Origin of the sequence: Curtobacterium sp. P97, assembly GCF_023712445.1 — a bacterium.
Lineage (GTDB): Bacteria > Actinomycetota > Actinomycetes > Actinomycetales > Microbacteriaceae > Curtobacterium.
Genome location: NZ_JAMAYF010000016.1, coordinates 1 through 57,381 on the forward strand (window position 1 = coordinate 1; position 57,381 = coordinate 57,381).

Annotated in this window: 51 protein-coding genes, 1 tRNA gene and 1 riboswitch (1 of these 53 only partly in view); of the genes, 23 read left to right on the plus strand and 29 right to left on the minus strand. The window is 71.5% G+C overall.

The window, feature by feature from the left end:
* Positions 1-73: 73 nt before the first annotated feature.
* Genes rlmB through M3677_RS15105 form a run of 4 tightly spaced genes read right to left on the minus strand, consistent with a single transcriptional unit; the run spans position 74 to position 4,279 of the window.
* On the minus strand, positions 74-1,084 hold the full coding sequence (gene rlmB, locus M3677_RS15090; protein ID WP_066656632.1) for a 23S rRNA (guanosine(2251)-2'-O)-methyltransferase RlmB: 1,011 nt from the start codon (positions 1,082-1,084) through the stop codon (positions 74-76).
* 28 nt (positions 1,085-1,112) lie between these two features.
* Complete coding sequence (gene cysS, locus M3677_RS15095) at positions 1,113-2,522, minus strand: cysteine--tRNA ligase (RefSeq protein WP_251160946.1); 1,410 nt, start codon at positions 2,520-2,522, stop codon at positions 1,113-1,115.
* A 53-nt stretch (positions 2,523-2,575) separates the two neighbouring features.
* Positions 2,576-3,745, minus strand: a complete 1,170-nt coding sequence (gene ispD / locus M3677_RS15100) for a 2-C-methyl-D-erythritol 4-phosphate cytidylyltransferase (RefSeq protein WP_251160947.1) — start codon at positions 3,743-3,745, stop codon at positions 2,576-2,578.
* A 51-nt stretch (positions 3,746-3,796) separates the two neighbouring features.
* Positions 3,797-4,279: a CarD family transcriptional regulator gene (locus M3677_RS15105; protein WP_017888066.1), complete on the minus strand. Its 483-nt coding sequence runs from the start codon at positions 4,277-4,279 to the stop codon at positions 3,797-3,799.
* Positions 4,280-4,370: 91 nt separating this feature from the next.
* Here M3677_RS15105 and M3677_RS15110 point away from each other — a divergent pair, with 91 nt between their 5' ends.
* On the plus strand, positions 4,371-5,087 hold the full coding sequence (locus tag M3677_RS15110) for a hypothetical protein (RefSeq protein ID WP_209685419.1): 717 nt from the start codon (positions 4,371-4,373) through the stop codon (positions 5,085-5,087).
* Positions 5,088-5,184: 97 nt separating this feature from the next.
* On the opposite strand, the gene M3677_RS15115 is transcribed toward M3677_RS15110, so the two are convergent.
* Together M3677_RS15115 and M3677_RS15120 are read right to left on the minus strand one after the other, a co-directional pair.
* Positions 5,185-5,865, minus strand: coding sequence for a response regulator transcription factor (locus M3677_RS15115; protein ID WP_066656662.1), 681 nt, complete (start codon positions 5,863-5,865; stop codon positions 5,185-5,187).
* Complete coding sequence (locus tag M3677_RS15120) at positions 5,862-7,028, minus strand: cell wall metabolism sensor histidine kinase WalK (RefSeq protein ID WP_066656668.1); 1,167 nt, start codon at positions 7,026-7,028, stop codon at positions 5,862-5,864. Before M3677_RS15120 ends, M3677_RS15115 begins: the two co-directional genes overlap by 4 nt.
* A gap of 158 nt (positions 7,029-7,186) precedes the next feature.
* Here M3677_RS15120 and phoU point away from each other — a divergent pair, with 158 nt between their 5' ends.
* Together phoU and M3677_RS15130 are read left to right on the plus strand one after the other, a co-directional pair.
* Positions 7,187-7,858, plus strand: coding sequence for a phosphate signaling complex protein PhoU (gene phoU, locus M3677_RS15125; RefSeq protein WP_066656682.1), 672 nt, complete (start codon positions 7,187-7,189; stop codon positions 7,856-7,858).
* A gap of 22 nt (positions 7,859-7,880) precedes the next feature.
* A complete protein-coding gene (locus M3677_RS15130) occupies positions 7,881-8,429 on the plus strand; it encodes an AAA family ATPase (RefSeq protein ID WP_251160948.1) in 549 nt (182 codons plus the stop codon).
* Positions 8,430-8,490: 61 nt separating this feature from the next.
* Here the strand turns inward: M3677_RS15130 and M3677_RS15135 are convergent, their stop codons facing one another.
* A complete protein-coding gene (locus M3677_RS15135; RefSeq protein ID WP_066656688.1) occupies positions 8,491-9,237 on the minus strand; it encodes a phosphoglyceromutase in 747 nt (248 codons plus the stop codon).
* 45 nt (positions 9,238-9,282) lie between these two features.
* Here M3677_RS15135 and M3677_RS15140 point away from each other — a divergent pair, with 45 nt between their 5' ends.
* Positions 9,283-10,056 carry a class I SAM-dependent methyltransferase gene (locus tag M3677_RS15140; protein ID WP_209685415.1) on the plus strand — a complete coding sequence of 258 codons (774 nt, stop codon included), beginning with the start codon at positions 9,283-9,285 and terminating at the stop codon, positions 10,054-10,056.
* A 104-nt stretch (positions 10,057-10,160) separates the two neighbouring features.
* Here M3677_RS15140 and M3677_RS15145 read toward each other — a convergent pair whose 3' ends face one another.
* From M3677_RS15145 to M3677_RS15155, 3 genes are all read right to left on the minus strand, one after another.
* A complete protein-coding gene (locus tag M3677_RS15145) occupies positions 10,161-11,228 on the minus strand; it encodes a folate-binding protein YgfZ (protein ID WP_251160949.1) in 1,068 nt (355 codons plus the stop codon).
* Positions 11,228-11,830, minus strand: coding sequence for an FABP family protein (locus M3677_RS15150; RefSeq protein WP_066656691.1), 603 nt, complete (start codon positions 11,828-11,830; stop codon positions 11,228-11,230). Before M3677_RS15150 ends, M3677_RS15145 begins: the two co-directional genes overlap by 1 nt.
* 202 nt (positions 11,831-12,032) lie before the next feature.
* Positions 12,033-12,314, minus strand: a complete 282-nt coding sequence (locus tag M3677_RS15155; protein ID WP_126891649.1) for a hypothetical protein — start codon at positions 12,312-12,314, stop codon at positions 12,033-12,035.
* Between the two features lie 118 nt (positions 12,315-12,432).
* Between M3677_RS15155 and M3677_RS15160 the strand changes: the two genes are divergently transcribed.
* The 3 genes from M3677_RS15160 to M3677_RS15170 are packed head-to-tail and all read left to right on the plus strand — an operon-like array spanning position 12,433 to position 16,043.
* Positions 12,433-13,116, plus strand: a complete 684-nt coding sequence (locus M3677_RS15160) for a response regulator transcription factor (protein ID WP_066656694.1) — start codon at positions 12,433-12,435, stop codon at positions 13,114-13,116.
* Positions 13,116-13,958 carry a mycothiol synthase gene (mshD, locus tag M3677_RS15165; protein WP_251160950.1) on the plus strand — a complete coding sequence of 281 codons (843 nt, stop codon included), beginning with the start codon at positions 13,116-13,118 and terminating at the stop codon, positions 13,956-13,958. Before M3677_RS15160 ends, mshD begins: the two co-directional genes overlap by 1 nt.
* 48 nt (positions 13,959-14,006) lie before the next feature.
* Positions 14,007-16,043, plus strand: a complete 2,037-nt coding sequence (locus M3677_RS15170) for a serine/threonine-protein kinase (protein ID WP_251160951.1) — start codon at positions 14,007-14,009, stop codon at positions 16,041-16,043.
* A gap of 200 nt (positions 16,044-16,243) precedes the next feature.
* Here the strand turns inward: M3677_RS15170 and M3677_RS15175 are convergent, their stop codons facing one another.
* From M3677_RS15175 to M3677_RS15185, 3 genes are read right to left on the minus strand one after another with little or no spacing between them, the layout of a single operon-like run.
* Positions 16,244-20,554: an FtsK/SpoIIIE domain-containing protein gene (locus M3677_RS15175; protein WP_251160952.1), complete on the minus strand. Its 4,311-nt coding sequence runs from the start codon at positions 20,552-20,554 to the stop codon at positions 16,244-16,246.
* 55 nt (positions 20,555-20,609) lie between these two features.
* The gene (locus M3677_RS15180; protein WP_251160953.1) at positions 20,610-22,052 is read right to left on the minus strand and encodes a hypothetical protein; all 1,443 of its coding nucleotides are present in this window, start codon (positions 22,050-22,052) and stop codon (positions 20,610-20,612) included.
* Positions 22,049-24,856 carry a hypothetical protein gene (locus M3677_RS15185; RefSeq protein WP_251160954.1) on the minus strand — a complete coding sequence of 936 codons (2,808 nt, stop codon included), beginning with the start codon at positions 24,854-24,856 and terminating at the stop codon, positions 22,049-22,051. Before M3677_RS15185 ends, M3677_RS15180 begins: the two co-directional genes overlap by 4 nt.
* Positions 24,857-25,132: 276 nt before the next feature.
* Between M3677_RS15185 and M3677_RS15190 the strand changes: the two genes are divergently transcribed.
* On the plus strand, positions 25,133-26,098 hold the full coding sequence (locus tag M3677_RS15190) for a hypothetical protein (protein WP_251160955.1): 966 nt from the start codon (positions 25,133-25,135) through the stop codon (positions 26,096-26,098).
* Positions 26,099-26,218: 120 nt separating this feature from the next.
* Here the strand turns inward: M3677_RS15190 and M3677_RS18505 are convergent, their stop codons facing one another.
* The 8 genes from M3677_RS18505 to M3677_RS15225 all read right to left on the minus strand — a co-directional run bounded on the left by M3677_RS18505 (position 26,219) and on the right by M3677_RS15225 (position 36,408).
* The gene (locus M3677_RS18505; RefSeq protein ID WP_251160956.1) at positions 26,219-27,247 is read right to left on the minus strand and encodes a DUF3592 domain-containing protein; all 1,029 of its coding nucleotides are present in this window, start codon (positions 27,245-27,247) and stop codon (positions 26,219-26,221) included.
* A 26-nt stretch (positions 27,248-27,273) separates the two neighbouring features.
* Complete coding sequence (locus tag M3677_RS15200) at positions 27,274-27,948, minus strand: hypothetical protein (protein ID WP_066656727.1); 675 nt, start codon at positions 27,946-27,948, stop codon at positions 27,274-27,276.
* A gap of 160 nt (positions 27,949-28,108) precedes the next feature.
* Complete coding sequence (locus tag M3677_RS15205) at positions 28,109-28,579, minus strand: hypothetical protein (protein ID WP_251160957.1); 471 nt, start codon at positions 28,577-28,579, stop codon at positions 28,109-28,111.
* A 64-nt stretch (positions 28,580-28,643) separates the two neighbouring features.
* Positions 28,644-29,012 carry a hypothetical protein gene (locus tag M3677_RS15210; protein WP_251160958.1) on the minus strand — a complete coding sequence of 123 codons (369 nt, stop codon included), beginning with the start codon at positions 29,010-29,012 and terminating at the stop codon, positions 28,644-28,646.
* A 520-nt stretch (positions 29,013-29,532) separates the two neighbouring features.
* Entirely contained in the window at positions 29,533-29,763 is a 231-nt protein-coding gene (locus tag M3677_RS15215; protein ID WP_251160959.1) for a hypothetical protein, read from the minus strand.
* Positions 29,764-29,819: 56 nt separating this feature from the next.
* Positions 29,820-30,224 carry a hypothetical protein gene (locus M3677_RS18585; RefSeq protein WP_368859915.1) on the minus strand — a complete coding sequence of 135 codons (405 nt, stop codon included), beginning with the start codon at positions 30,222-30,224 and terminating at the stop codon, positions 29,820-29,822.
* A gap of 459 nt (positions 30,225-30,683) precedes the next feature.
* Positions 30,684-36,011, minus strand: coding sequence for a DUF6531 domain-containing protein (locus M3677_RS15220; RefSeq protein ID WP_251160960.1), 5,328 nt, complete (start codon positions 36,009-36,011; stop codon positions 30,684-30,686).
* Positions 36,012-36,126: 115 nt separating this feature from the next.
* Positions 36,127-36,408, minus strand: coding sequence for a hypothetical protein (locus M3677_RS15225; protein WP_058740961.1), 282 nt, complete (start codon positions 36,406-36,408; stop codon positions 36,127-36,129).
* A gap of 252 nt (positions 36,409-36,660) precedes the next feature.
* Between M3677_RS15225 and M3677_RS15230 the strand changes: the two genes are divergently transcribed.
* From M3677_RS15230 to pstB, 6 genes are all read left to right on the plus strand, one after another.
* A complete protein-coding gene (locus M3677_RS15230) occupies positions 36,661-38,826 on the plus strand; it encodes an RNA degradosome polyphosphate kinase (protein ID WP_066656733.1) in 2,166 nt (721 codons plus the stop codon).
* A complete protein-coding gene (locus M3677_RS15235; RefSeq protein ID WP_066656734.1) occupies positions 38,823-39,770 on the plus strand; it encodes an NUDIX domain-containing protein in 948 nt (315 codons plus the stop codon). Before M3677_RS15230 ends, M3677_RS15235 begins: the two co-directional genes overlap by 4 nt.
* A 409-nt stretch (positions 39,771-40,179) precedes the next feature.
* Entirely contained in the window at positions 40,180-41,286 is a 1,107-nt protein-coding gene (locus M3677_RS15240) for a phosphate ABC transporter substrate-binding protein PstS (RefSeq protein ID WP_251155256.1), read from the plus strand.
* 177 nt (positions 41,287-41,463) lie between these two features.
* On the plus strand, positions 41,464-42,414 hold the full coding sequence (gene pstC / locus M3677_RS15245) for a phosphate ABC transporter permease subunit PstC (protein ID WP_066656736.1): 951 nt from the start codon (positions 41,464-41,466) through the stop codon (positions 42,412-42,414).
* 13 nt (positions 42,415-42,427) lie between these two features.
* Complete coding sequence (gene pstA, locus M3677_RS15250; protein WP_066656738.1) at positions 42,428-43,513, plus strand: phosphate ABC transporter permease PstA; 1,086 nt, start codon at positions 42,428-42,430, stop codon at positions 43,511-43,513.
* 101 nt (positions 43,514-43,614) lie between these two features.
* The gene (gene pstB, locus M3677_RS15255) at positions 43,615-44,394 is read left to right on the plus strand and encodes a phosphate ABC transporter ATP-binding protein PstB (RefSeq protein ID WP_066656740.1); all 780 of its coding nucleotides are present in this window, start codon (positions 43,615-43,617) and stop codon (positions 44,392-44,394) included.
* Positions 44,395-44,529: 135 nt separating this feature from the next.
* Here pstB and M3677_RS15260 read toward each other — a convergent pair whose 3' ends face one another.
* The 3 genes from M3677_RS15260 to M3677_RS15270 all read right to left on the minus strand — a co-directional run bounded on the left by M3677_RS15260 (position 44,530) and on the right by M3677_RS15270 (position 47,436).
* Positions 44,530-45,444: an anti-sigma factor gene (locus tag M3677_RS15260; RefSeq protein WP_251160961.1), complete on the minus strand. Its 915-nt coding sequence runs from the start codon at positions 45,442-45,444 to the stop codon at positions 44,530-44,532.
* On the minus strand, positions 45,441-46,040 hold the full coding sequence (locus tag M3677_RS15265) for a sigma-70 family RNA polymerase sigma factor (RefSeq protein ID WP_066656745.1): 600 nt from the start codon (positions 46,038-46,040) through the stop codon (positions 45,441-45,443). The genes M3677_RS15260 and M3677_RS15265 overlap by 4 nt, the downstream gene beginning before the upstream one ends.
* A 766-nt stretch (positions 46,041-46,806) precedes the next feature.
* Positions 46,807-47,436, minus strand: a complete 630-nt coding sequence (locus tag M3677_RS15270) for a DNA-directed RNA polymerase subunit beta (protein ID WP_066658739.1) — start codon at positions 47,434-47,436, stop codon at positions 46,807-46,809.
* A gap of 126 nt (positions 47,437-47,562) precedes the next feature.
* Here M3677_RS15270 and M3677_RS15275 point away from each other — a divergent pair, with 126 nt between their 5' ends.
* The 3 genes from M3677_RS15275 (at position 47,563) to M3677_RS15285 (ending at position 48,351) form a co-directional block, all read left to right on the plus strand.
* Entirely contained in the window at positions 47,563-47,724 is a 162-nt protein-coding gene (locus M3677_RS15275; RefSeq protein WP_139197360.1) for a DUF2207 domain-containing protein, read from the plus strand.
* 53 nt (positions 47,725-47,777) lie between these two features.
* Positions 47,778-47,850, plus strand: a tRNA-Lys gene (locus M3677_RS15280).
* A gap of 180 nt (positions 47,851-48,030) precedes the next feature.
* Positions 48,031-48,351 carry a hypothetical protein gene (locus M3677_RS15285; protein ID WP_066656746.1) on the plus strand — a complete coding sequence of 107 codons (321 nt, stop codon included), beginning with the start codon at positions 48,031-48,033 and terminating at the stop codon, positions 48,349-48,351.
* A 300-nt stretch (positions 48,352-48,651) separates the two neighbouring features.
* Here M3677_RS15285 and M3677_RS15290 read toward each other — a convergent pair whose 3' ends face one another.
* Complete coding sequence (locus M3677_RS15290; RefSeq protein WP_209685388.1) at positions 48,652-49,587, minus strand: aldose 1-epimerase family protein; 936 nt, start codon at positions 49,585-49,587, stop codon at positions 48,652-48,654.
* Positions 49,584-50,435, minus strand: coding sequence for a DeoR/GlpR family DNA-binding transcription regulator (locus tag M3677_RS15295; protein ID WP_066656748.1), 852 nt, complete (start codon positions 50,433-50,435; stop codon positions 49,584-49,586). Before M3677_RS15295 ends, M3677_RS15290 begins: the two co-directional genes overlap by 4 nt.
* A gap of 64 nt (positions 50,436-50,499) precedes the next feature.
* Here M3677_RS15295 and galT point away from each other — a divergent pair, with 64 nt between their 5' ends.
* A complete protein-coding gene (gene galT / locus M3677_RS15300; RefSeq protein WP_251155251.1) occupies positions 50,500-51,597 on the plus strand; it encodes a galactose-1-phosphate uridylyltransferase in 1,098 nt (365 codons plus the stop codon).
* Complete coding sequence (galK, locus tag M3677_RS15305; RefSeq protein ID WP_251160962.1) at positions 51,594-52,730, plus strand: galactokinase; 1,137 nt, start codon at positions 51,594-51,596, stop codon at positions 52,728-52,730. Before galT ends, galK begins: the two co-directional genes overlap by 4 nt.
* 181 nt (positions 52,731-52,911) lie before the next feature.
* Here the strand turns inward: galK and M3677_RS15310 are convergent, their stop codons facing one another.
* From M3677_RS15310 to glyA, 3 genes are all read right to left on the minus strand, one after another.
* On the minus strand, positions 52,912-53,361 hold the full coding sequence (locus tag M3677_RS15310) for a hypothetical protein (RefSeq protein ID WP_251160963.1): 450 nt from the start codon (positions 53,359-53,361) through the stop codon (positions 52,912-52,914).
* Between the two features lie 153 nt (positions 53,362-53,514).
* Positions 53,515-54,438: a tetrahydrofolate dehydrogenase/cyclohydrolase catalytic domain-containing protein gene (locus M3677_RS15315; RefSeq protein WP_251155248.1), complete on the minus strand. Its 924-nt coding sequence runs from the start codon at positions 54,436-54,438 to the stop codon at positions 53,515-53,517.
* The gene (gene glyA, locus M3677_RS15320; RefSeq protein ID WP_307810454.1) at positions 54,435-55,718 is read right to left on the minus strand and encodes a serine hydroxymethyltransferase; all 1,284 of its coding nucleotides are present in this window, start codon (positions 55,716-55,718) and stop codon (positions 54,435-54,437) included. The genes M3677_RS15315 and glyA overlap by 4 nt, the downstream gene beginning before the upstream one ends.
* 57 nt (positions 55,719-55,775) lie before the next feature.
* A riboswitch (ZMP/ZTP riboswitch) is annotated at positions 55,776-55,861 on the minus strand.
* Between the two features lie 64 nt (positions 55,862-55,925).
* Here glyA and clpS point away from each other — a divergent pair.
* The 4 genes from clpS to M3677_RS15340 form a co-directional block, all read left to right on the plus strand.
* Positions 55,926-56,225 (plus strand): ATP-dependent Clp protease adapter ClpS, encoded by a 300-nt coding sequence (gene clpS / locus M3677_RS15325; RefSeq protein WP_251160964.1) that lies wholly within the window; start codon positions 55,926-55,928, stop codon positions 56,223-56,225.
* Positions 56,222-56,695 carry a DUF2017 family protein gene (locus M3677_RS15330; protein ID WP_251160965.1) on the plus strand — a complete coding sequence of 158 codons (474 nt, stop codon included), beginning with the start codon at positions 56,222-56,224 and terminating at the stop codon, positions 56,693-56,695. Before clpS ends, M3677_RS15330 begins: the two co-directional genes overlap by 4 nt.
* Before the next feature lie 192 nt (positions 56,696-56,887).
* Complete coding sequence (locus tag M3677_RS15335; protein ID WP_251160966.1) at positions 56,888-57,307, plus strand: MarR family winged helix-turn-helix transcriptional regulator; 420 nt, start codon at positions 56,888-56,890, stop codon at positions 57,305-57,307.
* Positions 57,270-57,381 carry the 5' portion of an MFS transporter gene (locus tag M3677_RS15340; protein ID WP_251160967.1) on the plus strand. 1,352 nt of this gene lie beyond the right edge of the window, so 112 of the gene's 1,464 nt are visible here — the first part of the coding sequence; its start codon is at positions 57,270-57,272; the stop codon falls past the right edge of the window. Before M3677_RS15335 ends, M3677_RS15340 begins: the two co-directional genes overlap by 38 nt.

Below are 57,381 nucleotides of genomic sequence, written 5' to 3' on the forward strand. Positions count from 1 at the left end.
CGGTTCGGTGGCCCCGCCCCGGGGCCTCCAGGTGGTCGGGTGGCTGCGTGCTGCGCCACCGCGCAGCGCGCGCCTACTCGGCGCGACGGCGCCGAGCGACCTCCCACAGGGTGACGCTCGCGGCGATGCCCGCGTTGAGCGACTCGGTGGCGCTGGAGATCGGGATCGAGACGATCGCGTCGCAGGTCTCGGTGACCAGGCGGGACAGACCCTTGCCCTCGGACCCGACGACGATCACGATCGGCCGGTCGGCGAGCTCGAGAGCGTCGAGCTCGACGTCCCCGTCGCCGTCGAGACCGAGCACGAAGAGCCCCATCGACTTCAGCGACTTGAGCGTCTGCGTCAGGTTCGGTGCCATCGCGACGGGCGTGCGCGCAGCGGCACCGGCACTCGTCTTCCACGCCGACGCCGTGACGCCGACCGAGCGGCGCTGCGGCACGATGACGCCGTGGCCACCGAAGGCCGCGGTCGAGCGGATGATCGCGCCGAGGTTCCGCGGGTCGGTGATGCCGTCGAGGGCGACCATGAGCGGGACCTGGTCGCGGGAGAACGCGCGCTCGGCGAGGTCCTCGGCGACGGCGTACTCGTAGGCCGGGACCTTCAGCGCGACACCCTGGTGCACGCTGTCGTGGCCCGTGATGCGGTCGAGCTCCGGCCGCATGATCTCCATGATCGGGACGCCGCGGTGGTTGGCGAGCGCCAGGATCTCCTTGACGCGGTCGTCGACCTCGATGCGGGCGGCGATGTACAGCGTCGTCGACGGGGTCTTCGTGCGCAGGGCCTCGAGCACGGAGTTGCGCCCGGTCACGAGCTCGGAGTCGTCGCTCTTGCGCTGCGGCGGCCGACCGGTGCGCTGCTGCGGCGAGCTCGACGCACCGTGACGGCCGCGGGCAGCGTCGAGCCGGTCCTTCGCCGCCTTGCGCTTGCCGGCGGGGTGGTACGGCCGGTCCTCGGCCTTCGGCGTGGGCTTGCGCCCCTCGAGCGCCTGCGCGCCCTGGCCGCCGGAGCCGACCTGCTTGTTGCCCTTGCGGCCGGAGCGGACGGCGCCGGGCCGACCCTTCTTGCTCCCCGAGACGTTCTTCATTGCTCTCTCCTGTCCGGCACGGCCGTTGTCAGGCGATGCTCCAGCGTGTTCCTGCTGCGGTGTCCTCGATGGTGATCCCCGCGGCTGCGAGGTCGTCCCGCACCCGGTCCGCCGTGGCGAAGTCGCGTGCCGCACGGGCCTCGGCGCGCTCCTGCACGAGGCGGTCGACGAGCGCGGCGAGCGGTGCGGCCGAGACGTCCTGCGCACCACCGGACCAGTGGGCCGCTCGCGGGTCGATGCCGAGGACCTCGACCATGGCGGCCACCTGATGGTACGCGACCCCGAGCGCTTCCGCATCGTCGGCGTCGAGCGCGGCGTTCCCGGCACGGACCGTCTCGTGCAGCACGGCCAGCGCCTGCGGCACCGCGAGGTCGTCGTCCATCGCGGCCGCGAACGCGTCGGGCACGGCCGGGGCGTCGCGGAGCGGGACCCCCTCGAGCCGGGGTTCCGCGCGGGCCAGGAACCCCTCGATCCGGTCGTAGGCGGCCTCGGCCTCGGCCAGCGAGCCGTCGTGGTGGTCGATCGAGGACCGGTAGTGCGCCGCGCCGAGGAAGTACCGGACCACGACCGGACGGGCGGACGCGAGGAAGGCGGCGGCGAAGATCGAGTTCCCGAGGGACTTCGACATCTTCTGCCCCTCGACCGTCACCAGGCCGTTGTGCAGCCAGTACGACGCGAACGGGTCGCCGGCCGCGGTCGACTGCGCGAGCTCGTTCTCGTGGTGCGGGAAGCGCAGGTCGAGGCCGCCGCCGTGGATGTCGAACGCCGGGCCGAGGTAGCGCCGCGACATCGCCGAGCACTCGATGTGCCAGCCCGGGCGGCCCGGCCCCCACGGGGAGTCCCAGGTCGCCGTCGTCGGCTCACCCGGCTTGGCGCCCTTCCACAGCGCGAAGTCCCGCGGGTCGCGCTTGCCGCGGGGGTCGGCGTCGGTGGCCTCGACCATGTCCTCGCGTCGCTGGCGTGTCAGGGCGCCGTAGGACTCCCAGCTGCCGGTGTCGAAGTACACGTCGCCCGTGCCGTCGGCGGCGGCGTACGCGTGCCCGCGCTCGATCAGCCGCTCGATGATCTCGTGCATCTGCGGCACGCTCGCGGTCGCCCGCGGCTCGTAGGTCGGGGCGAGGATCCCGAGGGCGTCGTACGCGGCGGTGAACTCCCGCTCGACGCGGTACGCCCGGGCGAACCACTGCTCGTCGGTGCCCGCGGCCAGGTCGAGCACCTTGTCGTCGATGTCGGTGACGTTCCGCACGAGGGTCACCCGGTACCCGCGGTACGTCAGCCACCGGCGCCACACGTCGTAGACCAGTGCCGAGCGCAGGTGCCCGATGTGCGGCGACGACTGCACCGTCGGCCCGCACACGTACATGCTCACCTGTCCGTCGACCAGCGGGACGAGGTCGACGACGGCTGCGGCGCGGGAGTCGTACAGGCGAACGGTCACGCCCCAAGCCTAGGACGTCGGACGCGCCGGGTGACGGAGGGGGTCAGCAGCGGTCAGCGCGGCCGGACGACGGCGGTCGCGATCGCCGCGAGCCCCTCACCGCGCCCGGTCAGGCCGAGGCCGTCCGTCGTCGTGCCGGAGACCGCGACGGGAGCACCGACGACCGCGGCCAGGGCGGCCTGCATCTCGTCGCGTCGGACACCGATGCGGGGACGGTTCCCGATCACCTGGACCGTGACCGAGGTCGGCGCGAGACCGGCCGAGCGCAGGAGCTCGACGGCCCCGCGGACGAAGACGTCACCGGTGGCCCCGGCGTAGCGCGGGTCGGAGGTGCCGAAGCGCCCGCCGATGTCACCGAGGCCGCCCGCCGACAGCAGTGCGTCGCAGACCGCGTGGGCGACCGCGTCGCCGTCGCTGTGCCCGGAGAGCCCCGGTTCGCCGGGGAAGTCGAGCAGCCCGACCCGGCACGGCGACGCGGCGTCGAAGGCGTGCACGTCGACCCCGAGGCCCACGCGGACGTCGGGCGCCGCGGCTGCCGCACCGGTGCGGGAGGCCACGAGCGCCTCGGCCCGTGCGAGGTCCCACCGCGTGGTGATCTTGAACGCGTCGGCGTCACCCGGCACCGTGCGGACCGTTCCCCCGGCTGCCCGGAACACACCCGCGTCGTCGGTCTCGGAGCGCTCGGCGCCCGCGTAGGCGGCCCGGAGTGCGGCGAGCGGGAAGACCTGGGGCGTCTGCACCCCGACGAGCGCCGACCGGTCGACGGTCTCGACCACGACGTCCGCGTCGACACGCTTGACGGTGTCCGTGACGGGCAGGGCCGGGACGACGCCGTCACCGGTCGCGCGTGCACGGTCGAACACGGCGTCGAACTGCGCCGCCGGCGTCAGGCAGCGGGCGGCGTCGTGGACACCGACCCACTCGATGCCGTGCGGCAGGGCGTCGAGGCCCGCCTGGACCGAGGCGTGGCGGTCAGCACCGCCTGCGACGACCACGGTGAGGTCGACCGCGTGTCCGGCGGTCGCCGCGACCAGGGCGCGGCACTCGTCGAGGCGGGCTGCGGGTGCCACGACCACGAGGACGGTCGGCTCGGCCAGGGTGAGCACGGTGCGCAGGGCGCGGGTGAGCATCGGCTCGCCCGCGACCGGGACGAACGCCTTCGCGTCCCCGATGCCCAACCGCGTGCCGGACCCGGCCGCGACGACGACGACCGCCCTGCTCACCCGATCGGGGAGCAGGGCGGTCGTCGTCGTGTCGTCCAGCGGCGGTCCGCGCTACGAGGCGAGGACCTCGTCGAGGACGGTCGATGCCTTGTCCTCGTCGGTCTTCTCGGCCAGGGCGAGCTCGGAGATCAGGATCTGCCGGGCCTTGGCCAGCATCCGCTTCTCACCCGCGGAGAGTCCGCGGTCCTGGTCGCGGCGCCAGAGGTCGCGCACGACCTCGGAGACCTTGATGACGTCACCGGACGCCAGCTTCTCCAGGTTCGCCTTGTACCGGCGCGACCAGTTCGTGGGCTCTTCCGTGAAGGGCGCCCGCAGGACCTCGAAGACCTTGTCGAGGCCTTCCTTGCCGATGACGTCACGGACGCCGACCAGGTCGACGTTGTCCGCCGGCACCTCGATCGTCAGGTCACCCTGCGTGACACGCAGCTTCAGGTAGACCTTTTCCTCGCCCTTGATGACGCGCGTCTTGACTTCAGAGATGGTTGCCGCCCCGTGGTGGGGGTAGACGACGGTCTCGCCGACCTCGAATTGCATGTATCAGGCTCCGTTCCCAGGACCCCCAGTTTACCACAAGGACCTTTCGGGTAAGGGGCCTGGGCGGCCCGCACCCCCGACGATCGGTAGGATGGACGCGGACCGCCTGGTCCACATCGTGATCTTCCGGAGGAATCTCTTGCGAGCTCGGGTACTCGTGTCCGTCGCCGTTGCGGCATCCATCGCGCTCGGCGCCACCGGCTGCGAGTTCATGTCGCCCGCGCACACCAAGGAGATCAAGCAGATCACCGACGGCGTGAACGTCAGCACCGGCTCGATCGACATCCGGAACGCGCTGCTCATCTCCGACGGCGGCGAGGACGCGCGCTTCGTCGGGAGCTTCATCAACACGGGGTCGAAGGACGTCACCATGAGCGTCGAGGTCGGCGGCGTGACCCAGACGGTCGAGATCCCGGCGAACTCGCACGTCGATCCCGCCGTCCCGGCCGGCCCCTCGAGCGAGGCCGAGTCCAGCGTCCAGTCCGGCGCCGAGACGCAGGGCACGCGCTCCGCCGGCCAGCCGGAGCTCGTCTTCTCGGGTGCCGACGCCGTCCCCGGCTCGCTCGTCAAGACGTACTTCTCGTACTCGGGCGCCGAGGGTGTCTCGGCCAACGTCCCGGTGCTCACCAGCGCCCTCGAGGAGTACCAGACCCTCGCCCCGACGACGTCCCCGTCGGCCACCCCGTCGAGCACGGAGACCTCGCCGTCGGAGAGCGGCTCCGAGCCCACCGGCGACGCCACGGCTCCGGGCACCCAGTCGGGCGACTCGCAGACCGACTCGTCCGAGGGCGACAGCGGCACGAACTGACCGCCGCGCGCCGGACGGGCGCGACGACCTGACGCAACGCACCGGAGGCCCGGTGCCGGTTCCGAGAACCGGCACCGGGCCTCCCGTGCGTCGCCGGTCAGCCCTCGATCCGGTACCCCAGACCGCGCACCGTCACCAGGACCTCCGGGGCGCTCGGCACGCGCTCGATCTTCGACCGGATGCGCTTGATGTGCACGTCGAGCGTCTTCGTGTCCCCGAAGTAGTCCGACCCCCACACGCGGTCGATGAGCTGCCCGCGGGTGAGCACGCGTCCGGCGTTCCGGAGCAGGAGTTCGAGCAGCTCGAACTCCTTGAGGGGCATCGGCGTCTCCGCCCCGTCGACCGTCACGGTGTGCCGCTCGACGTCCATCCGGATCCCGCCGACCTGCAGGATGCCGCTGTCGCCCGGGTCGTCCTCGGTGCGCCGACGCAGCACCGCCCGGAGCCGGGCCAGGAGCTCCCGGGTCGAGTAGGGCTTCGTCACGTAGTCGTCGGCGCCGAGCTCGAGCCCGACGACGATGTCCACCTCGGAGTCCTTCGCGGTGAGCATGATGATCGGCACGTTCGAGCGAGTCCGGACCTGCCGGCAGACCTCGGTGCCGCTCAGTCCGGGCAGCATGAGGTCGAGCAGGATCAGGTCGGGGTTCTCGGTGTCGAACTTCGACAGCGCGGTCACGCCGTCCGCGGCGACGGCGGTCTCGTACCCCTCGCGCTGCAGGAGGAACTCCAGGGGCTCGCTCAGGGCCGGCTCGTCGTCGACGATGAGGATCTTGGTCACGATGACTGCTCTTCCAGTTGCTCTTCGAGTGCGGTGGTGAGTTCGGGATCCGCCTCGGGCAGGCGGATCGTGAAGGTCGAGCCCTTGCCGGGCTGCGACCAGACGCGGACGTCGCCGCCGTGGTTGCCGACGACGTGCTTGACGATGGCGAGCCCGAGACCGGTGCCGCCGGTCGCCCGCGACCGTGCGGGGTCGACGCGGTAGAAGCGCTCGAACACGCGGTCGAGGTCGGCCTCCGGGATGCCGACGCCCTGGTCGGTCACCGCGATCTCGACGAACCCCTTGGTGGACCGGACGCCGACGCCCACACGGGTGTGGTCCGGGGAGTACTTGACCGCGTTGGCGATGAGGTTCGACACCGCGACCTGCAGCAGCCCCGGGTCGCCCATGACCCGCAGCTTCGAACGCTTGGCCCGCACGATCTCGATCTCCCGGGCGCGGGCGACGACCTCGTTCGCGTCGACCGCCGCCTGCACGATCTTGTCGACCGACGTCTCCTCGCTGTTCTCGAGGGTGTCGACCGACTGCAGCCGCGACAGCTCGATGATGTCCTTCGTCAGGGCCCCGAGCCGCTCGGACTCGGTGATGAGCTGCCCGGCGAACCGCTTCACGTGGTCCGGGTCGTCGGCGGCGACGACGAGGGTCTCGGCGAGCAGGCCGATCGCCCCGATGGGGGTCTTCAGCTCGTGCGAGATGTTCGCCACGAAGTCGCGTCGGACCTCGTCGATGCGGCGGCTCTCGGTCAGGTCGTCGGCCGTGACGAGCACGTAGCGGTTGCCGAGCTGCGCCGCCCGGAAGCTCAGGTAGCCGACCAGTTCCCCGCTGCGCCCGCGGGGCAGCTCGAGGTCCTCCGACCCCATCTCCCCGCTCCTGCGCACCTGGTCCACCAGGGCGACGAGCTCGGCGTGCACGAGCTTCCGCCGCACGACGAGCCCGACGGTCAGTGCCTGCGGCGACGCGGCGACGACCGTGTTCGAGGGGTCGACGACCACGGCCGGGTTGTGCATCGTGGCGATGACCGCGGCGACGCCGTCGGGCAGCGTCCGTTCCGCGACGTCGGCTGCCCGGGCCGTGCGCTCCGCCGTGATGACCAGCACCACGACCCCTGCGCCGAAGACCCCGCCGAGGAGCATCGACAGTGGCACGAGCCACGCGTTGTCCATGCCGCCAGTGTAGGGATCGTCACGCGGGGTTCCGACGCCGTTCACCCCGCTTCCGCTCAGTCGAGGCCCCGGATCGTGAGGTGTTCAGCCGCAGGTCACCGTTCGTTCACCTGGGCTGACGACACTCGTCCGGTACGCATCAGAGAGGCACATCCCCCATGCGCGAAGTCTTCCAGCAGGAGCTCCAGGACGTCCAGGAGCGTCTGACCGAGATCGCCGGACTCGTCGAGTCCGCCATCACCCGTGCGACGCAGGCGTTCAGCGAGTCCGACGTCGCCCTCGCCGAGGAGGTGATCGCCGACGACGCCATGATCGACCACGCGGCGAACAGCCTCGACGAGATCGCGATCGACATCCTCGCGCGGCAGGCGCCGGTCGCCCGTGACCTCCGCGTCGTCGTGACCGCGCTGCGCGTCAGCTCGTCGCTCGAGCGCATGGGCGACATGGCCGAGCACATCGCGCAGCTCGCCCGCCAGCGCTTCCCCGAGAAGGTCGTGCCGAAGGGCCTGCGCGGCACCTTCAAGCAGATGGGCGCGCACGACGTGCAGATGGCCCAGAAGCTCACGCGCCTGCTCGCGACCGAGGACATCGCCCTGGCCGCGGAGATCCGCGACGAGGACGACGCCGTCGACGAGCTGCACGCGAGCGTGTTCGACTTCGTGCTCGGCGAGACCTGGAAGGGGAACCCGATCGACACGGTCGACGCGACCCTGGCCTCGCGCTACCACGAGCGCTTCGCGGACCACGCGGTGTCGATCGCCAAGAAGGTCGAGTACCTGGCGACCGGCGACTGGACCGGCGCCGCGTCGGTGACGGCCTCCCCCGCCTGACGGGTTCTGCCAGGATCGTGGCATGGCTCAGGTCGCGATCGTCGTCAACGGGATGCCCGGTTCGGGCAAGAGCACGGTGGGCGCCGCCCTGGCCGAGGTGCTCGGCTGTCCCTTCCTGTCGAAGGACCGCATCAAGGAACCGCTGGCCGACGTGGTCGGCCCGATGATCGGCTCGCGCGAGCTCGGCGGCATCGCGATGGACACGATGTGGTCGATGGCGCGGGCCGTCGAGAACGGGGTCGTCCTCGACGCCGTCTGGCTGCCGTCCCGTGACCGCGACCGTCTGGAGGCCGGACTCGCCTCCGCCGGCTCACCGCGCGCCGTCGAGGTGTTCTGCCAGGTCGACCGGGTCACCGCCGCGGACCGGCTGCGCGACCGGTACGAGCCCGGCACACTGCCCGTCCGGCACGAGGTGCACGGGGACCTGGCGGAGATCCTGGCCTTCTGGGACGAGCACGGCGACGCGGCCGCACCGATCGGGCTGCCGGGCGTCCCCGTCGTGCGGGTCGACACCGGTCGCCCCTACGACGTCGGGGCGCTCGTGCAGGAGATCGCCGACCACTTCGTCTGAGGCCCGCCCGAGGTGCACGAACGCCCCGCCGGTGTCCGGCGGGGCGTTCGTCGTGCTGGTGCTACTTCTTGGCGCCCTGCGCGGCGACCGCGGCTGCACCGGCAGCGGCGGCCTCCGGGTCGAGGTAGTACGAGGGCTTCGTCGGACGGAAGTCGTCGTCGAGCTCGTACACGAGGGGGATGCCCGTCGGGATGTTGAGGCCCGCGATGTCGTCGTCGGAGATGCCGTCGAGGTGCTTCACGAGGGCGCGGAGCGAGTTGCCGTGCGCGGTGACCAGGACGGTCTTCCCCTCGCCCAGGTCCTTCGTGATGTCGGACTCCCAGTACGGCAGCAGCCGGTCGATGACGAGCTTCAGCGACTCGGTGCGGGGCAGCTGGTCGCCGAGGTCGGCGTAGCGGCGGTCCCCGGCCTGCGACCACTCGGCGTCGTCCGCGATGGGGGGCGGCGGCACGTCGAACGAGCGACGCCACTCCATGAACTGCTGCTCGCCGTACTGCTCGAGCGTCTGGGCCTTGTCCTTGCCCTGCAGGTCTCCGTAGTGGCGCTCGTTGAGGCGCCAGTCGCGCTTCACCGGCAGCCAGGCCAGGTCGGCCTCGAGCAGGGCGATGTCGGCGGTCTGGATCGCGCGGGTCAGCAGCGACGTGTAGAGGACGTCGGGGACGATGCCCGACTCGGCGATGAGGGTGCCGGCACGCTTCGCCTCCTTCTCGCCGAGCTCGGAGAGCCGGACGTCGACCCAACCGGTGAACAGGTTCTTCTGGTTCCAGTCACTGTTGCCGTGACGCAGCAGGACGAGCGTGGAGGTCATGCGTCCGAGTCTACCGAGCGGGTGCGCCTCGGTACCCTGGGGTCCATGCCCATCGGGAACGTCACGCGCGGGACCACCGGGTACAACCGGCTCCGTCGTGTCGACCGCTGGATCGCCGCGCTCCCCGTCCTGCGCCGGACGGACGACCCGCTCGTGGCCGACGTCGGGTACGGCGCTCGACCGACGACGACCCTGGAGCTCCGCGACCGGCTGGCCCGGGTCCGACCCGACGTCGAGGTCACCGGCATCGAGATCGAGCCGTCACGCGTGGCGCTGGCGAACGCGGGCACCCGTGACGGGGTGACGTTCCGGCTCGGCGGCTTCGAGACGCCGACGCCCGGTGGCCGCCGTCCCGCCGTGATCCGGGCGTTCAACGTCCTGCGGCAGTACGACGAATCCGCCGTCGTCGACTCGTGGCGGATCATGCAGGACCGCCTGCAGCCCGGCGGGACACTCGTCGAGGGCACCTGCAACGAGGTCGGCCGCGTGGCGTCCTGGGTCACGCTCGACGAGCACGAGCCGCACACGTTCACGGTGTCCCTGCGCGTCGCCGACCTCGAGCTGCCGAGCATCGTGGCGGAGCGACTGCCGAAGGCCCTGATCCACCGCAACGTCCCCGGGGAGCGGGTGCACGCGTTCCTGCTCGACCTCGACCGTGCGTGGGCGGTCGCCGCTCCGCTCGGCACGTACGGCCCCCGCCAGCGGTGGATCGCGACGGTGCACGGCATGCGCGACCGGGGCTGGCCGGTACTGCACGGGGTGACGCGCTGGCGTCTCGGCGAGCTCAGCGTCCCGTGGTCGGCCGTCGCTCCCGCCTGAGCGGCCGCCGCGCCACGAGACTCGCCCAAGCGGACACGTCCACGGTCGTGCGGGCGCGAACACGTCCGCGGGGCCGAGTCTCGCCGGACCGCGTCCGACGACGACTACGAGCGGCGCACGGCTCCGAGCCGGGGCAGGCGCGGGACGTTCGCCGTCGCGCCGGCCTCCGGCGGGACGATCGTCTCCTGCGCGGCCGTGACCACGACGTCGTCGACGGTCAGGGTCAGCGTCACGGCGGGGTCGAGCGAGCGCTTCACGACCGCGAGCCCGACCGGCCCGAGCTCGTGGTGGAGCGCCGACGCGGTGAGCCGCCCGACGTCCTTGCCGTCGAGCTCGACCGCGGTGCCCGGCGCGGGCAGCACGCCGTCCGAGCCGTCCAGGTGCAGCATCACCACGCGGCGCGGCGGGTGCCCGAGGTTGTGCACCTTGGCGACGGTCTCCTGCCCGCGGTAGCAGCCCTTCGACAGGTGCACGGCGGAGCGGAGCCAGTCGAGCTCGTGCGGGATCGTCCGCTCGTCGACGTCCGCGAGCGAGGGCCGCCACGCGGCGATGCGCAGGGCCTCGAACGCGAGCAGCCCCGCGACCGGCGTGTCCGACGCTGCCAGCGCAGCCACGGCGTCCGGGGTGACCACGTCGATGCGGAGGGTCCAGTCGGAGGCGGGATGGGCCTCCGGGGCGGCGTAGCCCCATCCGCCGGGCGTGACCGACGACCACGGGTCGACCCACTCGACGACCACGCCGTCGGGCGCTGCCGAACCCGCGAAGCGGCCGAGCGTGACGAGGTCGGCCGACCGGTCGGTGACCTCGACGCGGAGCATGAAGCGCATCGAGTCGAGCCAGGCCGCGAGCGGTGCGGCGTCCGCGGGCTCGGTGAGGAGCCAGGTGATCTCGCCGTCGTCGACCACCCGTGCGGCGTGCTCGACGCGGCCGGACTGGTCGAGGACGAGCGTCTCGGTGCTGACGCCGGGCTCGAGCCCGGTGAGCAGCTGCGAGGTGATCGAGTTGAGCCAGGACAGGCGGTCCGGACCACTGACCGTGACGACCCCGAGGCCGAGCTCGACGACCGCGCGACCGGAGGCGAGCGCCCGCTGCTCACCGACGGGGTTGCCGAAGTGGGCGGCGGGACCGGCCTCGGTCGCGACGAAACCGTCGCGCCCGCTGAAGGCGGACATCAGTCGACCTTCGCGAGCTGACCCGAGGCGTGCGAGGTGAGCTGCTGCCCGAGCGCGGCGATGTCCCACGCCCAGAAGAGCTTGCCCTCGACCAGGCCGTACAGGCGGGTCGCGGCCGAGTAGTCCTTCGCGTTCGGCGAGCGCATCACGGCGTCGGTGGCCAGGTCGATCCGGCCCTTCCTGACGCGGCCGACGTAGAGCTCGTTGACCCCGGTCGGGTGGATGATCGCGGCCTCGACGTCGAAGCCGTCGGTCGTGTTCCGGAGCGCCTCGACGCTCTCCACCGTGCTGAACGGCGCGGGGCCGTCGCCCATGAGCATCGCGGGACCGCGGTCACCGGGCTCGTTCGGCCGGTCGATGCGCCAGTAACCCATCTCGGCGGCGAGCGGCGTGTGGTCGTCGTCGAGCAGCCACGTCGTCGAGGAGTAGTTGAGGTACGGCAGGCCGTCGTGGCTGAAGCTCACGCGCTGGCCGAACTCGTACTTGCGGGGCTCGTCCTCGTCGCCCACGGGGTACTCGACGACGCCCGTGCCCTCCCAGACACCGACGAGCCAGGACAGCGGGACGAGTTCGGGCGCCAGACCCTCGGGCAGTTCGATCAACGCTGACCCTTGAACAGCTTCACGACGACGACGACCGAGATGAACGCGATCGCGAGCGACGCCAGGCCGAGGAGGCCCACGTAGAACAGCTCGAGCGCAAGCAGCGAATCCATGCCGCGAGTCTACGCGGGACGCCTGACGGCGCCAGGGGGCGTGCCGCGCGGTCGCAGGTCGCGCGGTCGCGGGTCTCGGGTCGCGCGGCTCAGCGCGCCAGCAGCACCACGGCCGTGACGAGCACGACGACGAAGGCGCCGGAGGACGCGATGCTGATCCGCTCGACCAGCCCGTCCTTGGTCGCGGTGATGAGCTGCAGCACGAAGCTCACGAGCACGCAGAGCACGAAGACGAGCAGGAGCCAGGCGAACGAGTCCTTCTGCGTCAGGGCCAGCACGAGCACCGCACCGACCACGGCGAGGACCCAGACCGGCAGCACGGAGGTGAGCCGCAGGCGGCGCTGGTCGAGGGGCGGGACGGGCTCGGTCACGCGTTCCATCATGACAGGGCCTCGCCGACCGGGACGCCCGACCGACCGGCCGGTCGGCGGGCCTCTTCCGACACATCACTAGGATGGCTCCACGACGTCCCCTCGTTCTGGAGGTCCTGTGGCCCAGCTCCTGGTACTCACCTCAGCCGCGCCCGGCGACGTCCTGCCGAGTCTCGGTCTGCTGAGCCACCGGATCCGTCACGTCCCGGCCGAGGCCGCCCAGCTGGTCAACGCCCCGCAGAGCGACCTGATGTTCGTGGACGCCCGCCTCGACCTCGTGAGCGCCAAGGCGCTGTGCAAGATCCTCGCGACGAGCGGCTCGACGACGCCGGTCATCCTCGTCGTGACCGAGGGCGGGCTCACCGCGGTGAACAGCGAGTGGAACGTCGACGACGTCGTGCTCGAGAGCGCCGGGCCCGCCGAGGTCGACGCGCGCATCCGCCTCACCACGGGACGCGCCGCCAAGAACCCGTCGGGCTCGAAGATCCAGGCCTCCGGGGTCGTCATCGACGAGGCGAGCTACTCGGCGAAGGTGCGGGGCCGGCCGCTCGACCTCACCTTCAAGGAGTTCGAGCTCCTGCGCTTCTTCGCCTCCCACCCCTCGCGCGTCTTCACCCGCGAGCAGCTCCTGAGCGAGGTCTGGGGCTACGACTACTTCGGCGGCACCCGCACGGTCGACGTGCACGTGCGACGGCTCCGCGCCAAGCTCGGCGACCTCGAATCGCTCATCGGCACGGTCCGCAACGTCGGCTACCGCTTCAACGTGCACGACGACGAGGCCGACCGGCTGGCGGCCCAGTAGTGCTCGCCGTCGTCGAGATGCTCGCCGCCGCCGCGACCGCCGCGGGCGAGGCCCCGCCGTTCTCCGACCAGACCCTGGTCGACGTGCGCGCCGGCCGTGCCGCGGTGGTCGGGGACGAACGCGGGGTCGCCGTGGTCCGGGACGGCGAGCTGGAACTCGTCGTCGCCCCGGAGGCCCGTGGCCAGGGCGTCGGGTCGGCACTCGTCGCGCAGGTGCTCACCCCGGGCGCCGGGGGCGCGACGGCGGCCTCGGGCGTTCCGCGCCTCGCGTGGGCGCACGGGGACCACCCGGCCGCCCGCGCCCTCGCCGACCGGTACGGCTGGACTCCGGTACGGACCCTGCTGCAGCTCCGGGCGACGGTTTCGGACGAACCCACCGGGGCCGATGTCCCCGACGGGTACCGCATCGACGCCTTCCGCCCGGGCGACCCCGAGGACGAGGACGCCTGGCTGACCCTCAACGCCGCGGCCTTCGCGCACCACCCCGAGCAGGGCCGGATGACGCTCGAGGACCTACGCGCCCGCGAGGCCGAGCCGTGGTTCTCCGGCGACGACCTGCTGCTCCTGCGCGACGACTCCGGCGCGCTCGCGGGATCGTGCTGGCTCAAGGTCGAGGTCGGCGTCGGCGAGTTCTACGCGGTCGCGGTCCGGCCGGACCTGCAGGGGCGTCGGCTCGGCGGGGTCCTGATGCGCGCGGGCTCGGCCCGGCTGGCCAGTCGTGGACTGACCGCGTCTGCGCTCTACGTCGAGGGCGACAACGAGCCCGCGCTGGCGCTCTACCGCCGGTCCGGCTTCACGCAGCACGCGATCGACGTGCAGTACGCCGCAGGGTCCGGCCGGTAACATGACGCGAGGTCGACGAGGGGTCGACCGGGGGCAGTCGGGGGCAACGTGACGGAGCAGGGTCGGGCGCAGTACGGCCGCGGCGAACCGCTCGGTGCGTCGTACCGGCTGGTCGACCTGCTCGGCACCGGCGCGACCGGCGAGGTCTGGCGCGCCGAGCACACCGCGACCGGGGAGCACGTCGCCGCCAAGCTGCTGCGCGCCGAGCTCGCCGCCGACCCGACCGTCGTCGAGCGGTTCGTCCGCGAACGCACCGTGCTGCTCGGCCTGCAGCACCCGTCGATCGTCCGGGTGCGCGACCTCGTCGTCGAGGGCGACCGACTCGCGATCGTCATGGACCTGGTCGGCGGGGGCTCCGCCCGCGACCTGCTCGCCGACGCCGGGACGCTGCCGCCCCGGGACGCCCTGACGATCACCGCCGAGACGCTCGACGCCCTCGCCGCCGCGCACGGGCAGGACGTCACCCACCGCGACGTCAAGCCCGACAACGTGCTGCTCGCGTCCCCGTGGGCACCCGGCGCCACGGGCGACGTCCGGGTGTCGGACTTCGGGATCGCGTCCGTCATGGCCGACCGGCAGCGCACCACGACCGGGCTGCTCGGCACGCCGCAGTACATGGCCCCCGAGTCGATCAGCCAGGGGCGCTCGGGCCCCGCGGCCGACGTGTACGGCACCGGGGTGATGCTCTACGAGCTGCTCGCCGGACGCACCCCCTTCGCTGGACCGGGCACCGACTTCGCCGTCGCCTACCGCCACGTCACCTCGGACCCGCCGCAGCTCGACGTCCCCGCGTCGCTGTGGTCGGCGATGTCGACGATGCTCGCGAAGGACCCGGCCGCACGACCCGCGGCGGCCGACGCCGCGGCCACCCTGCGCCGCCTCTCCCGGCAGCTGGCCGACGCCCCGGCGCTGGCCCCGACTGCCGATCCGGAGTCCTTCGCCGAGGTCGAGCGGCCCGCCACCGTGGTGCGCGGACTCCGTCCAGGCGGCGGTACCGCGTCCGACGGTCCCCCGGCGGACGGCTCCGGCCCGTCACCCGCTGCGGAGGACGCCGGACCGGTGCCCGAACTCGGGCAGGCGGGCTCGCAGACGGTCTTCCGGCCGCTCGCACGCCCTCCGGTCGCCGCCGCTCGCGAACCCGAGGCCCCGGCGCGCGGCCGGTGGCAGCGCCCGGACTGGCTCACGAACCGCATGCTCGGGCTCGGTGCCCTCGGCGTGGTGCTCGTCGCCGCACTCGTCGTCGGCGGGGTCGTCTGGCTCCCCGGCGCCCTGGGCGGCAAGGACACCCCGAGTGCGGCCCGCACGGCGCAGGCCGCGAGCGCCTACCAGCAGGACCGTCCGCTGCCGACCGGACTCTCGACGACCCGCAAGGCGACCGTCGACCCGCAGGCCGGCACGGTGGACCTGTCGATCACGTACGCCGCCCAGTCCGCGACGCTCCGCGGCCCGCTGCTCGAGGTGGTGCCCGGGGTCGGAGCGCGGTCCGAGTGTCCCGCGGTGACGTGGACCGGCGACGAGGTGAGCGGTGCCCGGAACCAACCGTCGCTGACCGGCGTCGACGTCCGCTGCGGCTGGACGCTCTCCGACGTGGTGGTCCCGGCGGGCGAGGACCTGACCGTGCAGGCGACCGTGCGGCTGTCCGACGTGCCCGACCAGGCCGGGCTCCAGGAGTGGCTCGACGCGGCGGGCAGCGCGACCACGACGGCCGTCACCGACCAGGCCGTCACCGGGACCTCGTACCCCGTGCAGCGACTGCAGGGCGTCGAGGTCCGCACGCCCGACCGCACGGTCAGCCAGACCACGCTGCCCGTGACGCTCGTACCGGTGTGGCCGAGCGGTGCCGACGAACTGAACCCCCTCTACCGCAGCCCCTCGACCGGGAAGCCGTCGGAGATGCTCACCGACGTCGCCGGCGGGGAGGCCGGGGTGCGCTTCGCCGACGGGTGCTCGGGTGCGCTGGCCGTGTCCTCGGACGGCCTCGTCGTGACCGCACTGTCCGTCGCGCCGTCCTGCACCGTCCGCGCGACGGTGGGCAACTTCACGGACCTCGAGAGCTCGCCCTTCGGCATCACCACCCGCGACTGACCGGCGTCCGCCCTCGCGGGACGTGACGTGGGTCACGCCGGGAGGCGCGCGGCGGGCGTGCACCGCGACTCCCGGTCGCGGATCCGCCGGACGGGAGGTGTGTGGCGGCGGTGTGCCGTGCCTCCCGGTCGCGGACCCGCCGGACGGGAGGCACGTGGCGGCGGTGCGATGCGCCTCCCGTCCGGTGGTGGTCGCGCCGGTCAGGCGCCGGCAGCGGCCGTCTGGACGAGCCGGACCGCACCGCCCGATGCGGCGTAGCCGCGGCCGACGGTCAGCGCGACGGGGGCCCGTCTCGGCAGCGTGACACCGAGCAGTTCGCCGTCGTAGTCGACGTCGGGCTGCAGCAGCACGCCGCAGCGGGACTTCCGGACCGATCGCGTCCAGTGGCTGTAGAGCGATCGGAGGTCGGCGGACCGGCCGGCCGCGACCACGCACAGGCCCGGCCGCTCGGAGGACAGCAGCGAGGCGATCGACTGGTCGGCGTCGTCGAAGCGTTCGGCGTCGTCGACGAGCAGCAGGACCGGGCCCCGCTCCAGGCGGAGGCCGGCCAGCAGGGCGGGGACCTCGTCCGCACCGACCGCGAGGCGGTCGAACACGCCGTCGGCGAGCGGAGACCGGCGGTCGCAGACCGCCCACACGGCGGGGCGGACGCCCTCGGCGGACCGTGCCAGGTCGGCGAGGGCGAGGAGCACCGTCGACTTGCCGGAGCGCGCCGGGCCGGCGACGAGCACGTGCTCGCCGTCGTAGACCTCGAGCGCCGCGGTGCCGAGGTCGTCCTCCGCGATGCCGACCGGCAGGCGCCACGGCTCGGTGTCGAAACGGGCCGGGGTCCGGAGGTCCTGCACCCGGACCGCATCGGGCAGACGTCCGACGGCGCTCGTCTTCGCCGCGGCGTCCGGCCACGCCGCGGCGACCTCGGCGACGGCTCCGGCGAGGGGCACCGACGGCGTCGCGACGTGGCTCTGCAGCTTCGTCGTCGAGTCGATGTACCGACCCGGCACGGGCGGTGGGACGTCCTTCGGACGGACCCCGATGGACGCGTAGTCGTACGGGTCGGCCAGGCGGAACATCCACTTCTGGGTCGTGACCTCATCCATGGCGGACGGGACGGCCTTCGCCCGCGTCGTGGAGACGGCGAAGGAGATCCCCAGCGCCGGCCCCTCGGCGTAGACGCGGTACAGGGCGTCGAGGAGCTGCTGGCCCTCGAAGTCCTGGTACTCGTCGCGGAGTGCGGCGAGGCCATCGATGAGGACGACGGCTCGACGTCCGCCGGGGCTCGCACGACGGCGTTCGAGGTCGGCGCGCAGGTGTCGGAGGAAGCGGGCCTGCAGCTCGCCCGCCCCGGCGCCGGACCCGACGTAGGCCGTCGTGTGCGGCAGCTGCGCGAGCGGTGCCAGGTCCCCCGGTCCCATGTCCAGGACCAGGAGGTCGAGGTCGTCGGGGCTCGTCGTCCGCGCGAGACGCAGGGCCAGGGCGGACAGGGCGGTGCTCGTGCCGCTGCCCGGGATGCCCATCAGGACGAGGTTGCCCTCGTCGAGGTCCCAGCCGCCGGCGACCTGGCGCTGGTGGTCGGGGTCGTCGGCGAGCGCGACGGGCACGAAGCGGCGGGCACCGTCGGACGGTTCCGGGACGTCTGCCAGGTCGACCCGGGCTCCCAGCGCCTCGGGCCAGATGGGGCGGGGTGCCGCGTACCCGGCGGCGTCGTTCGCGGCGCGGATCGCCTCGATGAGGACGTCGAGGTCGGTGTCGTCCGACGCACTCGGCCCGGGTGCGGGCGCCGGTGCCGGGACGCCGAACACGTCGGTCGGGCGGACGGAGACCGGCTGCTCGACCCGTTCGTCGCGCGCGCGGCCGGTGACCAGGGCGGTCTGCACCGGGGTGATGTCGTCCTGCCCGAGCTTCACGTAGGCGCGGCCGGTCTGCTGGCGGCCGATGCCCGCCGCGGCGGGCACGCCGATGACGTTCGTCGAGTCCTCGCGGCTCTGCACGCGGAGCGCCACCCGGAGGTTCGTGTTCGCGAGGATGTCCTCGCTCACGACGCCGGCCGGCCGCTGGGTGGCCAGCACCATGTGCACGCCGAGCGTCCGGCCGACCGCAGCGATCGCGACGAGCGAGGTCAGGACGTCCGGGAACTCCTTCGCGAGCATGGCGAATTCGTCGACGACGAAGAGCAGGCGCGGCATCGGCTCGGTCGGCCGTGTCGCCAGGTAGGCGTCGAGGTTGTCGATGTCGGCGCCGGCCGTCGCGAAGACCCGCTGACGACGCTCGAGCTCGGCCTCGAGCGCGCGGATGGCTCGGTCTGCCAGCTGCTCGTCGAGGTTGCTGATCGTGCCGATGGTGTGCGGCAGCCGCTCGCAGGCGGCGAAGGCGGCGCCGCCCTTGAAGTCGACGAGGAGGAAGTTGAGCCGGGTGGGGTCGTTCCGGGCCGCGAGGCCGGCGACGAACGAGCGGAGGAACTCGCTCTTGCCGGAACCCGTGGTCCCACCGACCAGGCCGTGGGGGCCGTCGCGCACCAGGTCGATCTCGAGGACGCCGGACTCCGAGGAACCGACCGGGGTCGAGGTACCGGTGCTGGTCTGCCAGAGGGTCCGGATGCCCTCGGCGGTGGTCGTGTCGACGGCGGCGGTCCCGTGGCCCGCGCCAGGGGCCGCGGCGCGAGCGGTGCCGCCAGGGGCCGCGGCACTCCGCGCGAGGAGTTCGGGCAGGCGGACGAGCGACGGCAGCGATGCACCGGGCACCGTGAGTTCGGGGTCGTCGAAGTGGGCGACGGCGCGGGCGGCGCGCTCCGCCGTGTCCGGGGTGAGGCCGGCGAGCACGACGTCCTCGACCCGCGTGCGGTCCTCGGGGCGGTAGACCGTCGCGGCCGCGTCCGCACCGACCGTGACGATGGACGTGCAGGCGGCGGGCAGCTGCTGCTCGTTCGTCGCGATGACGATGCCGCTCACCCGCTGGCGCCGCTCCCCCGGGCGCAGCGACACACCGGGGACCGCGCGGCCCTGGCCGAGCAGGCTGCGTGCCGGGGCGTCGCGGCCCTCGGTGAGGACGTCGGAGTCCACGACGACGAGCAGGTTCGGCGTGGGCAGCTCGTCGAGCGACTCCTGCAGCCCACGCAGGACGGCGGCGCTCTGGTCGCGCTGCGCCGACATCCACCGGGCGCCGGTGCTGCTGCCCGCGACGCGCGTGTGCGGCAGCCAGGAGGCCCAGGACCAGTCGTCCTCGCGGCCCGCGTCGCAGAACACCCCGACCGTCAGGTCCGCGGGTCCGCAGTGCACGGTCGCCTGCGCCAGCAGGCTGCGGGCCAGGGCGAGCGCACCGTCGCGGTCACCGACGATGCCGACGACGCCGGCGTCCGACAGGTCGGCGACGACCGGCGCCGCCGTGAGCCGGCTGTCCGCGATCGCGGCCTTCGCCTCGTCCTCGAGCTTCGACGACGCCGCCCGCTGGTCGACCTCGGGACGCCACGGCGCGTCACCGGTGCCGGCGTGCAGGCTGAGGAAGTCGTCGTCGTCCGACCGACGCTGCCACAGGTCGGTGGTGGGGACGAGCGCTCGACGCACGACGGTCGCCGGGTCGGGCACGAGGTCCTGCCGGCGGGCCGCCTCGACGGCCGCGGCCGCGGCGATCTCGCCGCGGAAGGTCTCGACCGCCTCGGTGAAGCGCGTCTCCTCCTCCTTCAGGTTCTTCGCCCGGCGGTGCTTCTGCTCGAACCACATGCCGATCGCGGTCACGGGGCTGAGCAGCGCGAACAGTGCGAAGCGGGCGTCCCCGAGCAGGAGCACCATCGCCCCGGCGAGCACGAGCGGAGCCGCCACCGTGATCCAGCTGAACTTCGACGCCGGGGCGACGTCCCTGCGCGTCGGCGGGGACACCGGCTCGGAGTCGGTGAGCCGTCCCGGCCGGGGCGGTCGGTTGAACGGCGCCGTGGCGGCCGGCGTGAGGTTGGGCAACGTGCCCGCTGCCGGCACGGTCGTCTCCGGCAGCTCCGGACGGAGCAGCAGGACCGCGCCGCCCACGATGACGCTCGTGGTCCCGGTCAGCAGGACGCCCTCGTCGTCGATGCGCTCCCCCGCGATGACCGTGCCGTTCGTCGACCCGGAGTCGCGCACCCGGACACCGTCGTCCTCGCGCTCCACGGTGCAGTGCTCCCAGGACGCGCTCTCGGTGGGGAGCACGACGTCCGCCTGCGGAGCGCGTCCGACGACGAGCCGACGGCTGCGCGGCACCGGGACGACGACGCCCGCCCCGAGGCCGCCCGCCAGGGTCACGCTCCACCCGTCGACGGCGCGCGGTGGCTCCTCGGTGGTGCGGGCGACCCGGGACCCTTCGAGGAGCACCAGGTCGCGCAACGGGGTGTCGGAGCTCGTCCGGTGACCGTCGACCGCCAGGGGTGTGCCGGGGTCGAGCGGGGTGCCGAGCGACGCCGCGACGAGGTCTCCCAGCGTGGAGGACTCCGCCCACCCGTCGGCCTCGATCGTCTCGCGGCGGTCGTCGAGCTCGATCAGCAGGCGCATGGGCGGTCCTCCCTGGGCGTGGTGCGGCGGTGCGGGTGGTGCAGGTGGGACGGGGTCAGTCGGTCGAGTCGGAGAACCAGACGAGCGCGGGCGTGGCCCCGTCGTCCTCGGTCGCAGCGGCGGGGCGGAGCCCGAGGTCCTGCGCGGAGGCGGCGAGCACGCCGGCGGGATCGCCGAGGGCCTGTCGCGAGCCGAAGTCGAGTGCCGGGCCTGCGAGGCCGTCTCCGGCCCCGAGGTCGAGCCGGGCCAACGCGTCCGACACCGCGGCGGCGTCCGTGCTCCGGGCCGTCCCGACGGCCGTCACGAGCGCCACGACGGCGTCGTGGCTGCGGGCGTCGGCCACGGTCGCCACCGAGGCGAACGACCGGTCGCCCGTGAGGTTCTTCGCGTCCGCGTCGTCGGCGAGGACCCGCACGCCGCCGAGGAACGCCGACATGGCGCGGCCCTCGGCGTCCGAGGACAGGGCACGGGCGTCGTCGGTCTCGACCCCGACGGTGCGGAAGGCGCCGCTGAGGCTGCCGCCCGCCTGGGCGAGCGCAGCCGCGAAGGCGGGGCTGGTGGCCTCGGGGGTCAGGACGACCGGAGCGGTGACGTTGGCCTCCTGGAGTGCGGCGACGAGCGCTCCCTGTCGTCCGGCCGGACCGCTGACGACCACGGCGTCGGAGTCGGGTGCCGCCTGCTCGTCCCCGTCCTGCTCGGCTCCGGCCTGCTCGGCTGCAGCCTGGTCGTCGGCCGTCGTGGCGTCGGTGGAGCCCGCCGCCGCGCCGGTGCGCTGCGCGACGGTGGTGGCGAGAGCGCCGAGGTCGGGTGCGCTCGTCGCGTCGACGACGTGGGCGAACCGCACTCCGGACGGCGCTCCGCCGCCCAGGTCGACGAGCAGCGGCGACGCGGCGTCGCCGAGCGCGTCCTGCAGCGCCGTCGCGACGGACTCCGTCGACGGCGCGGTCGACCAGGCGTCGTCCGCGCCGGCCGCGTACGGTGCGACGACCGGGATGCCGGCGTCGGCCGCTGCAGCGAAGGCACCACGGACGTGGTCGCCGGACGTCGCCACCACGATGCCCGAGACACCGTCGGCAGCGAGCGCTTCGACGGCCTTCCGGGCACCGTCGATCGACCCGCCGTCGTTCTTCGTCACGAGTTGCACGTCCGTGCCGCCGAGCTCCAGGCGGCGCTGCGCCACGAGGGCCCCCTGGGCGGCGTCGTCCCACTGCGCACCCTCGCCGTCACCGAGCGTGACCACGACGCCGATCTTCGTGCCGTCGGGGACGTGGGCGACGCTGATCGGCACCGGGGCCGTCGCGGAGACCGCCTCGGCCGTGGTCGATGCCGAGACACGTACCGCGAGCAGCGCGGTGACGACGGCGGCGACGACGAGGACGGCCACCGCGACGATGATCGCGGTGCGGCGGCGTTTCCGGGTCCGGGCGGCGTCGGGCGCTGCGGTCTCCGCGGGCTCCGCTGCGGCCGCCTCGGTCGAGTGGTCCTGCACGTGGCTCATCGCTCGGCTCCGATCCGGAAGGCGTAGAGCGTCGTCGACGTCGCGCTGGACGGAACGTCGAGACGGAAGGCGGGGAGCTTCGCCGCCCGGTCGAGCGAGGCGCGGAACTGCTGCTGCTGCAGGAGGATGCCCGCGACGTCCTCGGCACGGACGTTGGCGTAGCCGGAGGCGTTCTGCGACGCGAGGGCGAGCTGGTAGTCGGCGGAGTCGGACTTCGCCGCGCTCGTGGCCATCGCGCCGAGGATGCCGGAGCCGTTGACCTCGCGGTCGCCGAGGTCGAGCATCACGCGGTTGAGGTCGCCGGTGAGCAGCGTGCTGGCACCCTCGACGTCGCGGACCGAGGCGCTGGTGCTCGCGTCGATGCGCTGGAGGCTCGCCGCGGTCTGCTCGTCCACGGACGAGGCGAGGCTGTTGCTCTGCTCCTGCAGCGAGCCCTTCTGCTCGTCGATGGTGCCCTTCGACTGCTTCGTCACGTCGTCAGCCGTGGACCGGAGCCCGGCGATGGACTTGTCGAACGCGTTGCGGACTTCTGACGCGTTCGACGACGCCGACTTCGACACATCCGTCACACGCTCGTCGAGCAGCGCCCGGACACTCGACTCGACGCGCTTCTGTTGGTCGTCCGCCGTCTTGCGGAGCTCGTCCTTGACCTTGTCCTGCTGTTCCTTGAGCGCGCCGAGGTCGGCGCCGACCTCGTCCGACTGTGCGACTGCGGCTTCAATGTTGGTCTTCAACTGGTCAAGCTGAGCCGCGGCGCCGGCGTCGTCGGATCCAGCCCGTCGAACGGCCTCCACAGCCGAGCGCACTGCGGCGATGCGGTTCCGCAGTTCGACGAAGGCTCGACCGAATGCACTGTCGGGGTTGGATACGTCGGTGGACTGCTCGATCTCGCCCCATGCTGCCGCCTGCTCGGCGAGACGCTGGTCCATGGGCGCGGAGAAGGGGGCCGGTGGCTTCTGCGGCCCCGGGCCGTCCTCAGACTCGTCACAGGGGGTTGCCGTCAAGTACGCCCGAAGATCGTCCGCCTGCTCCTCGGTGAGACCAGAAGTCGGGCCGCCGATGATCGGGAGGTCGAGGTCGAGGTCGGGGTCGGGGCCGTCCTCGTCCTCTCGCTTCGTGACCAGCGCACAGATGGCATCAGCGAGTGCCGCGTTCTGCGCCTGCATCGACCTCGGGGGGAACGAGTCCTCCGTAACTCCGATGACGTCCCGAGCTGCGGCAGCCTTCACGTGCACCGCATCGACGTCGTCGCCGAGGACACCGATGCTCTGCTCGACGGCGCCGATGCTCTCGTCGAGTTCGTCAAGAGAACCGTTCAGCGACCCCGATGCGGAACCAGCCTGGGAAGCGAGGCCCGCGAGCGCTTTCTGCAGCGCTGCGACCTTGGCGACGGCAGCATCTGCCTTGTCTGTCTGGAGCGAATCTGCGAGCGCCTTTCCGGTGTCCGCGAGTCGGACGGCGGTGGCGGTGATGTCCTTCGAGGACAGGAAGAGTACGCACGTGAACGAAGTCGACTCTGCAGGGCACGTCGCGTCCGTCGGTTCAGCCGGACCGATCGATGCTGCCAGGTCGCTCGTCGCCTGCTGCTTGCACGCCTCGCTCGCGTCGGCGTAGCCCTCGAGCTGCGCGGACACGCGCAGCAGGTTCCCGTAGACGCTCGAGCCCGCTGCACCGGTCTGCGGGACCGCGTTGCATCCCTCACCGTCGAGCACCGCCTTCGGCGCCGTCGCCGACGTGTCCCCGAGCAGCGCGTCGAGGCTGCCCGTCGTCTGCTGCAGCTGCTGCAGCACCGTCGACTGCGTCGCCTGCACGGTCGAGCCGAGGTCACCGTTCAGCGAACCGAGCTCACCCGACAGCGACTGCATCGTGCTCGCGAGCGACGCGCTGCTCTCCTGCAGCCGCTCCGCCGTCCGCACACCGAGGGTCTCGGACGTCGACTCGAGGTTCGTGCGGACCTCGGTGATGGTCCCGCCGGCACGGGCGAGGACCTCGTTGACCTGCGCGATGAGGTCGATCGTCCGACGCTGCAGGGCGAGCTCGGAGTCCGTCTCGGACCCGAACGCCCCGTTCATCACGCCGCTGGTCGACAGGTCGGTCGTCAGCCCGGGCTGCGCCGCGACGTCGATGGCGGGCGTCGAGAAGTCACGGACGTCGGCGACGAGGTGCAGCGTGCTGCTCGCTCCCGACGTCGGCGGCGCCAGCAGCCGGCCCCACTGCACGACTGCGTCACCGGAGGCGTTGGTGCTCACGACGCCGTCGGTGGACGCGCCGCCGTCGACGGACTCGGTCACGATGCGGTCCGGTGCGACCCCGTCGAGGACGGTCGACGCGGCGACGCTGAACGGTGCGCCGACCAGCGCCGGCGTGGAACGGGAGGCCCCTGCGACGTCGTACGACAGGTTCTGCGACCGGACCGTGAGGTTCTCGACGGTGACGTCGATCTCGACGCGACCCGAGTACCCGTCGAGGTCGGCGAGGTCGGTCCCGGAGCGCTTGTCGGTCGTGTACTGCGTGGTGATCCGGAGCGGCAGGTCCCCCGCCGCGTCCTGCACGTCGTGGTCGACGGTCTTCGAGGACGAGCGCTCTCCGGCGACCGAGATCGTCGTGTCCGAGATCGCGTTCACGGCGCCGTTCGTCGTGAGCGTCGTGTCCACCGTCTGCAGCACGCGTGACGGATCCGTCACCTGGTCTTGGTCGGCGGTGCACCCGGCGAGCACCAGCGCGAGTGCGCCCGTGACGGCCACCACTCCCGCGATGCGGCTCCCCTGCCGGTTCCCGGTTCCCCCGGCGCGCGTCAACATCACGATCGTCCCCCTCAAGAATCGACTGCGTGGTCGATCCTAGCCGCTGAAATACCGTGAGGTTCCGTCCTCCACAGGAGGAGACCACCCCCGTTCGAGCCACAGCACGGCGACATGCGAACTTGCGGGGCCTGCTGGAATTGATACTCTGCACAACGCACCCTGGGGGGATCACCGAACACCATCCGGTGGTCGGGGATGCATGATCGAGTGGTCGACCGTCCCGAACGTGGCGGTCGACCACTCGGTCCAGGGGCCGCAGCACGAGGGGGACGACACATGTGGATCACGATCACGTCCGTGGGGATCGCGATGGTGGCGGCGTTCGTCATCACGAGATCCGTGACGGCGGCGACCAAGCACAGCGACCGACGCCGGCGCGAGCGTGGGGAGCCGCTGCCGAACGAGGGCGGTGCGCTCGTCACCGTGCGCCTGCGGACCTTCCAGTGGGTCCTCATCCGCGTGGTCGCCATCATCTTCCTCGTGGTCGGAGCCCTGCTGGCACTCGGCGCCGCCACGACGATCTCGACCGGTGTCGAACCCAGCCTCGTCGTCATGGCGATCGTCCTCCTGCTGGCCGGCATCGGAGGCATCGTGCTCTCCCGCTCGATGCGCCGGACCCGGGTGCTCGCCATGGAGGACCACCTGCTGGTCCGCCAGGGCCTCCACCAGGAGCGCCGCGTCGACCTCGGCGAGATCGCTGCGGTGCTGCCGATCGCGAACCAGTACGGCGGCCTGCAGGCACGTGACGTGACCGGCAAGCGACTCTTCTCCGTGATGGGCCTGGCCCGCGGCTACGCGGAGCTCGAGGCGTACCTGCAGGAGCGCGTCGTCCGTCCCCGCGCGACGGCCCAAGCAGCGCTCCGACCGAACGGCGTCCCCATCCCACCCTGGCGCGGTATCGCGTGCAGCGCCGACTGGACCACCGCCCCGCTCGGTCCCGGCGGTCGCCTGCGTCCGGTGATCCGACTGTTCATCGGTGGCGACGTCGTCGTGCTGCACCCCGCCGAGGTCCGTGCCCTCATCGACGGCCGGACGGCGGTCGCCGAGTCGCACTCGCAGCCCCTCGCGTTCCTCGCCAGCCCGGCGCTCGTCGCCCCGACGTCGCTCGGGGGTCGGCAGTTGGCCGGCCTGCCAGCGGAGAGCCTCGCGCTCCTGTACGACGCGCAGGAGGCACCAGCAGTCGTGCTCCGCCACAGCGATGCTGTCACGTTCCGCGCGTGGGTCAGCGGCCTGCCGCGCTGACCGTCGTCCGCTGATCTGCACGACCCGGACTGGAGGCGCGGTGCAGGTCCTCCGGACGGCCCGCTCTGTCAGGTCGGTCGCCTCGCCCCGTCGCTTGCTGCTCCGGTGACGGTCGCGTGATCACTGGGCCGGCGAGCGGGGCTCCCGAGGCGGCCGCGAGTCCCTCGGCGGAGAGGCACCGGCGCGGTGGGCTGCTGCGACACCGTCGGCCCGCCGTCGAGCCCGCCGCCGAGCGGCGAGCACCTGTCGTCGGGCCTTCCCCCACCGCCGGGTGCGCCTGGTCCGGATCCTCCGCGTGACGCCCTCGACCGTCTGCACCGCGAGGAGCGGCGCCCCGACGGCCAGCAGCGGCAGTGCGGTGAACGCGGAGCCGCGACCTCGATCGACCCTTCCGATAAACATCTCGCGGAGTTCAGCCGACCGGATGCCCACCTTGGTCGGGTCGTTCGGATCCACCATGACGCGCACACGCTCCCCGACGCGGTAGTAGTCCTGGTCGTTCGTCACCGTGTACTCGTCGAGCGCCGTCTCGTACTCGACACCCTCGAACGACCGCCGCGTGACCGGCGTGTACTCAGTCCGACCGCGTCCCTTGTAGCCCGTGAAGTGTGCACGCTCGACGTGGACGACCTCGCCGGTGACGACCACACCGGACCGCCGGAGTGCATCGTCGTAGCGCAGCGCTTCATCGCCCTCGCTGTGCAGGAGCGCCCCCATCGCGGCGACGCAGAACGCCCCCATGCACAGCATGATCGGGCCGAGCTCGCGCAGCCACTCCCCGCCGGCCGTGCGCAGCCCGCGGCCCGCCGTCTCCTTGCGCCGCCGAGGCCCGACGTCCGGGAACAGCACCCTGGCGAGGAACGCGCCGGCGAGCACCGCGGGCAGCCACCCGTACTGCAGCGGCCCCCAGTCCGACGCATGCTCGACGAGGACGCCGAGCACCACGAAGCTCCCGAGGAACAGCACCGTCGGCACGAGGCAGCCCGCCGCCCCGACGCGGACGAGCGCCGCGCCGTAGGCGAGCCCGAAGACGGAGACGATCGCGAACGCCCAGACCGGGACGTCGAAGTGCGCGACCTCGATCCACGCACTGCTGGTCAGGGCCACCGCCACGAGCAGCGCGTGGAAGACCCGGCGTGCTGGGGTCACCGCGCGTCAGTCCTCCCGCTCGGGTGTCAGCAGTCGGCGGTGGTGACCGCGAAGTCGATCGTGCGGTCGGTGCCCTCGAAGACGTACGAGTAGCGCATCACGATCGCCTTCGACAGCAGGTCGCGCGACTCCTTCTTCTGGCAGACGTTCGACACGACCGACGACTTGAGGTCCGCCGCGGTCAGGCTCGCCGGATCGACCGAGGAGTCGATCGTGTAGGCGTAGTCGAGCTCCGCGCCGTCCGCCGTCACGCCGTCCCACCGCGTGACCTCGTCGAGTTCGAGCGGGAACGTGTAGTTCTCGTTGACCTGCTTCGCCGCTTCGGTCGCGAGCGCCGACGGCGACGGCTCGGCGTTGGCGTTGAAGAGCGCGCGGACGCCCACGGAGGCACCGACAGCGGCGAGGACGGACACGACCGGGATGAGGATGCGGAGCGCGACGCTCTTCCCCTTCTTCTCCGGGGTCGGCGGCTGCCAAGCGGGGACACCCGCGCCGGTACCGGCGTAGGGCTGCTGCTGGTACCCGGGCGTCTGCTGGTCCGGCTGCCCGAAGCCGGGTGCCTGCTGCTGGTTCGGCTGCCAGTCGCCGGGCGCCTGCTGGTTCGGCTGCTGGCTCGGCTGCTGGAACCCGGGCGTTTGCTGGTCCGGCTGCACGTTGTTCGGCTGCCAGTCGCCGGGCTGCCCGTTGTTCGGCGTCGTCATGATGGTCCTTCGCGGTCAGCACTCGCGCGCCGGACGTCCCCGAAGTTCCGTGCTCCGGCCGCCCCGCGGCCGGTAGTACACGCCCCCTCGAGCGCCGGCGCCCCCTGTGCGCGGTACTCGATCTCGGGCGCCGGCAGGGCCAGCACCTGCATCCAACGTATCAGGTGGGGATGGCTCCGATCCGGCTCCCGCCCCCGACACGGTCAACCGCGGCAGCATCGCCGCATCGGGTCGCTTCGCGTACGAAGACGGCCTGTCGCACGCGGTGGAGCAGATCCCTCAGCTCGTAGGAACCGCGACCGACCGTGAAGCACCACCTTCCACCAGCGTCGAGACGTCGGGTCGTCTGCTCGATGTTGGCGCCCGTCACGCCCCAGCGGAGCGCGAGCGGCCCGCAGTCCTCCGTCTTGATGGCGATCCCCAGCGTCGAGGCTCCGACGCCTCGCGACGAATACGAGGAGTCGGTGCTCGACTCCGCCGACGAGACCGAGCAGACAATCTTGATCTGATGCCCAGCGTCGTAGCTCTTCAGCGTGATCGGTCCGACGTGAAGGAACAGGGCCGGGACGACCAGGAACACCACGAGCAGCAGCGCGGCGACGACGCGCCCGCGCAACACGCGCCTGTCCATCGTTCTCAGCCTTCCTCGAGCCGCGGCTCAGGGGCAGCCATCGCCTCTGCGATTCCCCGATCTGTCATCGGCCGACACCGCTGTGAGGCAGATCGCGATCGTGGAGCCGACGAAGCAATGCCCCAAGTACCCAACCAGCCATGATCCCGAGGAACCAGACCCGAACAGAGAGCACCGCTCCGACGAGGACGAAGCGGGTCAGGATCGGACCGAGAAAGAAGAGCAAGACGGCCCCCGCCACGGTCCAGCCCGACCCGATGAACGCAAGCACTCCCGTTATCACGATCGCGATCGCCAGGTTGAGCAGGACGATCGAGAGCGTCACCTGCGAAAGACCGAGCACCATCGCGGCGCTTATCGCGAACGCGACGAGCACGAGATTGCCAAGCACTGCACTACTCGTCAGAGGACGGTAGACCCGCACCATCTTCACCTCAGCAGCCAACCCCACTCCGCTCCCTGCCTTGACGCCACCGCCGGTCCCATCGGGCCTCCGCCTCCCGCGCCGGGAGCGACACTGCGCGATGGGCGCCCCCATGATGTGGACACATGGAGGAAGCAGGTAGCGGTCGCGCCGCAGATGCACCGGTTCTCCTCGATAGTCACTCGGCGTCATCCCGTAAAGTTTCGCAGCCAATCACGCCATCGCGACTGCGAAGTCAATCGATACAGACGGTCAAGAGATTCCTTGTACCTGCTTGTCGCCTCGACATCCGGTTTTCCTGTGGCATCGGTCAACACAACGCCGAGTGGGCCTCCAGCCCCAGCCGAAACGGACTCGTGTATTGCCCGGATCAGCGCGACCCGTTCAACCCCTTCGTCGCTCCTGAGCGCCGCCGCCTGTTGCTCGTACCAGCGAGCGGCCTGTACATGGTGCGCCCCGCGCAGGTAATCGCTGACCTCTGCGCAAAGCCGGGACACTTCCTCGTAGTTCGTACTCATCGGTCCTCCGATCACGGCACCAGCGACCAGTATCCCTTCACGTCCGTGGCAGCGTAGCCGCCGGGCACGTACGTCTGATTCGTGCCACCCCGCCAGTAGTCGCCATCAGCGCCAGTCTGTGGAGCAGTCAAACCCTTGTAAGCAGGCATCTTCTTCGTGAACTCTGCAGCGAAACCAGCGTTCTGAATCGAATCCTGACCGCTACTCGCCCACCTGTATGGAAGCGCCTTGTCTTCGCGCACCTGGCTGACGCTTCTGGGCATGTCCGTGAACCAGAAATTACCCGAATGGAACCCGTTCACATCTCCTGAACGGAACATCGGTCCACATCTCGAACCGGCCGGTCTCGCCGTACGAGCGATCGCGCGACACGATGGCGGTCAGGGAACCCAGGTCGGGACCACGCGTACTCGGCGGTCGACCCGTCGGCGTTGGTGCGACGTACCCGTCGACCGAGTCCGTCGTACAGGTACTCCGTCCGCTCCCCGCCCCGGACGGACGCGACGAGTTGCCCGGCCGCGTCGTACTCGAACGTCGTCTCGACTCCGTCGACGACCTCGCGGAGCAGCCGCCCGCCGTCGCCGTACTCCCACTCGGAACCTCCGGACCGGACGAGCTGCCCGGCCTCGTCGTACGCGTACTCGACGCGTCCGTCCGCTCCGTCGATCGCGGTGATGCGCCTTCCGGCGGGACGCGACCTCAAATCCGCTTGTACCCTCGAACCTCCGGGACCGTCCCGAGAACCGACAACAGCGGTCGCAAATTCAGAGAACCTTCGCCCAGCGTGATCCGGTACGTCTTTCCTACCCGGAATTTCGAGGCAATTTCGTCACTGTTCTCGCTCGTGATCCCGTCTCTGAGGACAAGGTGGCCACAATTCGCGGTCTGAATGTCGACCTGATCAGTATAGGATCCAATGCCTCGTCCCGAGTGCGTCGAAACTGCTGAGGCTTTCGAGCTCAATATCCTGCAATCGAGAGCGACAGGATGCTCCTTGTCGTAGGACGCAATCCATCCTCGTCCGAAGAAGAAAAACGCCACCACAGCCAGGATGAGCGCGATCGCTACCGCGAAGATGATGCGGCCCCTGAGAACTGAGCCCCTCTGCGCCGGCGCAGCTCCGGGCGGCAGCCTGCTGTGTGTCACGGATCCACCTCGCTCGTCAATTGCTTGCATGCATAGAAGTTCGAGGGCCCTTCGCGCCGGACAGGAATCCGCTCTGGAAGCTCCCCCAGGGGTCGGCAGCCTCGTCCGGCTCCCTCTCCGCCCAGGCGTTGTTCGCCACGCTCTGCACACCGCCGAATAGATGGTCCACGAGAATGTTGCTGCGTTCGGCGACAGCAGTGGAAACTCCGTCGAGCTTTCCGAGCAGGGGACTGGCGTAGGTCGATGCCACACTGGCTCCTGCCCCCACGACGAATCCCTTACCGGTTTCTGCAGCGAAGCCACCGATCGACCGATCCGGAATTTCTGAGTTCAGAGCATAGCTGAGACCACTGGACGTGCCGTTGGCCGCCCCACCCGCCACGGCAGCCCGACCCGTCCCGCCTATCGCCTTCGTCGCGACCGATCGAACTACTGAGGACGGTATCCGGGCGACCGCCGGACTCGCGCTCTGAATGATCCTCGGAGCCAGCGCCCCGAGCTTGTTGCCCACGACACCACCGACCGCGCCAGAGATTCCACCGATAGCGGTGTCAATTGCCACCTTGCCCCAGTCGACTCTTCCGTCTTCCGTCTTCTGCTTCGCGATGGACGTTCCACCCGAAAGAAGGGCGCCGGAAGCAGCCATCACCCCGACTGCTGCAAAGGGGCCGAGAGGAGTCGCCATCGCGAGGACCGTGAGACCAAGTCCGACACCGATGGCAACTCCGGCGATGATTTCCTCCTTGTTCTCGCCGATCCACTGCCCCGCCTTCGACAAGAAGCTCTGGTTTGCATCCCGGTACGCCGCCAGGTCCTTGTCGGTCGCCGGTCGGAGCCCCAGGGGGTCGATCGCGTGCATCGGGTCGTTCCCGGCGTACGAGTACGGGTTCCCCGCCCACGCCGCACCGAGCACGGGCGCCAACGGGTCCGTCGACAGGAAGCCCCGCGCCGCCGGGTCATAGACGCGCGCCCCGAGCCACTCCAGCCCCGCGATCGACAGCCCGCCGTCAGCGGTGAGCGAGACGCCAGTGGGCAGCGCCGCTCCCTCGACCGATGCGAGCACCGCCCACGGGTCCGAAGCATCCGTCGAACGCGCACTTCGCCAGCCGGCGGTCGACCAGGCGTCTCCGAGTGCGACCACACCGCCTGGCAGGTCGAGCACGCTCTCCCCGCCGATCGACACCATCGCCGGCAGGGCCGCTGCGGAGTCCCACCACACCTCGGCGCCGCCGACCTCGGCGAGCTCTCCGAGCACGTCGGTCCACACCTCGGCTCGACCGGTCTCGCCGTACGAACGGTCCCGCGACACGACGGCGGTCAGGGACCCGAGGTCGGACCAGGCGTACTCCTCAGTCGACCCGTCGGGGTGGGTGCGACGGATCCGTCGACCGAGCCCGTCGTACAGGTACTCCGTCCGCTCCCCGCCTCGGACGCAGGCCGTGAGCTGCCCGGCGGCGTCGTACTCGAACGTCGTCGCGGCACCGTCGACGACCTCGCGCAGCAGCCGCCCACCGTCGCCGTACTCCCACGCGGAGTCGCCCGCGCGGACGAGCTGCCCGGCCTCGTCGTACGCGTACTCGACACGACCGTCCGGACCGTCGATCGCCGTGATCCGGCCCTGGTCGTCACGCTCGATGCGCGTGACCATCGCGCCATCGGGCGTCGTCGTCGTGTGGGCGACCAGCGCACCCCGCTCGTACGACCACGACTGGACGATGTCGCCGGTCGACGCCTGGACGATCCGCCCGGCTGCGTCGTAGGCGAAGGTCGCCGCGGCGAGCCCTTGTCGTTCGACGGCGACGGCGCGGCCCACTGGATCACGGCGCCACTCGACCCGTGCGCCCGTCGGGTCGATCCGCGCCGTCCGGTTGCCGTCGGCGTCGTACTCCCACCGCACGGAACGCCCGCCGCGGCTCCGTCGGACGAGGAGCCCGCGGCGGTCGTACTCGAGCTCGTGGTCGACCGTCCGACCCGCTCCACGGGTGTGGTCGGTGACGACGACGGTGCGGTCGACGGCGTCGCGTCGGGTCTCGCTCACCAGCTGACCGTCGACCAGGACCTTCGTCGAGCGGCCGGCAGCGTCGAAGGTCCAGCTGGTGGTGCGCCCCTCAGGGTCGGTCTGCTCCACCTGGCGACCGGCCGCGTCGTACCGCGCCGTCGTCTCACGGCCGAGCGGGTCGACGACCGCGACCACGCGGTCTGCTCCGTCGTACCGGCGCCGCGTGACACCGCCGGCGGGGTCCGTGACCTCGGTGAGCCGGCCCCGCTCGTCGTAGGCGAAGCGGGTGGCGCCCCCGAGCCCGTCGACGGCCTCGACGAGCTGCCCTGCAGCGTCGTAGCGGAACCGTCGGTGACCGAAGCGTGCGTCGTGGCTGGAGACGAGCCTCCCGGCCCGGTCGTAGCGGTACCGGCTCGTACCGGATCCCGCCGTAGTCCGCACGACCACGCGGCCGACCGCGTCGTAGGTGGTCTCCTCGACCTCGCCGGTGGGCAGCGTCCGGGCGACGACGCGGGAGTCCGCGTCGTACGTGAGTGTCGTCCGCACTCCCATCGCGTCGGCGGCCGCGGACGGCCGCCCACACGCGTCGTACTCGTAGGTCGAGCGGGCGCCGGACGGGCTGACGATCGCGGTCACCCGCCCACCCAGGTCGCGCTCGATGCGCGTCAGGCCGCCTTCGCCGTCGACGAGCTCGACGGGCCGTCCGGCTGCGTCGTACGTCACCAGCTCGGAACCGGTCTCGTCACTCGTCTGCTCGACGGGTCGCCCGAACTCATCGAAGCGGACAGTGGTCGCGGAGAACGCATCACGCAGGGTCGCGACGCCGGTCGCGACGTCCCGTGCGACCTCCTGCCGGACGCCGGTCGGGTCGACGGTCGCGGCGAGGCCGCCGTTGACGTCGTACTCGCGCCGCCACGTCGCGCCCGTCGGGTCGGTGACGGCCTGGAGGCGCGACAACCCGTCGTGCGCGAACGTCCAGACCGCGTCACCCGGCAGGGCGAGCGCGGCGACGTTCCCCTGGTCGTCGAACGTCCGCGTGACCCGCCGACCCAGGGGGTCGACGGTGGTCGCCAGCTCGCCGCTCGCCGCGTACTCGAAGGTGGTGCGGGCACCGAGTGGATCGGTGATCGATGCGACGCGCCCACCGGCCGTGTGCTCGTACCGCCAGACGGCACCGTCGGCGTCGCGGCGCTCGACGAGGAGCCCCGCGGCGTCCCAGCGGTACTCGGTCCGGGCGCCGGACGGGCTGACCGCGGCGACCGGACGACCGGCCGCGTCACGCTCGATCCGGGCGGTGTCCCCGACCGCGTTCGTGGTCGCCACCAGCTCGCCGAACTCGTCGTGCGCGAGGTCGAGGACGACCCCGGTCGGGTCGACCACGTGGGTGAGGACCCCGTCCGTCCACGTGAGCTCGGTGCGGCCGCCGACCGGATCGACGATGACGGACGGGTCGCGGTCGTCGCCGCGGTACTCGTAGGACACGACCGCACCGGCCTCGGTGACGACGGTGGTCACCCGGTCCTGGTCGTCGTAGCCGTAGGTGACGTCACCGCCGGAGGGGGTCACCGTCCGGGTCTTCCGACCGCGGTCGTCGTAGGCGTGCACGGTGACGGAGCCGTCGCGTTCGGTCGCCGACACCAGGTTGCCGTGTCGGTCGTAGCTCATCGACTGTCGCCGGTCGTCGGAGTCGATGACCCCGACGAGCCGGCCCTTGGCATCGGCGATGTAGGAGTTCGCGCGCGAGCCGTCGTGGTCGGACACGACCGTGACGCGGCCGGGCAGGTAGGCGAAGCGCACCGCTCGGCCGTGCGGACTGACCTGTTCGACCACGCGGCGCTGGTCGTCGTAGGTGTTGTCGACCTCGACGACCCCGGCAGTCGATGTCACGGTGACGATGAGGTCGTCGTCGTTCCATCCGTAGCGGCGGGTACCGACGGGGTCGGTCACGCTGACGAGCCGCCCGTGGTCGTCGTAGCCGTACTCGACCCGGCGGCCGTCGGACGCCCGGAGGACCGCGACGCGTCCGTCGACGTGCTCGATCTCGACCCAGCGGCCGCGTTCGTGCTCGAGGCGGACGACGAGGTCGTCGGCGTCGCGGACGACCCGGACCGCCGTCCCGACCCCGCCGCGCTGCCCGGTCCAGAGACCGGACGGGGTGAAGTCGATCCGGACCCCGGCGTTGTCGCGCACGACGAGCAGGTCGCCCTCGGCGGCGAGCCAGCGGTTCTCGCCGACACCGCGGTCCCAGCCCTCGCCGGAGCGCGGGAAGCGGATCTGTCGGCCGTCGGCGCCGACGAAGGTCGCCCCCTCGTCGTCGAGGAGCAGACGCGTCTCGAGGATCGACGACCAACCCGGGCCGAAGAGCCCGACGTGCTCGTCGAGGGAGTTGTACATGCGGGTGACCTCGAGCGAGGCCGAGGCGCCGGTGAACCCGAGGTCGAGCTCCGGTTCGAGGAAGTTGCCGGTCGTGGTGTTGACCGGGTCCATGGAGAAGCCCGTCGTGGGCTGGGCGCCGTACGCCGACGGCGGTTCGAACTGCAGGTCCTGCCGGGTCTCGGAGACCCCGGCGGCTGCGAGGGCCGCGGCGAGCGCGGAATTCGCGACCGTCGAGACGTTGCCCTCGCCCCCGGCCGCGGTGAAGGCATCCGCGACGGTGTCGGCCCAGGTGGCGTCCTGGCCGTTCGCCTGCAGCCACTTGTCGAACGCGTTCACCAGTCCGCCCGCGTCGATGTGACCCCACGAGCAACGCGCGGCGAACTCGGCGAGCTTGCCCCGCAGCTGCGCCGGCTTCCCTTCGAGCGCCTGGTCGAGGGAACGCGTGCCGGTTGCGAACGCACGGAGATCAGCCGGGCGCGCTGACGAGGTACCACCGCCGCCACCACCGCCCGAGCCGGGGGTCGGTGTGTCGCGCGCGGTGCTCGGGCCGCCTGCGGGACGGAACGTCGGAGCTGCCTCGTGGTGGACCTCCGGCGGCTGGGGCGCACCGTGCAACCTGTCGCCGAGCCACTCGATGAAGTTCCGGTCCTCGTGCTCCTCGTACCAGTCGCGGGCCTTCTTGCGGCGTGCGTTCTCGCGCTCGGCCGCCTCCTTCATCTGCTGCACCCATGTCGCGACGGTCCGCAGGTTGTCGGCGATGGTCCTGCCGTCGTTGTGCGCCTTGTCCGAGTTGCTCGCGAACAGGTCGGAGAAGTGCCCGCGGAACTCCTGCGCCGCGGTGGTCACGTAGGACGTGCGGCTCCCGCTCTGTCCGTCGATGGACTCAGCAGAACCGTTCAGCGCGTGGATCAGCGCATCAGCCGTCGCGTTGTCGAACTCGACGGGCTCGTTGCCGTGCAGGTCGGCCATGGTGCATCCCCCGGTTGTGTTGCAGCTCGTTCTGGTCGTTCTCGTGGTGCGGTCGGCCCCCCCGACCGCGAACGCCCGGCCCACCGAGACGGCGGACCGGGCGTGGGGTGGGTGCTTACGCGCCGCCACCCGCGGTGAAGATGTCCTGCGAGATCTTGTCGAGCTGCGTGCGGAGCTGCTCGAGCTCGGTCTTCGCCTTGTCGAGGGCAGCCTTGGTCTCGGGCCAGGTCGACCCACGGAACGTCGAGGCGAGCGGGCCGTCCCACACGTTCGAGTCGGACAGGATGCGCCCCTGGGCGTCGAGCTGCGAGATCTGGTCCGTGAAGCCGCCGTTCACGATGGACTGGATCTGTCGGATGGCGGACTTCGCCTGCTCGGTGGAAAGGACACGCGACATGGTCAACCTCATTCTCTTCGTACCTGCACCCCCGCGCAGTGGAATCCCCCCGGAGGCCTGAACGCCGCCCACCATACCCGCGAAGCCCGGCAATGTCACCGTCCGTATATCGTGACGTTTCCTCCCCCACTTCGAGGGGTGCGACCGGCGCGACAGGCAGACGCCCCTGCACAGGCGGGTCGTTCACGCTCCGTTTCCACAGCGGCCACCTGTGCTCCTCCGGGCAGCGGGGGCTGGTGGCAGGATGTCGGCATGGACACCGAACCGCAGCTCGACGGCGAATCCGTCGCTCCCGACCTCGACGACTTCGACGAGGTCGTCGAGATCGAGCACGAGTCGCTGCCCTCGGACCGCTACTTCGACCGCGAGCTGAGCTGGCTCCGCTTCAACCAGCGCGTGCTCGAGCTGGGTGAGGACCGCACGCAGCCACTCCTCGAGCGCGCCAACTTCCTGGCGATCTTCGCGTCCAACCTCGACGAGTTCTTCATGGTGCGCGTCGCGGGCCTCAAGCGTCGCATCGACACCGGGATCGCGGTCCCGACCAACGTCGGGCGAGCACCGAGCGACGTGCTGCGCGACATCGCGGCGAAGGCGCACGAGCTCCAGGACCGGCACGCCGCCGCCTTCATCGAGTCGTTGAAGCCCGACCTCGACGCCGCGGGCATCCACGTCGAGCACTGGTCCGACCTCGACGAGGCCGACCGGCTGCGCATGCGTGAGTACTTCAACGAGCGGATCTTCCCGGTGCTCATGCCGCTCGCGGTCGACCCGGCGCACCCCTTCCCCTACATCTCCGGGCTGTCGTTGAACCTCGCCGTCCGGGTCCGCAACCCCAAGTCCCAGCGGCAGGAGTTCGCGCGCCTCAAGGTGCCGCAGAACTTCTCCCGCTTCATCGCGCTGCCCGACGACGGGTCCGGGCGCATGCGCTTCATCCCGCTCGAGGACCTCATCGCGAACCACCTCGACGACCTGTTCCCGGGGATGGAGGTCCTCGAGCACCACGTCTTCCGCGTCACCCGCAACGAGGACGTCGAGATCGAGGAGGACGAGGCCGAGAACCTCATCCAGGCGCTCGAGCGCGAGCTGCTCCGTCGCCGCTTCGGCCCGCCGATCCGTCTCGAGATCACCGAGGACATGGACCCGGTGACCCTCGACCTGCTCGTGCGCGAGCTCGACATCACCGAGCAGGAGGTCTTCCGGCTGCCGTCGCCGCTCGACCTCGGTGGGCTGTTCGAGATCGCGAAGATCGCCCGCCCGGACCTCCACTACCCGCGCCACGTCCCGACGACGCCGGTGCAGTTCCAGCCGGGTGAGCCGAACACGAAGCCCGACCTGTTCCGCGCCATCGCCTCGCGCGACGTCCTCGTGCACCACCCGTACGAGTCCTTCGCGACGAGCGTGCAGGCGTTCCTCGAGCAGGCGGCCGCCGACCCGAACGTCCTGGCGATCAAGCAGACGCTCTACCGCACCTCCGGCGACAGCCCGATCGTCGAGGCCCTGATCGACGCCGCCGCCGCGGGCAAGCAGGTCCTGGCCCTGGTCGAGATCAAGGCACGGTTCGACGAGCAGAACAACATCACCTGGGCGCGCAAGCTCGAGAAGGCCGGCGTGCACGTCGTCTACGGCCTGGTCGGACTGAAGACGCACTCGAAGCTCGTGCTCGTCATCCGGCAGGAGGGCGGCACGCTCAAGCACTACAGCCACATCGGCACCGGCAACTACAACCCGAAGACGTCCCGCATCTACGAGGACATGGGGCTGTTCACCGCGGACGACACGGTGGGCAAGGACCTCACCCGCCTGTTCAACGAGCTGTCGGGCTACGCGATCGAGAAGAAGTTCAAGCGCCTGCTCGTCGCGCCGCTGCACCTGCGCAAGGGGCTCGTGAAGCGCATCCAGACCGAAGCCGCGAACGCCCGCGCCGGCAAGCCGTCCGGCATCCGGATCAAGGTCAACTCGATGGTCGACGAGCAGATCATCGACGCCCTCTACCTGGCGAGCCAGGCCGGTGTGCCCGTCGACGTGTGGGTGCGCGGCATCTGCTCGCTGAAGCCGGGCATCGAAGGCGTCAGCGAGACGATCCGTGTCCGGAGCGTCGTCGGCCGGTACCTCGAGCACTCGCGGGCCTTCACGTTCCACAACGACGGCGACCCGCTGGTGTTCATCGGCTCGGCGGACATGATGCACCGCAACCTCGACCGTCGCGTCGAGGCCCTGGTCCGGCTCACCGACCCGGCACACGTGGCCGAGGTCGAGGAGATGTTCGACCTGGCGATGGCGGAGACGACGAGCTCGTGGCACCTCGAGTCCGACGGCGAGTGGACGCGCCGCTCCACCGACCCGGACGGCCGCCCGCTCGACGACGTGCAGAATGTGCTCATGCGGAAGATCTCGGCCCGGAAGCGTTCGGCTCGGTGAGCGGCGGCCCCACGGGGCCCGTCGTCGCGGCGGGCGCGGTCGTCTGGCGTGAACGGGACGGAGTACCGCTGGTGCTCCTCGTCCACCGGGACCACCACCAGGACGTCTCCCTGCCCAAGGGCAAGGTCGACCCCGGCGAGAGCATCCCGACGACCGCCGTCCGGGAGATCGACGAGGAGACCGGCTACCGCGTGCACCTCGGGGCGCCGCTCGGCACGGCGGAGTACGTGCTCCCGAGCGGTCGCGACAAGGTCGTGCACTACTGGGCCGCCCGCGTCGGCTCGAAGGAGTACGACCGCGCGGGCAAGTTCCGTCCGAACGACGAGGTCGCCGCGATCGAGTGGGTGACCGTCGACCAGGCACGGGCACGGCTCACGTACGAGCGCGACGTGGCGATCCTCGACCGGTTCGCCGACCGCGTCGCCGCCGGTGAGCACCGGACCTTCGCGCTGATCGCCCTCCGGCACGCGAAGACCGTGCCCGGTTCGGACTGGGACGGCCCCGACGCCACCCGCCCGCTGCTGCCGGTCGGACGGTCCCAGGCCAAGGCCGTCGCAGCACCCGTCGCGGCGTTCGGTCCGAAGAAGATCGTCAGCAGTACGGCGGCGCGGTGCCTCGCGACCGTCGAGCCGCTCTCCGCGCGCACGAAGGTCGGTGTCTCCAGCACGACGGACATCAGCCAGGACGCCCACGACCGCGGAGCCGCAGACGTCAAGGGCGTCGTGCAGAAGCGGATCGCGAAGGCCAAGTCCGCGGTGCTCTGCTCCCACGGTCCGGTGCTGCCGGACATCATCGCCCGCATCGCCTCCGCGACCGCGGACGACCGTCGTCGCTTCGACCTGCGCCGCGCCGCGATGCTCTCGGTGGGGGACTTCGCCGTGCTCCACATCGCGGGCGAGAAGCTCGTCGCCGTCGAGACGCACCGCAACACCGTCCCGGCCTGAGTCGACCGGGGCGGAGACGACCGTCCGCTCGGTGAACCCCAGGCCGAGAACCGAGGCGGTGGTGAGCCGCGCCTCCAGGCCGGGCTCCGCGACGGTCGTGAGCCGCGCCTCCGGACAGGCCACGACGAAGACCCTTCGGACCAGCGCTCGGCGCGGCGATCCGACCCGCGCCGCCGCCGCGTGAACCGATGCACCTGCATGTGTCTCACCCACGCACGGTGACCCGATCCTGCACCCACCACGGCTCGGTCGTCCGGCACCCGAGCCGGGAGAACCCCCCGTTCACCTCCCGTTCACCGAGGAGCGTCATCCCCGTCACCTCGCGTCCCTACAGTCGCTCCCGGGTCAGCACCGGCCCGAGGGACCAGCAGCGGTCCCGCCTGCACTGACATTCCCGAAGGGACCCCTGTTGAACATCAAGCGAATCGGTTCGATCGCAGCGATCGCGATCGCCGGCGCCGTCGTGCTGTCCTCCTGCGCGGCGAACGAGAGCGGCAGCGGCGACGCCGCAGCGCCGACCTCGAGCTCGGGCACCGACTACTCGAAGCTCTCGGGCACGCTGACCGGCTCCGGCTCGTCGGCGCAGCAGACCGCTGAGGCCACCTGGGCTGCGAACTTCCAGAACGTCGCCTCCGGCGTGACGGTCAACTACTCGCCGGACGGCTCCGGCGCCGGTCGCAAGAACTTCATCTCGGGTGCCGCGGACTTCGCCGGCTCCGACGCTGCACTGAAGGACGAGGAGCTCTCGGGCTCGTTCGACCTGTGCACGGACAAGGCCATCGACATCCCGGTCTACATCTCCCCGATCGCCATCGCCTACAAGGTGGACGGCGTCTCCGACCTGACGCTCGACGCGAAGACCATCGCGGGCATCTTCTCGGGCAAGATCACCAAGTGGAACGCCTCGGAGATCGCCGACCTGAACAAGGGCGTCGACCTGCCGGACTCGAACATCACCGTGATCCACCGCTCGGACGACTCGGGCACCACGCAGAACTTCTCCGAGTACGTCTCGGCGAACGCCTCGGACGTCTGGACCGAAGAGCCCAGCCAGACCTTCCCCTACCAGGTCGGCGACTCGGCCAAGGGCACCTCGGGCGTCGCCTCGGCGATGGCCAGCGCCTCGAACGCCATCACCTACATCGACGACTCGGGCGCCGGTGACCTCGACAAGGCGAAGCTCATGGTCGGCGACAAGGCCACCGAGATCTCGGCCGAGGGTGCTGCCAAGGTCGTCGCGGACTCCGAGACGGTCTCGGGCCGTGAGGAGAACGACCTCGCGATCGACATCAACCGCAAGGACACCGCCGAGGGTGCGTGGCCGCTGGTCCTCGTCTCCTACGCGATCGCCTGCCAGGAGTACAAGGACGCCGACAAGGGTGCGCTCGTGAAGGGCTACCTCGACTACGTCGTCACGCAGGACGCGCAGGAGGCCGCCGCGAAGGAGGCCAAGTCGGCCGCCCTCTCCTCCGACCTGTCGGAGAAGGCCGCGAAGGCCGTCGCCTCCATCAAGTAAGGCCCGCTGAGCACCCGGACGCCGGTCCCACCCACCTCGACCGGCGTCCGGGTTCTCGCCCGTCCGGCCCGGACGCAGCACCAGCACCACCGGCTGCGCCCGGCCTCACCAGCACCACCCCGTCGCCTCCCCCGGCCGCTCCTCCACGAGCCCGGCCTCCCCTCCGACAGGAGTCCCATGACGACCGCACCGGCCCAGCCAGGGGCCACCGTCTCCCCCGCCAAGCCGAAGGCCGTCGTCCGCGTCGGCGACCGGGTGTTCTCGACCGCCTCGGTGGTCGCCGGCAGCCTGATCCTCTTCGTGCTCGTGCTCGTCGCCGCCTTCCTGGTGTGGCAGAGCCTCCCGGCCTTCTCGGCGAAGGTCGGTGAGCTGCCGAACAACGCCTCGAACTTCTGGGTCTACGTCGGTCCGCTCGTCTTCGGCACCGTCTACTCGGCACTCATCGCGCTCGTGATCGCCGTCCCGCTCTCCCTCGGCATCGCGCTCTTCATCTCGCACTACGCACCGCGCCGCATCGCGCCGGTGCTCGGGTACGTCATCGACCTGCTGGCCGCGGTGCCGTCGGTCGTCTACGGCCTCTGGGGCATCGTGGTCCTCGCGCCGCTCCTCAAGCCGTTCTACGGCTTCCTCAACGAGTACCTCGGCTGGTTCCCGCTGTTCTCCGGCCAGGTGTCCGGTACCGGCCGCACGATCCTGACCGCGTCGATCGTCCTCGCGGTGATGGCGATCCCGATCATGACCGCGGTCATGCGCGAGATCTTCCTGCAGGCGCCGACCCTCAACGAGGAGGCCGCGCTCGCCCTCGGCGCCACGCGCTGGGAGATGATCCGCCTGTCCGTCCTGCCGTTCGCGAAGTCCGGCATCGTGTCGGCGATCATGCTCGGCCTCGGTCGTGCGCTCGGCGAGACGATGGCGATCGCCCTCGTGCTGTCGGTCTCGACGAACGTCACCTTCCAGATGCTGACGTCGCTCAACCCCTCGACGATCGCGGCGAACATCGCCCTGCAGTTCGCCGAGGCGTCGGGCACGGCCCTGAACGCACTGGTCGCGTCGGGCCTGATCCTCTTCGTCATCACCCTGGTCATCAACATGCTGGCGCGCTACATCGTGCGCAAGCGGGTCTCCTGAGAGGTCACGCCCGATGTCCCTCGCCCTCCGTCAGACCGGCACCGCCGGCAACGTCTACGCCAACGGCAAGCTGCACAAGTCCGTGCCGTGGCTCCTCCTCGTCGGCTCCTGGGTCGCCCTGGTCGCGGTCTTCGCCCTGCTGAACGCGGGCGGTGCGGTGAAGGACTTCAACGTCGTCGCCGCCCTGTTCCTCGGCACCGTCCTGTTCGACGTGCTCATCGTCGTCGTCTCGCGCATCGTCGAGGGCGGGCGCAAGGCGGTCGACCGACTGATCACCTCGCTGGTGGTCACGGCCTTCGTCATCGCGGTGCTGCCGCTGGTGTCGCTGCTCTGGACGGTCCTGGCCGACGGCCTCGCCCGCTTCGACGCCCAGTACTTCAACTCGTCGATGCGCGGCGTCATCTCCGAGGGCGGCGGCGCACTGCACGCCCTCGTCGGGACGCTCGAGATCACGCTGTTCGCCGCGCTCATCTCCGTACCGATCGGCCTGCTCACCTCGATCTACCTGGTCGAGTACGGCAAGGGCGCCCTCGCGAAGGGCATCACCTTCTTCGTCGACGTCATGACGGGCATCCCGTCGATCGTCGCCGGTCTCTTCGCCTACTCGCTGTTCGCGCTGTTCCTCGGCCCCGGTGCCCGCTTCGGTCTCGTCGGCTCGATCGCCCTGAGCGTGCTGATGATCCCCGTGGTCGTCCGCTCCACCGAGGAGGTCCTGAAGATCGTCCCGATGGAGCTCCGCGAGGCGTCCTACGCACTCGGCGTGCCGAAGTACCTGACGATCCTCAAGGTGGTGCTGCCGACGAGCCTCGCCGGCATCACCACGGGCGTCATGCTGTCGATCGCGCGCGTCATCGGCGAGACCGCGCCGCTGCTCGTGACGGCCGGCTTCACCGCGAGCATGAACTACGACCTGTTCAAGGACCCGATGATGACGCTGCCGGTGTTCGCCTACACGCAGTACTCGCAGCAGGGCGCCAACCCGGTGCCGTTCGTCGACCGGGCCTGGACCGCGGCACTCGTCCTCATCCTCATCGTGATGGTGCTCAACCTGCTCGCCCGGTTCATCACCCGACTCTTCGCCCCCAAGCTCCCCCGCTAGCACCGAGCGCCCGCGCTCCGGCCGACAGCATCGGCCAGCACGGCCCGCCCGCGCACCGCATCAGCGGAGCGGCAACGACCACCCACCCCGGAGGAAACCACGTGTCCAAGCGCATCGAGGTCGACGGCCTCAACGTCTACTACTCGAAGTTCAAGGCCGTCGAGGGCGTCGACATGACGATCGAGCCCCGCACCGTCACCGCCTTCATCGGCCCGTCGGGCTGCGGCAAGTCCACCTTCCTCCGCACGCTGAACCGCATGCACGAGGTCATCCCCGGCGCGTACGTCGAGGGCTCCGTCAAGATCGACGGCGACGACCTCTACGGCCAGGGCGTCGACCCCGTGCTCGTCCGCCGGCAGGTCGGCATGGTGTTCCAGCGTCCGAACCCGTTCCCCACGATGTCGATCCGCGACAACGTGCTCGCCGGCGTGAAGCTCAACAACAAGCGCGTCTCGAAGTCCGAGGCCGACGACGTCGTCGAGCGCTCGCTGCAAGGCGCGAACCTGTGGAACGAGGTCAAGGACCGCCTCGAGAAGCCCGGCATGGGCCTGTCCGGTGGGCAGCAGCAGCGGCTCTGCATCGCCCGGGCGATCGCCGTGCAGCCGGACGTCCTGCTCATGGACGAGCCCTGCTCGGCGCTCGACCCGATCTCGACCCTCGCGATCGAGGACCTGATCGAGGAGCTCAAGAAGGACTTCACGATCGTGATCGTCACGCACAACATGCAGCAGGCGTCGCGCGTCAGCGACAAGACCGCGTTCTTCAACATCGCGGGGACCGGTGCGCCCGGCAAGCTCATCGAGTTCGACGACACCGCGACGATCTTCTCGAACCCGTCGGTGCAGGCGACCGAGGACTACGTCTCGGGTCGCTTCGGGTGATCGGCACCCGGTCCGTCTCCTGACGGTCGGCCTGGAGGCCCGGTGCACGTCCGCCACGGACGGCACCGGGCCTCCGTCGTGCGCTCCACTGCCCCGCACGGACGAGCGGCGGGCCGCCGTCCGGGTGGGCTGGTGCTACGCCTGGGTCGTGGGGACGGCCATGAGCGGCGTCGAGGTCGGCTGGTCGGAGCCGCCCTCCGGCTCGACCGTCATGCCGATCGCCGCACCCGGCGTGAGCTTGCCGTCGAGGACCGCCGTGTGCACGCCGTTGCGGGCGCTGTCGACCAGACCGGCGGGGACGATCTCGCCACCCTCGGAGCCGATGTACCAGAGCTCGTACGTCTTGCCCTGCGGCGCCTGCTCGACGCCGTCGAGGATCACCGCGGACTTGCCCACGTCGTGCGACCAGACCACGGTCGCGGAGCCCCCACCGGGGACCTTCGCGGTCGTGCGCTGGAAGTCGGACGCGGCGTAGATCGAGTCGAGCGTGCCGGAGGCCTGCGTGGTCCCGGGGCTGGTCCCCTCGGTCTGGCCGAAGTTCGTGCCGACGCCGAGCCCGACACCGAGGAACACCACGGCGACGGCGGCGGCGGCGGACAGGGCGGCTGCCGGACGCTGCAACCAGCGGCGGCGGGCCTTCGCGGATGCCGCACCGTCGGCGTAGGCGGCGTCAGCCGCTCCGAGACCGATGACGTTCCCGGTCTCGGCGACCGGCGCCGGGGCGGGAGCTGCTCCGACGACGGGCGCGGGGGACGCGGCGGAGGCGAGCGGAGCCTCCAGGCCGGCGACCGGCGCCGTGCGGTCCGCCGGCGCGGCCTGCGGGGTCCGTGCGATCTGTGCCATCAGCGACGCCTTGAGCGACGCCGGGGGGTCGATCGGTTCGACGGCGTACGCGAGCTGCAGCGCGGTCTCGCGGAGCGAGTCCGTCTCGGCCTGCAGTTCCGGCGACGTCGTCAGAGCGTGCTCGAGGAGCGCGCGCTCGTCGTCCGAGAGGGCGTCCAGGGCGTGCGACCCGGTGAGCAGGGCAGGGTCGTCGTGGCGTTCGGTCATGACGTCACCCCCATCTCGTCTCGGAGTCGGATCATCCCGTCACGGAGACGGGTCTTGACGGTGCCGATCGGGACACCGAGCCGTTCGGCCATCTCGCTGTGCGAGTAGCCGCCGTAGTACGCGAGCTGCACCGCCTGGCGTTGGAACTCGGTGAGCTTGGCGAGCGCGCGGCTGACGCGTTCGTGCTCGATCCGGATCTCGACCGACTCGGAGACCTGGTCGAAACCGGACTCCAGGTCGCGGATGCCGATCTTGGTGTCCCGGTCGTGCGACGCCTGCGATGCCCGGACCCGGTCGACCGCTCGTCGGTGGGCCATGGTGAGGACCCAGCTGGCGGCGGTGCCGCGCGAACGGTCGAAGCGGGTGGCCTGCTGCCACACCTCGAGGAAGACCTCCTGCGTGACCTCCTCGGACTGGGCGCGGTCCTTCAGGAGTCGCGTCACCAGACCGAGCACACGACCCGACAGGGCGTCGTAGAGGTCGGAGAAGGCTGCCTGGTCGCCGGAGGCGACGCGGGCGAGCAGATCGTCAGGCGACACGGGGGTGGGCTCGGTGGAGCTCCAGGCCTCGGTGTCGTGTTCCACGAGCGCAAGCATTGCAGGTTTCCCCCCTCTCGGTGGCATCGGTTCCGACATGTGCAATCACTTCGCAGGTCGGGTTCGGGTGGTTCGGATCCTCGCGGCGGTGGAGTCTGGGCGAGGGCCGCACGACCCGCAGGGAATTGACCGGCGGGTACCGGACCGGGTCGAGCGGGCCCTCGCTGTGACGTCCGCGAGGAGCGTCACACCAACTGTTCGGCACCGTCGCCCGAGCGGATTGGGCGACGTGCCCGTCCCGGGTGCAGGAACTGTGTTCGGCTCGTGTCTGCTGGTCGCCTGCTGCGCGTCCGCCCGCCCGGTGTGCAGGGTGCGGATGTGCGCACGGCACGTCTGCGCGGCTGCGCGCGCTGCGGCTGCGCGCGCTGCGGCTGCGTGCGCTGCGGCTGCGTGTGTCCGTGACGCGCCCGACCGCGCAACGTGTCCACCGAGAGTGAACACGGCCACGTGCACAGGACGTGTCTCGTAGGATCGATCTCGCCGGGCCGCAGCAAGCCCCGGGCTCCAAAATTCGCCGCTTCGAGCGGCCTCGCGCCGAGAGGCGCTTCTGCGGCCCGGTCTTCGCATGTCCGGGGGCGGTCGGGTCAGGCCGTCCACCGTCGCAGGCCCCGCTCGTCGCCGTCCGCCGTCGCGGTCTGTCGCTGCGCCCCGCCCTCGCCCGGACGTCGCCCCGTGTGCTCAGGCGTGTGACGTCCGAGCGGGGGCGCGATCCGGCGTGGGCGGTAGCCGGTCTGGAGGCGCGGCGTCGATCCGCCCCGCCCCTCGCTCAGTCCAGGCTGTCGCGACGCCAGAGCGCCGCCGCCTCGGTCAGGTCGGCCGCGAGCTCCGTCAAGCGCAGCGCCCGACGCGTCAGCTCGCTCGCGCGGTCCCCCGCGGTCAGGTCGGCGTCGTCCGCCACCGAGGTCGCGCCCGCCGCGGTCAGCCGGCAGAACGCCGCGCCGCGGTCGAGCGCCACCGCGAGGTCCCCCGTGTAGAGGCCGTGCAGGATGTGGTCCGCCAGGGTCAGGATCTCCGCAGGACCCGTCGGCTGCTCGGCACCCGCGACGGCCTCGTCGATCGTGCCGATCCGCTCCGTGCCCCGCTCGAAGAAGTACGCGATCTCCTCCGGGTTCTGCCGGATGACGACCCGCACCAGGTAGATGCGCCACAGTGCCCCCGGGAGCGTGTGCGCGCCCACGCGGGCCCACAGCTCGGCGATCGCATCGATGCCGTGCACGTCCGTGTACGTCACGAGACGCTCGACCACCGCCGGGTCCGGGTCCTGCCGCACGCGGTGGAGCAGCGCGTTCGCCGTCTCGTGCGCGACACGGTTCACCAGTGCCGGGTCCTCGCCGCCCTGGATCGCGGCGAACTCCTGGTCGGTGAAGTGGACGGGACGGTGGTGATCGCGAGGCACCCGGCGAGTGTAGGCGCGGCCGCCGACGCCCACGTCCCCCGTTCGCCACGAACGCAACGGGGCGCGCACGGGTACCGTGCTCCGGCAGGGAGGCACTCCTCCCGGACGTTGAGAAGAGGAGACTCCATGAACGCCCTGCTCGTCATCCTGGCCGTGATCGCGGTCGTCCTGCTGTTCGTCGGTGGCTTCACCGCGAGCCTCAAGTTCCTGCTGTGGGTCGGCATCGTGCTGCTCGTCATCGCGGTGGTCATGTGGCTCCTGCGGACGCTCACCGGGCGCCGCAGCTGACCGACAGCACTGGTTCTCGTCTGGAGGCCCTCACCCGCTAGCCTTGCGGGTGAGGGCCTCTAGCTCAGTTGGTAGAGCACCGGACTTTTAATCCGAGGGTCGTGGGTTCGAGCCCCACGGGGCCCACCTCCTCTTCCGTGAGACGCCTACCGGGGTACAACTCCGTCACAGGATGTTCATGGTGCGTCTTGTGCACAGTCCAGACCCTGTTCAGCGGTTTGCCTGCACAGCGCCGATAGTGTCGTTCCCGGTCCTGATCCACGGACCGAACAGGACCGCAGCACCAGAGAACGAACGGGGTACACCGTGACCGAGCCCATCGACGCCACGCAGGCCAGCACCACCGGTGACGCGCGCCGCATCGTCGAGCTCGCCGCAGCGACGAACACCACGATGAGCAACCAGCTCCTCCTCGACACCCTCCGCCGGAACGCCCGCGTCACCACGCGGCACATCCGCACCGACTTCGTCGAGGTCGCCACCGCCACCGCCGTCCTCGGCTACGTGTGCCGGCAGGGCAAGGAGTACACGGCCCTGCGCGGCGACGACCCGGCCTGGGCACAGGAGATCGGGCGCTACGGCACGGAGTCCCTCGCGGTCGAGGCGCTGCGCATGCGCCGCGCCTGACGCACCGGAAGCACGTACGACGAAGGCCGCCCCGGACGGGGCGGCCTTCGTCGTGTCCGGAGGTCTCGTGGTCGCTCACGTGCTGCGCATGCATCTCGCGTTCGCAGGTCTCGTGCCCGCCGTCCTGGTCGCACAACGCGCCGCCCGAGATCGTTCCGGTCGCACGACGTGCCGCTGGCCGAGGACCTGAGCGGCATGTCTCGCGACCAGGAACCACGACCGGGTCCGGGTCCGGGTCCGGGTCCGGGTCCGGGTCCGGGTCAGGATCCGGCAGAGCGGTCCCAGGCGAGACCGCGGCGCTCAGGACCAGACGCGGCGGATGCCCCAGGTGCCGGTCCACGACTCGTCGGGCTCGAGCCAGCGCAGGCCCTCGCCGGAGTTCAGGGCGTTCGCGGGCGCGGTCATCGGTTCCACCGCCACGGCGAGCCCGGTGCCGTCGCCGCGGGGGAACTCGCGGGACGTGAAGACCTGCACGTACGGGAACGACTCGTCCTGCCAGAGCTCGACGCCGTCGCCCTCCGGGCCGTGCAGCGACGTGCGGCGCACGCCGTGCTCGTCGGCGGCGACGTCCCGGTACGCGGTGTCGAGGTCGGCGTCCCCGGCGCGCTGCCCCGATCGCAGGTCGTAGGGCGTGCCCTCGACGGACACCGTGCCGTCCGGGATCTTGTGCTCGTCGACCGTGAACGCCGTGGCGGCGTCGAGCGTGACGACGAGGTCCTCGGCGGGGGTGTCGCCCGCACGGAGGTACGGGTGCGCGCCGACCGCGAACGGAGCGCGGACGCCGGAGCGGTTGACGATGGTGTGGGTCACCCGGACACCGTCGTCGACGAGCTCGTGGTGCACGCGGGTCTCGAGCGTGAAGGGCCAGCCGTGCTGCGGGTGGATCGTCGCCTGCTGTTCGATCGACGACCCGGTCTGCGACACCACGCGGTACGGCGAGAACCGCAGCAGCCCGTGCGAGGCGTTGCCGTACTTGGGCTCGGAGACGTCCAGCTGCTGCCGCTTCCCGTCGAGCTCCCAGACGGCACCGGCGACGCGGTTCGGCCACGGCACGAGCACGATGCCGTCGGCGCCCGGCGGCAGCGACGTCACCGGGAACGGCTCGGTCAGGTCGAACCCGGCGACCCGGAGCTCCCGGATCCCCGCGGCGACCTCGGTGACGACGGCCTCGACGACCCCGTCCGGTCCTGCGTGCCGGAGGTGGTACTGCCCTCCGGTGGGTGCTGCTGCGGTCATGGCTGCGACTTCCTTCCGTCTGGTGCTGCACGGCCGTCCTCGTCCGCCACGACCACCTCGACGCCGGCCGCCCGGATCGGAGCGACCGCGTCCGCCGTGACCCCGGCGGTGACGACGACGTCGATGTCCTCGAGCGGACGGACGACACCGAGGTGGGCCCGGCCGAACTTCGAGCCGTCCGCCACCACGACGGTACGCCGGGCCGCGGCGGCGAGCATCCGCTTCGCCTCGGTCTCGGGCAGGTTCACGTTCGTCAGGCCGTGCCCGACGTCGAGTCCGGTCCCCCCGAGGAACACCAGGTCGGCGGCGATCATCGGCAGCACGGCACCCATGAACGGCGCGACGAGGGAGTGCTGCAGTGGCCGGAGGGTGCCACCGGTGACGACGACGGTGAAGCGCGGGACCGCCCGCTCGAGCGCGAGTGCGGTGGTGAGCGAGTTCGTGACGACGGTGACGTCGACCAGGTCGGACCGCGCCACCAGGGCCTCCGCGACCGCCGCGGGCGTGGTGCCGACGTCGAGCACGACGCACTGACCCGACCGGACCAGGTCGGCCGCAGCGCGGCCGATCGCGGCCTTCGCCACCTGGTGCTCGACGGCGGTCTCCTCGAAGGGGCGCTCGGTGGAACCGACCCCGAGGCGGACCGCACCGCCGCGCACCCGCCGGATGCGGGCCTCCTGGTCGAGCAGGGCGAGGTCCTGGCGGACGGTCACCTCGCTCGTGCCCAGCGCCGCCGCGAGGGCGGCGGTCCGGACCAGACCGGGCGCGCCCTCGACGATGGAGACGATGCGGTCCTGCCGCAGCGGCGCGGGCAGCGACCCGGCGAGGAAGGAGAGGTCGTCGTCCACGACACGAGTTTCGCGCACTTACGGAGCCTTTCGCAACGCTTCACGAGCGCGGTAGGGTGGGTCGGTGATCACCAAGCGCGTGACGACGCTCGCCGACGGCCGCGAGCTCATCTACTTCGACGACGCCGACACGCAGCTGCCCGCCGAGCGCAGCATCGACCAGCGTGTCCTCGACCCCCGACCGGAGACGGCTCGGATGCGGCAGGACGTCCTGACCGGCGAGTGGGTGTCCATCGCGGCGAGCCGGCAGAACCGCGTGTTCCTGCCGCCGGCCGACCAGGACCCGCTCGCGCCGCAGACCGCCGCGAACCCGTCGGAGATCCCGAGCCGCTACGACGTCGCGGTGTTCGAGAACCGCTCGCCCTCGTTCGGACCCCTGCTCGAGGCCGAGGACGGCCCGGAGTCCCTCGAGTCCCTGTCCGACGTCGGGCTCAACCGCCAGCTCCGGAGCGTCGGTCGCTGCGAGGTCGTGTGCTTCTCCCCCGAGACGAGCGGCTCGTTCGCCTCCATCAGCGAGTCGCGCGCCCGCACCGTGGTCGAGGCCTGGGCGGACCGCACCGCGGCACTGTCGGCGATGCCCGGCATCCAGCAGGTGTTCCCGTTCGAGAACCGGGGCGAGGCGATCGGCGTCACGCTGCACCACCCGCACGGGCAGATCTACTCGTACCCGTACGTCACGCCCCGCACGCAGCGGCTCCTCGCGTCGATCGAGCGCTTCGGTCCCGACCTGTTCGAGCAGCACCTCGCGAACGAGCGCGCCTCCGAGCGCGTGGTGCTGCAGGGCGAGCACTTCACCGCCTTCGTGCCGTTCGCAGCACGCTGGCCGATCGAGATCCACATGCTGCCGCACCGGCACGTCCCCGACTTCGCCGGCCTGACCGACGCCGAGAAGGACGAGCTGGCGCACATGCACCTGCGGCTCACCCGCGGGCTCGACGCGCTCTACGACACCCCGACGCCGTACATCGCCGCGTGGCACCAGGCGCCGGTGCACACTGCGCGGGACACCGTGCGGCTCATGCTGCAGATCACGTCCCCGCGTCGCGCGGCGGACAAGCTCAAGTTCCTGGCCGGCAGCGAGGCCGCCATGGGCGCCTGGATCGGGGACCTCGTGCCCGAGAAGGCGGCCGAGTTCATCCGAGGAGGGATCGAACGCGCATGACGTTCCAGCAGGTCTACGGGTACGAGCCGGCGGTGCGGTACTCCGCGCCCGGCCGCGTCAACCTGATCGGTGAGCACACCGACTACAACGACGGCTACGTGCTGCCGTTCGCGATCGACCGCCGGACGGTGGCGTCGATCGCGCAGCGCGACGACCGGCTGATCCGGGTCGCGTCGGCCTTCGAGCCGGACGCGGTGCACGAGCTCTCGCTCGACGCGCTGTCACCGGAGAACATGGAGGGCTGGTCTGCCTACGTGTTCGGCATCGCCTGGGCGCTCCGCGAGCAGGCCGGAGCCGACCTGTCCGACAAGACCGGCTTCGACGTCTTCATCGAGTCGGACGTCCCGGTCGGCGCCGGCCTGTCGTCGAGCGCCGCGATCGAGTGCGGCGTCGCGCTCGCCTTCACCGACCTGTGGGAGCTCGGCCTCGACCGCAAGGCACTCGCCCGCGTCGGGCAGTACTCCGAGAACCACGCCGTCGGCGCCCCGACCGGCATCATGGACCAGTCCGCCTCGTTGCTCGGTGAGCAGGACGCGGTCGTCTTCCTCGACTGCCGCACACTCGACACCGCCGTGGTCGACCTCGCGCTCGAGGCGAACGGCCTCGAGGTCCTGGTCATCGACACCCGCGTCCAGCACGCCCACGCGACGGGCGGCTACAAGGCCCGGCGCGACTCGTGCGAGCGCGGCGCTGCGGCCATGGGCGTCGAAGCACTCCGCGACGTCGCCGTCGAGGATCTGCCCCGCGCACAGGAACTCCTCGACGACGAGACCTTCCGACGGGTCCGGCACATCGTGACCGAGGACCAGCGCGTCCTCGACACGGTGCGCACGCTCCGCGAGCAGGGTCCGCGCGCGATCGGCGAAATGCTCGTCGCCTCGCACGCGTCGATGCGCGACGACTTCGAGATCTCGGTGCCCGAGCTCGACCTGGCGGTCGAGACGGCGATGGCGCACGGCGCTGTCGGCGCACGCATGACCGGTGGCGGCTTCGGCGGTGCGGCGATCGCGCTGGTCGACCGGGAGGCCCGTGGCGCGATCACGGACGCCGTCACGTCCGCCTTCGCCTCGGCCGGGTACCGCGAGCCCACCGTGTTCACGGTGCACGCCGCGCAGGGCGCCCGGCGCGACTGACGCGCGGCGCCTCGCGCGGCGCCTCGCGCGGCGCCTCGCGCTTCCGCACAACCGGAAGCGGCTCGCGCCACGGAGTTCCGTGGCGCGAGCCGCTTCTCGTTGTGCGGGGCCAGGACGGTCTGCAGCGAGCGCTGCACGGCCACGAGCGGCCGACCGGTCCGCCGGCGCGCCAGCCCGCCGGTCAGCCTCCGTAGTCGGCGTACCGCGTCGTCTCGACGACGTTCCCGAGCACGAACGGGTGCGTCCGACCGTGCTCGACGGCCCACTGCACCCACGCCGTCTGCACGGGCATGAGCAGCCACACCGCCACGGTGACGCCGAGCACGCCGGCGAGGGTGAGTCCCATCACGGTGTGCTCGTCGAACCGGCTCGCGCCTCGGCGAGCGACCGCGACGGCGAACCCGACGAGGGCGATGCCGACGGTCAGGAGCGTCGTCCCGAAGGCCGGCGACGACCGGAAGTCGAACTCCTGCCCGGCGTGGACGAAGGTCGTGCTCCAGCTCGAGCCGGGCTGCTGGAACAGGATGCAGAGCACCACGATGAGGACCAGCCAGCGGGCGTCCTTCGTGAGCTGCGACGGCTCGGGCCGCGGGCGCAGCACCGGTTCGGTCAGCTGTCGTTCGTCCCCCATGGCGTGACCGTAGCACCGCGGGAGGCGCGTGGCGGGGGTGATCCGCGCCTCCCGTCCGAAGCCGCACACCGAGACTCGGCCGAGCGGACAGTTTCGTCCTGCACAGGGGACGGAAGTGTCCGCCTGGCCGAGTCTCGGTCGACCGGGCTCGCGCTACCGCAGGTGGCGCTCGGCGGCCTCGACGACGTTCTTCATGAGCATCGCGCGGGTCATCGGCCCGACCCCGCCGGGCGTGGGCGACAGGAACCCGGCGACGGACGCCACGGCGGGGTCGACGTCGCCGCGCAGCTTCGCCTTGCCCGTCTCCGGGGAGACGACGCGGCTGATGCCGACGTCGATGACCGCAGCACCCGGCTTGACCCAGTCCGGCTGCACGAGCCCGGCGACCCCGGCCGCGGCGACGATGATGTCGGCGCGACGGCACTCGGCGGCGACGTCCTCGGTCAGCGAGTGCGTGAGGGTGGCGGTCGCCTCGAGCCGGGTGAGCAGCAGGCCGAGCGGACGACCGACCGTCAGGCCCTGCCCGATGATCGTCACGTGCTGCCCGCGGATCGGGACGTCGTAGGCGTCGAGCATCGCGACGATGCCCCGCGGGGTGCACGGCAGCGGGGCGTCGATCGTGCCGGCGCCACCGGGCACGGCGAGCACGAGCTCACCGAGGTTCGTCGGGTGCAGGCCGTCGGCGTCCTTCGCCGGGTTCATCAGCTCGAGCATCGGGATCGGGTCGATGCCCTGCGGCAGCGGGAGCTGCACGATGAACGCGGTGACCCGGGGGTCGTCGTTCATCTGCAGGATCGCGGCGCGGATGTCGGCAGCCGAAGCGGTCTCCGGGAGGTCGATGCGGACCGAGTCGAGCCCGATCTGTGCCGAGTCCTTGTGCTTGCCGGCGACGTACGACACCGACCCCGGGTTCGCGCCGACCATGATCGTGCCGAGCCCGGGCCGGAACCCGTGGTCGTGCAGGCGGTCGATGCGGACCTTCAGGTCGTCGAGCGTGCGCGCGGCGAGGGCGGTGCCGTCGATGCGGACGGCACTGCCCTCCCCCGCCCAGCGCTCACGTGGGAGCGCGGCGCTCACGCGTACAGGGGGAACGCGTCGGTCAGGGCCTTCACCCGTGCCGAGAGCGCTGCGATGTCCGGGTTCGGCATGAGCGTCAGCGCGATGATGTCGGCCACCTCGGTGAACTCGGCGTCGCCGAAGCCGCGGGTCGCCAGCGCCGGGGTGCCGATGCGGACACCGGAGGTGACCATCGGCGGGCGCGGGTCGAAGGGGACGGAGTTGCGGTTCACGGTGATGCCGACCTCGTGCAGCAGGTCCTCGGCCTGCTTGCCGTCGACCTCGGACGCACGGAGGTCGACGAGCACCAGGTGCACGTCGGTGCCACCGGTGAGGACGTCGATGCCGGCGGCCTTCGCGTCGGGCTGCGTGAGCCGGTCCGCCAGCAGGCGGGCACCGCGCAGCGTGCGCTCCTGGCGGTCCTTGAACTCCGGCTGGCCGGCGAGCAGGAACGCGGTGGCCTTCGCCGCGATCACGTGCATGAGCGGACCGCCCTGCTGGCCCGGGAACACCGCGGAGTTCAGCTTCTTGAAGAGCGACTCCTCGTTGGACAGGATGATGCCCGAGCGGGGACCGGCGAGCGTCTTGTGCACCGTCGACGACACGACGTGGGCGTGCGGCAGGGGCGACGGGTGCAGGCCCGCGGCGACGAGCCCGGCGAAGTGCGCCATGTCCACCCAGAGCGTCGCGCCGACCTCGTCCGCGATCTCGCGGAACTTCGCGAAGTCGAGCTGGCGGGGGTACGCCGACCAGCCGGCGATGAGGACCTTCGGCTGGTGCTCGATGGCCTTCGCACGGATGTCGTCGTAGTCGACCTCGAACGTCTCCGGGTCGACGCCGTAGGACACCGCGTTGTAGATGCGGCCGGAGAAGTTGAGCTTCATGCCGTGCGTCAGGTGACCGCCGTGGGCGAGCTCGAGGCCGAGGATCGTGTCCCCGGCGGAGGCGATGGCGTGCAGCACCGCGGCGTTCGCGCTCGCGCCGGAGTGCGGCTGCACGTTCGCGTAGGCGGCACCGAACAGGGCCTTCGCCCGGTCGATGGCGAGCTGCTCGGCGACGTCGACGAACTCGCAGCCGCCGTAGTAGCGCTTGCCCGGGTAGCCCTCGGCGTACTTGTTCGTCAGGACGGAGCCCTGTGACTCGAGGACGGCGCGCGGGACGAAGTTCTCGGACGCGATCATCTCGAGGGTGTCGCGCTGGCGGCCGAGCTCGTTCTGCAGCACGGCGGCGATCTCGGGGTCGACCTCGGCGAGCGGGGCGTTGAACGTGGACTGCGCGGTGGCAGGCGTCAGATCGGTGATGGACACGGGACTCCTCGTTGTCTGAGTCGCCGCGCGGACGCGACGAGGTGGACGGGTGGGCGCGGCCCAGGCGTACGGCCGCGCTCCGTGTCAGGTGTCGCTCCCCGATGGTGACCCATCCAACGCCAGTCGCGACCCGTCGATCGTACCGAGCGCGCACGTTCGTGTCACCCTTGGGGACATGCACCCGAGCATCCCCGTCGACGCATGACGCTGATCAGCCCCGACGTCGAGGAGCGCACCGACCTCGCCGCGCGCCTCGACGTGCCGTGGGTCACCGTGGTCTGGGACGACCCGGTGAACCTGATGTCCTACGTCACCTACGTCTTCCAGAGCTACTTCGGCTTCACGCACGCCCGCGCCGAGCGACTCATGCGCCAGGTGCACGACGACGGCCGGGCGATCGTCGCGACCGGCGCCCGCGAGGCCATGGAGCGCCACGTCGAGGCCATGCACGGCTACGGCCTGCAGGCCTCCGTCGACCGCGCGGCGGGACCGGACGCGTGATCCCCTTCAGCCGGCGCCAGGACGGTGTGCACCTCGCGATGTCCGAGGGTGAGCGCGCCGTCCTCACGTCGCTCACCGAACAGCTGCAGCAGGTGCTCGGCGGTGACCTCGCGTCCGACCCCGTCGCCGCGCGGATGTTCCCGGACGCCTACCCGTCGGACACCGAGGCGAGCGACGAGTTCCGCCGCTGGACGCAGGCGGACCTGCTCACCCAGAAGACCGCGAACGCCGGCGTCGTGCACGACTGGCTGACCGGTGCGCGGGACGGCGCGATGACCCCGCCGGACGAGCAGGCCTGGCTCCGGTGCCTCACCGACCTGCGGCTGACGATCGCGGAGCGGCTCGGCATCACCGACGCCGCGTCAGAGGAGGCCTCGTCCTCCGGCGACGCCGGCCTCGGCCTGCGCGACGTCTACGACTGGATCGGGTACGTGCAGGAACATCTCGTCACGACCCTCACCACCCGCTGACGGGACGGCCGGGAGGCGTGGCGCACGTCCGCCTCGTCAACCCCGGCCCGTCAGCTGCTCTCGGTGGTCGCGGTGGTCGCGGTGGCCGCGGTGGTCGCGGTGGCCGCGCATCCGGGCGAGCAACGCGGGGACGGCACCATCTGATCAGAAGGCAACCTTGCAAGGCGCCCTGTTCAGTCGTACTGTTCCACCGTGGAACCGATCGACGCGCTCGCAGACGACCTGCTGACCCTGCACGGTCGCATCCGCCGCACGCTGCTCGCCGGGAAGGCCGACGAGGTCACCGCGTCCCAGACCGCCGCGCTCGGTCGGCTCCTGCGCCACGGCGAGAGCACCGTCGCCGACCTCGCGCGCGCCGAGGGGGTCCGCCCGCAGTCGATGGGCGCGACCGTGCAGGCCCTCGTCGACCTCGGGCTCGCCGAGCGTCGACCAGACCCGACGGACGGCCGCCGCACGCTCGTCCGGGCCACGGAGACGGGCTCCCGAGCCCGCGCCGACGCGTGGACCACCCGGACCCGGGTGCTCGCGGACCGTCTCGCCGCGCTGCCCGACGACGACCGCGCCACGGTCGCCCGTGCCCTCACGATCCTCCTGCCGCTCACCGACGACTGACCCCGGAAGAAGCCCCACCACGTCCAGCTCGACCTCCCCCGTCCCGACCACCGCCGACACCGGCAGGAGCGGCT

What these genes read in the sequence shown, in the direction of transcription:
- rlmB (WP_066656632.1), bottom strand. Translation starts at nt 1,084, where the DNA reads ATGAAGAACGTCTCGGGGAGCAAGAAGGGTCGGCCCGGCGCCGTCCGC.
- M3677_RS15105 (WP_017888066.1), bottom strand. Translation starts at nt 4,279, where the DNA reads ATGCAATTCGAGGTCGGCGAGACCGTCGTCTACCCCCACCACGGGGCG.
- M3677_RS15110 (WP_209685419.1), top strand. Translation starts at nt 4,371, where the DNA reads ATGGACGCGGACCGCCTGGTCCACATCGTGATCTTCCGGAGGAATCTC.
- M3677_RS15120 (WP_066656668.1), bottom strand. Translation starts at nt 7,028, where the DNA reads ATGGACAACGCGTGGCTCGTGCCACTGTCGATGCTCCTCGGCGGGGTC.
- phoU (WP_066656682.1), top strand. Translation starts at nt 7,187, where the DNA reads ATGCGCGAAGTCTTCCAGCAGGAGCTCCAGGACGTCCAGGAGCGTCTG.
- M3677_RS15130 (WP_251160948.1), top strand. Translation starts at nt 7,881, where the DNA reads ATGGCTCAGGTCGCGATCGTCGTCAACGGGATGCCCGGTTCGGGCAAG.
- M3677_RS15135 (WP_066656688.1), bottom strand. Translation starts at nt 9,237, where the DNA reads ATGACCTCCACGCTCGTCCTGCTGCGTCACGGCAACAGTGACTGGAAC.
- M3677_RS15140 (WP_209685415.1), top strand. Translation starts at nt 9,283, where the DNA reads ATGCCCATCGGGAACGTCACGCGCGGGACCACCGGGTACAACCGGCTC.
- M3677_RS15145 (WP_251160949.1), bottom strand. Translation starts at nt 11,228, where the DNA reads ATGTCCGCCTTCAGCGGGCGCGACGGTTTCGTCGCGACCGAGGCCGGT.
- M3677_RS15175 (WP_251160952.1), bottom strand. Translation starts at nt 20,554, where the DNA reads ATGCGCCTGCTGATCGAGCTCGACGACCGCCGCGAGACGATCGAGGCC.
- M3677_RS15180 (WP_251160953.1), bottom strand. Translation starts at nt 22,052, where the DNA reads ATGAGCCACGTGCAGGACCACTCGACCGAGGCGGCCGCAGCGGAGCCC.
- M3677_RS15190 (WP_251160955.1), top strand. Translation starts at nt 25,133, where the DNA reads ATGTGGATCACGATCACGTCCGTGGGGATCGCGATGGTGGCGGCGTTC.
- M3677_RS15200 (WP_066656727.1), bottom strand. Translation starts at nt 27,948, where the DNA reads ATGACGACGCCGAACAACGGGCAGCCCGGCGACTGGCAGCCGAACAAC.
- M3677_RS15205 (WP_251160957.1), bottom strand. Translation starts at nt 28,579, where the DNA reads ATGGACAGGCGCGTGTTGCGCGGGCGCGTCGTCGCCGCGCTGCTGCTC.
- M3677_RS15220 (WP_251160960.1), bottom strand. Translation starts at nt 36,011, where the DNA reads ATGGCCGACCTGCACGGCAACGAGCCCGTCGAGTTCGACAACGCGACG.
- M3677_RS15225 (WP_058740961.1), bottom strand. Translation starts at nt 36,408, where the DNA reads ATGTCGCGTGTCCTTTCCACCGAGCAGGCGAAGTCCGCCATCCGACAG.
- M3677_RS15230 (WP_066656733.1), top strand. Translation starts at nt 36,661, where the DNA reads ATGGACACCGAACCGCAGCTCGACGGCGAATCCGTCGCTCCCGACCTC.
- pstC (WP_066656736.1), top strand. Translation starts at nt 41,464, where the DNA reads ATGACGACCGCACCGGCCCAGCCAGGGGCCACCGTCTCCCCCGCCAAG.
- pstA (WP_066656738.1), top strand. Translation starts at nt 42,428, where the DNA reads ATGTCCCTCGCCCTCCGTCAGACCGGCACCGCCGGCAACGTCTACGCC.
- M3677_RS15260 (WP_251160961.1), bottom strand. Translation starts at nt 45,444, where the DNA reads ATGACCGAACGCCACGACGACCCTGCCCTGCTCACCGGGTCGCACGCC.
- M3677_RS15265 (WP_066656745.1), bottom strand. Translation starts at nt 46,040, where the DNA reads ATGCTTGCGCTCGTGGAACACGACACCGAGGCCTGGAGCTCCACCGAG.
- M3677_RS15275 (WP_139197360.1), top strand. Translation starts at nt 47,563, where the DNA reads ATGAACGCCCTGCTCGTCATCCTGGCCGTGATCGCGGTCGTCCTGCTG.
- M3677_RS15290 (WP_209685388.1), bottom strand. Translation starts at nt 49,587, where the DNA reads ATGACCGCAGCAGCACCCACCGGAGGGCAGTACCACCTCCGGCACGCA.
- galK (WP_251160962.1), top strand. Translation starts at nt 51,594, where the DNA reads ATGACGTTCCAGCAGGTCTACGGGTACGAGCCGGCGGTGCGGTACTCC.
- M3677_RS15310 (WP_251160963.1), bottom strand. Translation starts at nt 53,361, where the DNA reads ATGGGGGACGAACGACAGCTGACCGAACCGGTGCTGCGCCCGCGGCCC.
- clpS (WP_251160964.1), top strand. Translation starts at nt 55,926, where the DNA reads ATGACGCTGATCAGCCCCGACGTCGAGGAGCGCACCGACCTCGCCGCG.